The sequence below is a fragment of the Phycicoccus avicenniae genome (genome assembly GCF_018139485.1).
Classification (GTDB): domain Bacteria; phylum Actinomycetota; class Actinomycetes; order Actinomycetales; family Dermatophilaceae; genus Phycicoccus; species Phycicoccus avicenniae.
Genome location: NZ_JAGSNF010000006.1, coordinates 113133 through 170219 on the forward strand (window position 1 = coordinate 113133; position 57087 = coordinate 170219).

General features: G+C 74.2%; 50 protein-coding genes, 4 tRNA genes and 1 pseudogene (2 of these 55 running past the window's edge). 22 read left to right on the plus strand and 33 right to left on the minus strand.

Annotated features, from left to right (window positions below; genetic code table 11):
• Together KC207_RS06115 and KC207_RS06120 are read right to left on the minus strand one after the other, a co-directional pair.
• Positions 1-80: the 5' portion of a DUF8185 domain-containing protein gene (locus KC207_RS06115; protein ID WP_211602028.1), read on the minus strand. 541 nt of this gene lie to the left of the window's left edge; only the first 80 of its 621 coding nucleotides appear in the window; it begins with the start codon at positions 78-80; its stop codon lies off the left edge, out of view.
• Entirely contained in the window at positions 77-523 is a 447-nt protein-coding gene (locus tag KC207_RS06120) for an acyl-CoA thioesterase (RefSeq protein ID WP_211602029.1), read from the minus strand. Before KC207_RS06120 ends, KC207_RS06115 begins: the two co-directional genes overlap by 4 nt.
• A gap of 50 nt (positions 524-573) precedes the next feature.
• Here KC207_RS06120 and KC207_RS06125 point away from each other — a divergent pair, with 50 nt between their 5' ends.
• Together KC207_RS06125 and cysM are read left to right on the plus strand one after the other, a co-directional pair.
• Positions 574-1929, plus strand: a complete 1356-nt coding sequence (locus tag KC207_RS06125) for a serine hydrolase domain-containing protein (RefSeq protein ID WP_211602031.1) — start codon at positions 574-576, stop codon at positions 1927-1929.
• 44 nt (positions 1930-1973) lie between these two features.
• Entirely contained in the window at positions 1974-2888 is a 915-nt protein-coding gene (gene cysM, locus KC207_RS06130) for a cysteine synthase CysM (protein ID WP_211602033.1), read from the plus strand.
• 72 nt (positions 2889-2960) lie between these two features.
• On the opposite strand, the gene KC207_RS06135 is transcribed toward cysM, so the two are convergent.
• Positions 2961-3590 (minus strand): TetR/AcrR family transcriptional regulator, encoded by a 630-nt coding sequence (locus KC207_RS06135; protein ID WP_211602034.1) that lies wholly within the window; start codon positions 3588-3590, stop codon positions 2961-2963.
• An 84-nt stretch (positions 3591-3674) separates the two neighbouring features.
• Between KC207_RS06135 and KC207_RS06140 the strand changes: the two genes are divergently transcribed.
• The 7 genes from KC207_RS06140 (at position 3675) to KC207_RS06170 (ending at position 9640) form a co-directional block, all read left to right on the plus strand.
• Entirely contained in the window at positions 3675-4241 is a 567-nt protein-coding gene (locus KC207_RS06140; RefSeq protein ID WP_211602035.1) for a dihydrofolate reductase family protein, read from the plus strand.
• A gap of 4 nt (positions 4242-4245) precedes the next feature.
• Positions 4246-4389 (plus strand): hypothetical protein, encoded by a 144-nt coding sequence (locus tag KC207_RS06145; RefSeq protein ID WP_211602036.1) that lies wholly within the window; start codon positions 4246-4248, stop codon positions 4387-4389.
• 111 nt (positions 4390-4500) lie between these two features.
• Positions 4501-4854, plus strand: a complete 354-nt coding sequence (locus KC207_RS06150; protein WP_211602037.1) for a nuclear transport factor 2 family protein — start codon at positions 4501-4503, stop codon at positions 4852-4854.
• 154 nt (positions 4855-5008) lie between these two features.
• On the plus strand, positions 5009-5593 hold the full coding sequence (locus tag KC207_RS06155; protein WP_211602038.1) for a dihydrofolate reductase family protein: 585 nt from the start codon (positions 5009-5011) through the stop codon (positions 5591-5593).
• Between the two features lie 177 nt (positions 5594-5770).
• Positions 5771-6361, plus strand: a complete 591-nt coding sequence (locus KC207_RS06160) for a dihydrofolate reductase family protein (protein WP_211602039.1) — start codon at positions 5771-5773, stop codon at positions 6359-6361.
• Between the two features lie 304 nt (positions 6362-6665).
• Positions 6666-7247, plus strand: a complete 582-nt coding sequence (locus tag KC207_RS06165; protein WP_211602040.1) for a dihydrofolate reductase family protein — start codon at positions 6666-6668, stop codon at positions 7245-7247.
• Positions 7248-7507: 260 nt separating this feature from the next.
• On the plus strand, positions 7508-9640 hold the full coding sequence (locus KC207_RS06170) for a RecQ family ATP-dependent DNA helicase (protein ID WP_211602041.1): 2133 nt from the start codon (positions 7508-7510) through the stop codon (positions 9638-9640).
• 27 nt (positions 9641-9667) lie between these two features.
• On the opposite strand, the gene KC207_RS06175 is transcribed toward KC207_RS06170, so the two are convergent.
• The 5 genes from KC207_RS06175 to KC207_RS06195 form a co-directional block, all read right to left on the minus strand.
• A complete protein-coding gene (locus tag KC207_RS06175) occupies positions 9668-10387 on the minus strand; it encodes an ABC transporter ATP-binding protein (RefSeq protein ID WP_249138600.1) in 720 nt (239 codons plus the stop codon).
• The gene (locus KC207_RS06180) at positions 10377-11159 is read right to left on the minus strand and encodes an ABC transporter ATP-binding protein (RefSeq protein ID WP_211602043.1); all 783 of its coding nucleotides are present in this window, start codon (positions 11157-11159) and stop codon (positions 10377-10379) included. The genes KC207_RS06175 and KC207_RS06180 overlap by 11 nt, the downstream gene beginning before the upstream one ends.
• 1 nt (position 11160) lies before the next feature.
• The gene (locus KC207_RS06185) at positions 11161-12336 is read right to left on the minus strand and encodes a branched-chain amino acid ABC transporter permease (protein WP_211602044.1); all 1176 of its coding nucleotides are present in this window, start codon (positions 12334-12336) and stop codon (positions 11161-11163) included.
• A complete protein-coding gene (locus tag KC207_RS06190) occupies positions 12336-13337 on the minus strand; it encodes a branched-chain amino acid ABC transporter permease (protein ID WP_249138592.1) in 1002 nt (333 codons plus the stop codon). The genes KC207_RS06185 and KC207_RS06190 overlap by 1 nt, the downstream gene beginning before the upstream one ends.
• Positions 13338-13423: 86 nt before the next feature.
• Positions 13424-14572: a branched-chain amino acid ABC transporter substrate-binding protein gene (locus KC207_RS06195; RefSeq protein WP_211602045.1), complete on the minus strand. Its 1149-nt coding sequence runs from the start codon at positions 14570-14572 to the stop codon at positions 13424-13426.
• Between the two features lie 271 nt (positions 14573-14843).
• Here KC207_RS06195 and KC207_RS06200 point away from each other — a divergent pair.
• Positions 14844-16031, plus strand: a pseudogene (locus KC207_RS06200) (MFS transporter); the annotation flags it as partial.
• A 32-nt stretch (positions 16032-16063) separates the two neighbouring features.
• Here KC207_RS06200 and yczE read toward each other — a convergent pair.
• Positions 16064-16894, minus strand: a complete 831-nt coding sequence (yczE, locus tag KC207_RS06205; protein WP_249138593.1) for a membrane protein YczE — start codon at positions 16892-16894, stop codon at positions 16064-16066.
• Positions 16895-16955: 61 nt separating this feature from the next.
• On the opposite strand from yczE, the gene yczR reads away from it, so the two are divergent.
• Together yczR and KC207_RS06215 are read left to right on the plus strand one after the other, a co-directional pair.
• On the plus strand, positions 16956-18413 hold the full coding sequence (yczR, locus tag KC207_RS06210) for a MocR-like transcription factor YczR (protein ID WP_211602046.1): 1458 nt from the start codon (positions 16956-16958) through the stop codon (positions 18411-18413).
• A 55-nt stretch (positions 18414-18468) separates the two neighbouring features.
• On the plus strand, positions 18469-19440 hold the full coding sequence (locus tag KC207_RS06215; protein WP_211602047.1) for an acyl-CoA thioesterase: 972 nt from the start codon (positions 18469-18471) through the stop codon (positions 19438-19440).
• Here the strand turns inward: KC207_RS06215 and KC207_RS06220 are convergent.
• The 7 genes from KC207_RS06220 to glgX all read right to left on the minus strand — a co-directional run bounded on the left by KC207_RS06220 (position 19424) and on the right by glgX (position 33466).
• Positions 19424-20119, minus strand: coding sequence for an ABC transporter ATP-binding protein (locus KC207_RS06220; RefSeq protein WP_211602048.1), 696 nt, complete (start codon positions 20117-20119; stop codon positions 19424-19426). The genes KC207_RS06215 and KC207_RS06220 overlap by 17 nt on opposite strands.
• A complete protein-coding gene (locus tag KC207_RS06225; RefSeq protein ID WP_211602049.1) occupies positions 20116-21039 on the minus strand; it encodes an ABC transporter ATP-binding protein in 924 nt (307 codons plus the stop codon). Before KC207_RS06225 ends, KC207_RS06220 begins: the two co-directional genes overlap by 4 nt.
• On the minus strand, positions 21036-23822 hold the full coding sequence (locus KC207_RS06230; RefSeq protein WP_211602050.1) for an FtsX-like permease family protein: 2787 nt from the start codon (positions 23820-23822) through the stop codon (positions 21036-21038). Before KC207_RS06230 ends, KC207_RS06225 begins: the two co-directional genes overlap by 4 nt.
• Positions 23819-26944: an FtsX-like permease family protein gene (locus KC207_RS06235; RefSeq protein WP_211602051.1), complete on the minus strand. Its 3126-nt coding sequence runs from the start codon at positions 26942-26944 to the stop codon at positions 23819-23821. Before KC207_RS06235 ends, KC207_RS06230 begins: the two co-directional genes overlap by 4 nt.
• 62 nt (positions 26945-27006) lie before the next feature.
• On the minus strand, positions 27007-28827 hold the full coding sequence (treZ, locus tag KC207_RS06240; protein ID WP_211602052.1) for a malto-oligosyltrehalose trehalohydrolase: 1821 nt from the start codon (positions 28825-28827) through the stop codon (positions 27007-27009).
• On the minus strand, positions 28824-31310 hold the full coding sequence (treY, locus tag KC207_RS06245) for a malto-oligosyltrehalose synthase (protein WP_211602053.1): 2487 nt from the start codon (positions 31308-31310) through the stop codon (positions 28824-28826). Before treY ends, treZ begins: the two co-directional genes overlap by 4 nt.
• A complete protein-coding gene (gene glgX / locus KC207_RS06250; RefSeq protein ID WP_211602054.1) occupies positions 31310-33466 on the minus strand; it encodes a glycogen debranching protein GlgX in 2157 nt (718 codons plus the stop codon). The genes treY and glgX overlap by 1 nt, the downstream gene beginning before the upstream one ends.
• Positions 33467-33750: 284 nt before the next feature.
• Between glgX and KC207_RS06255 the strand changes: the two genes are divergently transcribed.
• Positions 33751-35757, plus strand: coding sequence for a cell wall-binding repeat-containing protein (locus KC207_RS06255; RefSeq protein ID WP_211602055.1), 2007 nt, complete (start codon positions 33751-33753; stop codon positions 35755-35757).
• Between the two features lie 58 nt (positions 35758-35815).
• Here KC207_RS06255 and KC207_RS06260 read toward each other — a convergent pair whose 3' ends face one another.
• Positions 35816-36961, minus strand: coding sequence for an acyl-CoA dehydrogenase family protein (locus KC207_RS06260; protein ID WP_211602056.1), 1146 nt, complete (start codon positions 36959-36961; stop codon positions 35816-35818).
• A 92-nt stretch (positions 36962-37053) separates the two neighbouring features.
• Here KC207_RS06260 and KC207_RS06265 point away from each other — a divergent pair, with 92 nt between their 5' ends.
• Together KC207_RS06265 and KC207_RS06270 are read left to right on the plus strand one after the other, a co-directional pair.
• Positions 37054-37713 carry a TetR/AcrR family transcriptional regulator gene (locus tag KC207_RS06265; protein WP_249138595.1) on the plus strand — a complete coding sequence of 220 codons (660 nt, stop codon included), beginning with the start codon at positions 37054-37056 and terminating at the stop codon, positions 37711-37713.
• Positions 37714-37723: 10 nt separating this feature from the next.
• Complete coding sequence (locus KC207_RS06270; RefSeq protein ID WP_211602058.1) at positions 37724-38455, plus strand: class I SAM-dependent methyltransferase; 732 nt, start codon at positions 37724-37726, stop codon at positions 38453-38455.
• Positions 38456-38464: 9 nt separating this feature from the next.
• Here KC207_RS06270 and KC207_RS06275 read toward each other — a convergent pair whose 3' ends face one another.
• From KC207_RS06275 to KC207_RS06290, 4 genes are read right to left on the minus strand one after another with little or no spacing between them, the layout of a single operon-like run.
• Positions 38465-39412 carry an NAD-dependent epimerase/dehydratase family protein gene (locus KC207_RS06275; protein WP_211602059.1) on the minus strand — a complete coding sequence of 316 codons (948 nt, stop codon included), beginning with the start codon at positions 39410-39412 and terminating at the stop codon, positions 38465-38467.
• Entirely contained in the window at positions 39409-40401 is a 993-nt protein-coding gene (locus tag KC207_RS06280) for a glycosyltransferase (RefSeq protein ID WP_211602060.1), read from the minus strand. The genes KC207_RS06275 and KC207_RS06280 overlap by 4 nt, the downstream gene beginning before the upstream one ends.
• A 9-nt stretch (positions 40402-40410) precedes the next feature.
• A complete protein-coding gene (gene ettA / locus KC207_RS06285) occupies positions 40411-42093 on the minus strand; it encodes an energy-dependent translational throttle protein EttA (RefSeq protein ID WP_211602061.1) in 1683 nt (560 codons plus the stop codon).
• A 50-nt stretch (positions 42094-42143) separates the two neighbouring features.
• The gene (locus KC207_RS06290) at positions 42144-43382 is read right to left on the minus strand and encodes an amino acid adenylation domain-containing protein (protein WP_211602062.1); all 1239 of its coding nucleotides are present in this window, start codon (positions 43380-43382) and stop codon (positions 42144-42146) included.
• Positions 43383-43465: 83 nt separating this feature from the next.
• Here KC207_RS06290 and KC207_RS06295 point away from each other — a divergent pair, with 83 nt between their 5' ends.
• Positions 43466-44512, plus strand: coding sequence for a hypothetical protein (locus KC207_RS06295; RefSeq protein ID WP_211602063.1), 1047 nt, complete (start codon positions 43466-43468; stop codon positions 44510-44512).
• Entirely contained in the window at positions 44509-45018 is a 510-nt protein-coding gene (locus tag KC207_RS06300) for a hypothetical protein (RefSeq protein ID WP_211602064.1), read from the plus strand. The genes KC207_RS06295 and KC207_RS06300 overlap by 4 nt, the downstream gene beginning before the upstream one ends.
• 7 nt (positions 45019-45025) lie before the next feature.
• On the opposite strand, the gene KC207_RS06305 is transcribed toward KC207_RS06300, so the two are convergent.
• The 3 genes from KC207_RS06305 to KC207_RS06315 all read right to left on the minus strand — a co-directional run bounded on the left by KC207_RS06305 (position 45026) and on the right by KC207_RS06315 (position 49007).
• Positions 45026-45508, minus strand: coding sequence for a single-stranded DNA-binding protein (locus KC207_RS06305; protein WP_211602065.1), 483 nt, complete (start codon positions 45506-45508; stop codon positions 45026-45028).
• A 128-nt stretch (positions 45509-45636) separates the two neighbouring features.
• Complete coding sequence (locus KC207_RS06310) at positions 45637-47304, minus strand: GTPase (protein ID WP_249138596.1); 1668 nt, start codon at positions 47302-47304, stop codon at positions 45637-45639.
• Positions 47301-49007 carry a P-loop NTPase family protein gene (locus KC207_RS06315; protein ID WP_211602066.1) on the minus strand — a complete coding sequence of 569 codons (1707 nt, stop codon included), beginning with the start codon at positions 49005-49007 and terminating at the stop codon, positions 47301-47303. Before KC207_RS06315 ends, KC207_RS06310 begins: the two co-directional genes overlap by 4 nt.
• Positions 49008-49075: 68 nt before the next feature.
• On the opposite strand from KC207_RS06315, the gene thpR reads away from it, so the two are divergent.
• Complete coding sequence (thpR, locus tag KC207_RS06320) at positions 49076-49627, plus strand: RNA 2',3'-cyclic phosphodiesterase (protein WP_211602067.1); 552 nt, start codon at positions 49076-49078, stop codon at positions 49625-49627.
• Between the two features lie 229 nt (positions 49628-49856).
• Here thpR and KC207_RS06325 read toward each other — a convergent pair.
• A tRNA-Arg gene (locus tag KC207_RS06325) sits at positions 49857-49930 on the minus strand.
• 69 nt (positions 49931-49999) lie between these two features.
• Positions 50000-51157, minus strand: coding sequence for a PrsW family intramembrane metalloprotease (locus KC207_RS06330; protein ID WP_211602068.1), 1158 nt, complete (start codon positions 51155-51157; stop codon positions 50000-50002).
• Between the two features lie 70 nt (positions 51158-51227).
• On the opposite strand from KC207_RS06330, the gene orn reads away from it, so the two are divergent.
• The 4 genes from orn to KC207_RS06350 all read left to right on the plus strand — a co-directional run bounded on the left by orn (position 51228) and on the right by KC207_RS06350 (position 52940).
• Complete coding sequence (gene orn, locus KC207_RS06335) at positions 51228-51875, plus strand: oligoribonuclease (protein WP_211602069.1); 648 nt, start codon at positions 51228-51230, stop codon at positions 51873-51875.
• Positions 51876-51990: 115 nt separating this feature from the next.
• Positions 51991-52066 (plus strand) — tRNA-His (locus tag KC207_RS06340).
• 106 nt (positions 52067-52172) lie between these two features.
• Positions 52173-52820, plus strand: coding sequence for a copper resistance CopC family protein (locus KC207_RS06345; protein ID WP_211602070.1), 648 nt, complete (start codon positions 52173-52175; stop codon positions 52818-52820).
• 45 nt (positions 52821-52865) lie between these two features.
• Positions 52866-52940 (plus strand) — tRNA-Lys (locus KC207_RS06350).
• A gap of 64 nt (positions 52941-53004) precedes the next feature.
• Here the strand turns inward: KC207_RS06350 and KC207_RS06355 are convergent.
• From KC207_RS06355 to murI, 7 genes are all read right to left on the minus strand, one after another.
• Positions 53005-53265, minus strand: coding sequence for a DUF3618 domain-containing protein (locus KC207_RS06355; protein WP_211602071.1), 261 nt, complete (start codon positions 53263-53265; stop codon positions 53005-53007).
• Positions 53262-53750, minus strand: coding sequence for a thioredoxin-dependent thiol peroxidase (gene bcp, locus KC207_RS06360; protein WP_211602072.1), 489 nt, complete (start codon positions 53748-53750; stop codon positions 53262-53264). The genes KC207_RS06355 and bcp overlap by 4 nt, the downstream gene beginning before the upstream one ends.
• 80 nt (positions 53751-53830) lie before the next feature.
• Positions 53831-53912 (minus strand) — tRNA-Leu (locus tag KC207_RS06365).
• 11 nt (positions 53913-53923) lie between these two features.
• A complete protein-coding gene (gene rdgB / locus KC207_RS06370) occupies positions 53924-54565 on the minus strand; it encodes an RdgB/HAM1 family non-canonical purine NTP pyrophosphatase (RefSeq protein ID WP_211602073.1) in 642 nt (213 codons plus the stop codon).
• Complete coding sequence (gene rph / locus KC207_RS06375; protein WP_211602074.1) at positions 54562-55308, minus strand: ribonuclease PH; 747 nt, start codon at positions 55306-55308, stop codon at positions 54562-54564. Before rph ends, rdgB begins: the two co-directional genes overlap by 4 nt.
• A gap of 42 nt (positions 55309-55350) precedes the next feature.
• The gene (locus tag KC207_RS17075; RefSeq protein WP_367616034.1) at positions 55351-56613 is read right to left on the minus strand and encodes an MBL fold metallo-hydrolase; all 1263 of its coding nucleotides are present in this window, start codon (positions 56611-56613) and stop codon (positions 55351-55353) included.
• Positions 56610-57087, minus strand: the 3' portion of a protein-coding gene (gene murI, locus KC207_RS06390) for a glutamate racemase (RefSeq protein ID WP_211602075.1). 350 nt of this gene lie beyond the right edge of the window; only the last 478 of its 828 coding nucleotides appear in the window; its start codon lies beyond the right edge, outside the window; its stop codon occupies positions 56610-56612. The genes KC207_RS17075 and murI overlap by 4 nt, the downstream gene beginning before the upstream one ends.

A 57087-nucleotide genomic window follows, 5' to 3' on the forward strand; every position in this document is an offset into this window, starting at 1 on the left:
TCGACGGCCCGGGCCCGCGAGGCGAACCGGCCGAGATCTCCGAGGGAGGCGGCGTCGGTGAGCCGCAATGCCTCGCTCACCGGTCCCGCCACCGGAACGGCACGGGGTCGCCCGCGTGCGCCTCGAGGGTCCCGCGGGCGTCGGCGGGCAGCCGGCGCGGGCGGGCAGCGGCGAAGTCGTAGAGGACGAGACCGGTCTCGGCGACGGCGTAGACGGTGTCGCCGACGTCCTCGGGGTCGAGGACGCGGTAACCGAGGTCGAACCCGGCCCCGTGGGTCCGGGTCACCCACATGTCGACCCGCACCGGCGCCGGACGGTAGGTGAGCGGGGCGCGGTACTCGATGGAGTGCCACGAGACGACGATGCCGCCCTCGAGCATCGACGGGCCGTCCCCGGCCCAGGAGTCGAGGCCGACGACCCGGGCGTCCTCGAGCAGCCGGAGGTACTGGACGTTGTTGACGTGCCCGTACGCGTCCATGTCGGACCAGCGCAGCGGGACGAGGGCGACGAACGGCTCCGGCATGTCGCCATCCTCGCAGCCGGCGCCCAGGGGCCGCCCCTAGGGTTGGCGCCGTGGACATCGACGCACGCACCTCCGACCGGCTCCGGCACGTCCTCGCGAGCGCCCAGCGCGACGGCCGCCTCCCCTCCGTCGTCGCCGGGGTGACCCACGGCGGGGAGCTGCTCTGGCACGGGGCGGCCGGGACCGTCGACGGGCGGGCCGAGGGCACCGCCGCCGACGACGACACCCAGTACCGGATGGGCTCGATCACGAAGACGTTCGTCGGGGTGTGCGTCATGCGGCTGCGCGACGCCGGGGCCCTCGACCTCACCGACCGCTTCGAGGACCACGTGCCGGGGTCGCGGATCGGCGGCGCGAGCATCGAGCAGCTGCTGTCGCACGCGGCGGGCGCCCAGGCCGAGACCGCCGGACCGTGGTGGGAGCGCACCGAGGGCGGGGACTGGGACGCCCTCGTCGCCTCCCCCGCCGAGCAGCGCTTCCGGGCCGGCCGGAGGTTCCACTACTCCAACCTCGGCTACGGCGCGCTCGGCCGCCTCCTCGAGGTGCACCACCAGACCGGCTGGTTCGACGTCGTGCGCACCGAGCTGCTCGAGCCGCTCGGGATGGACCGCACGACGCCCCGGCCCGCCGGGTCCGCGGCCCCGGGGCTCGCGGTCCACCCGTTCGCCGACGTCCTGCTCCGCGAGCCCGAGCACGACGGCGGGGCGATGGCGCCGGCCGGCCAGCTGTGGACGACGGTGCGCGACCTCGCCCGCTGGGCGACCTTCCTCGGCGGCGACACCGGCGACCTGCTGTCGGCCGACACGCTCGCGGAGATGTGCGAGCCGCACCACGTCGTCGACAACCCGGGGCAGCCGTGGACCGGGGCGCACGGCCTCGGCTGGCAGGTCGCGAACGTCGACGGCGTGCGGTACGCGGGCCACGGCGGGTCCATGCCCGGCTTCCTCGCCGGCCTGTGGGTGCGGCTGTCCGACGGCACCGGCACGGTGGCGATGGCCAACGCGACCACCTCGACCGCGATGAAGACGCTGCAGGACGACCTCCTCGCCGTGCTCGACGAGGACGCGCCCGCGGCCGTCGAGCCGTGGTCCGCGTCCGGTGACGCGGCGCTGCTCGAGCTCGTCGGGACGTGGCACTGGGGCGCGTCGACGACGACGGCGAAGGTCGTCGGCGAGCACCTCGTCCTCGGCGAGCCGGGGGTGGGCCGCGGGTCGCGGTTCGCGAGGACCGGGGACGACGACTGGGTGGGCCTCGACGGCTACCTCACCGGCGAGCCGCTGCACGTCGTCCGCCGGGCCGACGGCACCGTGTCGCACATCGACCTCGCCTCGTTCCGCTACGCCCGCACGCCGTACGACCCGGACGCGGACATCCCCGGCGGCGTCGACGGCTCCGGCTGGCACTGACCGGCTGTTCCGGCTCTTCCCCGACGCCGCCGTAGAATCCGCGGGTGAGCACCCCTCCGGACTACCCGACGATGGAGGACGTCATCGGCGGTACCCCGCTCGTGCGTCTGCAGCGGCTGCCGGGGCCGGAGAACGACCGCCGCGGCAACGTGCTGCTCGCCAAGCTCGAGGGGGACAACCCGGCCGGCTCGGTCAAGGACCGTCCGGCGATCAGCATGATCCGGGGCGCCGAGCGGCGGGGCGAGATCTCCCCCGGCGACACCCTGCTCGAGGCGACGTCCGGCAACACCGGGATCGGCCTCGCGATGGCGGCGGCGATCAGCGGCTACCCGCTCGTCATCGTCATGCCCGAGGACGCCTCGACGGAGCGGGTCCGGACGATGAAGGCGTACGGCGCGGAGCTCGTCCTCACGCCCGCTGACGGCGGCATGGAGCAGGCCCGCGACGTCGTGACGCGGATGGAGCAGGAGGGTCGCGGGCGGGTCCTCGACCAGTTCGGCAACCCGGACAACCCACGCGCCCACGAGGAGGGCACCGGGCCGGAGCTCTGGCGGCAGACCGACGGACGGATCACGCACTTCGTCTCGGCGATGGGCACGACCGGCACGATCACCGGCGTCTCGCGGTACCTGAGGTCGCGCAGCCGGGACGTACAGATCGTCGGGGCGCAGCCCGCGGAGGGCTCGAGGATCCCGGGGATCCGCGCCTGGCCGCCGGAGTACGTGCCGTCGATCTTCGACGCGTCGCTCGTCGACCGGACCGTCGAGGTCAGCCAGGCCGACGCCGAGGAGATGGCCCGGCGCCTCGCCCGCGAGGAGGGCATCTTCGGCGGACCGTCGGCGGCGGGCGCGTGCTGGACCGCCCTGCAGGTCGCCGAGGAGGTCGAGGACGCGACGATCGTCTTCGTCGTCTGCGACCGCGGCGACCGCTACCTTTCCAGCGGCGTCTTCCCCGACTGACGTCCTCGCGACCAGTCGGACCGGACCGCCCGGTACCAGCCGGGACGTGGATGCTCGCACAGGCTGCCGGGGCTAGCGACGTGTCTCAGGGTCCTCGCTCGTGAGGGCCTGGTTGACGCTGGTGGTGAGACCGGTTAGGAGCAGGTCGAGCCCGTGTGCGAAGGACTCGTCGGACTGCCGGGATGGTGGGGCGTCGTGCTCGGCGGCGATCGCGGCGAGGGTCCATCGGGCGAGGGTGTCGAAGGTTGCCGAGGCCTGGGCGGGCTCGAGTCCGGTACGGGTGAGCGCCTCGACGTCGGCATGGGTCCGTTCGTCGCGATCATCGACGGTGTCAGTACGGCGGCCGCCGACGCGGTCCAGCATGACCCGGGCGAGGCCGGGGTGGCCGAGGTAGTAGTCGCGCATGGCCAGGGCGCCGGGGCGGGCCAGGTCGACGTACTCCTCGATGGTCGTGACCGAGTCCAGTGAGGTCTCGGTGTCGCCGGAGTCGGCCGGCACCCGGCGCGCGACGAGGTCGAGCAGCTCCTCGCGCCCGGCGACGTGGTGGTACAGGGCCGGGGCGCTCACGCCCAACCGGGCAGCCAGTGCACGCATGGTCAGCGAGTCGACCCCCGCCTCACGGATCATGGCGAGCGCGGTGTCGGCGATCGACGCCACCGTGATCTTGATGCGGGAGTCGCCGGGCCGCCTGGGTCGAGCCACGTTCGTCCTTCCCGCTTGCGTTCTGGCTTTACCTCGTTAGGCTAGCAGGTGAACGACGTTAATCCAGATGTGAGGAGACCGGACATGCGTCAGCTCATCGTGACCCAGAACATCACCCTGGACGGGTCGATCGAGATGCTCGAGGGAACCGACTGGTTCTCCCCCGAGGCCGAGCAGGACCAGGACGACCTCATCGAGGAGATGGCTCGCCAGGACGCCACGAACGACGCCGTGGTCTTCGGTCGGCAGACGTTCGAGGACATGCGTGGCTACTGGCCCCAGCAGACGGACGACAGGACCGGGGTCACCGACACGTTGAACCGGGTGACCAAGTACGTCGTCACCTCGACGATGACCGATCCGGGATGGGACCGCTCGGTGGTGCTGTCCGGTGATCCGGTCGCCGAGGTGGGGGCGCTGAAGGAGACCGAGGGGCAGGACATCGTGTGCACCGGCAGCATCCGTCTGGTGCACGACCTGATCCCCGCCGGCCTCGTCGACGAGTACCGGCTGTTCGTCTACCCCGTGGTGCAGGGCAGCGGACGACGCCTGTTCCCCGACGGCCACCAGGTACCGCGGCTGGAGCTGCTGGAGGCCAGGACGTTCCGCTCCGGCATCGTGCTGATGCGGTACCGGCCGGTCACGGGTTGAGGTGATGACGCTGACAGGGACGACGAGGTCGACGAGGGTCGTCGCGCAGCAATGGGTCTCGCTCGACGGTTACGCCAGCGGGACCGGCGGCGAGGACGCCCTCTTCGCGCACGTGCACGCCGATGCCGACGAACGCTCCCGGCGGTAGTCGTCACGACCACCCCGGCCGATCCCCTCGACCCAGCACCAGGAATAGATCAGCACCGACCTCGAGAAGCACCACATCGACCCATCGACCCCACCAGGAGGAGACCGAGACATGTCCACCTCGACACAGAGCGTCGTGGAGCGGTTCATGACGACGTTCGAGAGAAACCTCGCCGACGTGGCCGACCTGATGACGCCAGAGGCGCTCTGGGAGCTCAACGGCGAGGCGCAGACGCAGACCGCTGCCGCCTTCGTGGAGCGCCAGCAGGCGGACCTGGCCACCGGGACCGCCAGCACAGACGTTGAGTGCTGGATCATCGACGGCCAGCAGGCGGCCTGGATCGGCTGGACCACCTTCACCCCGCACCACGACGGGGAACCGATGCGGATCGCGATGAGCGAGTGGTTCACCATCACCGACGGACGGATCAGCCGGATCCACGACATCATGGCCATGCCCGGCTGAGCACCGCGACCGCGCGCCATCACGCACGGCGCGTCCCGCGACGACGGGCTCGCGAAGCGACCCGATGCGAGCTCGCGCCGTGAAGATGGTCCAACGACGAGTGTGCGGCTCCGATCGGGTCCGTCCCGAGGAGTCACGAGAGGAAGGAGACTCCATGCGTGTCGTGGTCGTCAACCACTTGAGCCTCGACGGCGTCATGCAAGCTCCGGGAGACCCAGCCGAAGACACCCGGGGAGGATTCGAGCACGGCGGCTGGGCGACCGAGCGCTCCGCGGATCCTGCACTCAGCGCGACGATGGGTGAACGGATGGGCCGCGACTTCACCTGGCTCTTCGGTCGACGCAGCTACGAGGGCATGCTCAGCCACTGGAACCGGGTCGGCGGTCCGTTCAAGGACGGTCTCAACCAGACCGAGAAGTACGTCGCGTCGGCCACTCCCGACGCCGCCCTACCCTGGCCCAACTCCACCCTCCTGACCGGCGACGTACCAGCCGAGGTCGCAGCCCTCCGTGAGCAACCGGGCGGCAACCTCGTCATCATGGGCAGCGGCCACCTCATCCGATCACTGCTCCCGCATGACCTTGTCGATGAGCTGCTCCTCATGATCCACCCCGTCGTCCTCGGCTCGGGCCAGCACCTCTTCGGGCCCGACGACCAGACACGGCCGCTCCGCCTGCTCGACGCCACCATGACCGAGAGCGGCATCCTGCTCGCCACCTATCGGCGAGATGCTCCGTGAGCGGTCGGCAAGCGCCCGACCGGCGCTGTAAGCGACACGGGCGAACCGACCACCGACCCGTCGCGCGGGAGAGCGAGCTGCGTCGCGCGGATCTGACAGACCCCTGGCCGATGAGATGCAGCCGTCTGCCGGGGCTTGCCCACGATCAGGGCTACACCGAGTGAAAGGACGTCGACCGTGGGTCGCATCGCAGTTGTGAACTGGACCAGTCTCGACGGGGTCATCCAGTCTCCGCTGTCACCGGACGAGGATCGCGACGGCGGCTTCGAGCGCGGTGGCTGGGTCCCGCTCTACAGCGACGACACCCTCAACGACTTCATGCAGACCTCGACGGTCAACGCCGCCGGCATGCTGGTCGGTCGCCGTACCTACGAGATCCTGTCTGATGCGTGGTCGGAAGCCGACGAGTCCGAGCCGGCGATCGCGGCGATGAACCGCATGCCGAAGTACGTCGTCTCGTCCTCTCCTGTCGAGCGTGCGTGGCAGAACTCCCACCCCATCGAGGGCGATCTGTCCGCAGCCATCAGCGCCATCAAGGAGCGCACCGACGGCGACCTCGTCGTCTTCGGTTCAGGGACTCTGGTCCGAGCGTTGGCCGAGCACGACCTCGTCGACGAGTACCGCCTCATGCTCTTCCCGATCATCCTCGGCCACGGCAAGCGCATGTTCGACGACACGGGCCACCTGGCCCGCTTCCACCTGTCCGACAACGTGATCACCGCCAGCGGGGTCGCCATCCTCACCTACACGCGCGACACGCAGGCCTGAGCTCCTTCTGTGCCGTGCGAACCGCGACCGGGCAAGGGGAGCACCTTGCCTCGGGTGTTGCGCTCTGTGTGTCGTCACCGGGTCGCCCGCCCTCGTCCGCCGATGGGCTCGCCGGACGTCCCTGTGCGGCATCGCCACGCGGAGCGTGACCACAGCGGGATGGCAAGCGCGCGAGGCGATGCGCCGCCGTCCCCCGTGCCTCCATCACCAACCGGGGCGCGGAGTCACCCGGTGCGACATGAGTTTCGATCGCGGGTCCGGCTGCACGTCGACCCGCGGTCACCGAGAACGAAGGAGCTGCAGCATGAGCGCCACCTACACCTGGGACGTCTTCTCCACCCTCGACGGATACGGGGGTTACGCAGAGGGGGCGGACTGGGGCGGCTACTGGAGCAAGCAGGGCCCCGAACTGCTCGCGCACCGCGCCTCACTGTTCGACCCCGAGCCACGGATGGTCTTCGGAGCGAACTTCTTCCGCGAGAACGCCGCGATCATGACCTCACTCGACGACCCGAACGCACTCGACGAGTGGAACCTCCGCACGCTGCGCGCCCCGGCGACCGTCATCTCGTCCACCCTCCGGAGCACCCTGGGCTGGCCCGACGCCACGATCGAGCGGGGTGACGCCGTCGCCGTGGTGCGGCGGCTCAAGGCGACCTCGGACCGTCCGCTGCGGTCGCAGGCCAGCCTGGCCCTGAACTGGTCCCTCATGGCCGCAGGTCTCGTGGACCGCATCCAGCTGACGGTCTTCCCGGTGATCTCGGCCAAGACGGGCGCCTTCCCCGTTTTCCGCGGAGCCGGGGACTTCCACCTCGAGCTGCTGGAGAGCCGGACCCTGGACGCGAACACGCAGGAGCTCGTCTACCGACCGACGCCGCGTCGGTAGCCGACCAGCGCTCCCCCTCCGCAGGAGCGAGCGGTCCCGCACGGCGAACGCCTGGCGGGATCTGCCAAGGTCACGACCGCGGCGCCTTCGCTCACCGGCAGGAGAAGCCGTACGACCTCCTCCGGAGGCCGTCGCCGAGACTGGGGCGTCACACGGCAACGGCAGAGGATGCACTCGAGTCGTGCGGCGGGCCGGGTCCTCGCCGACCTGTGGACGGCGGTCGGCACGGTGTCGGCCGGGACGCCTACGGTGGAACGACCATGACGACACCAGCGCAGGCCCCCGCTCCCCCGACCGCCGAGCTCGCCGACCGGGCGCGCGTCGCGCTGCGCCGGCTCGTCGGCCGCGACGACGCCGACTTCCGCGACGGCCAGCTCGAGGCGGTCTCCGCCCTCGTCGCCGAGCACTCCCGCGTCCTCGTCGTCCAGCGCACGGGGTGGGGCAAGTCAGCGGTGTACTTCGTCTCCACCGCCCTGCGCCGCGCCGAGGGGGCCGGCCCGACCGTCATCATCAGCCCGCTGCTCGCCCTCATGCGCGACCAGATCGCCGCCGCCTCCCGTGCCGGCATCCGCGCGGTGACGATGAACTCCGCGAACGCCCAGGACTGGGACGAGGTCCGGGCAGCGCTCGCCGCGGACGAGGTCGACGTCCTCCTCGTGAGCCCCGAGCGGCTCAACAACCCGCGCTTCCGCGACGAGCAGCTGCCCGACCTCGCCCGCCGCTGCGGCCTGCTCGTCGTCGACGAGGCGCACTGCGTCAGCGACTGGGGCCACGACTTCCGCCCCGACTACCGGCGCATCAAGGACCTGCTCGACGGCCTGCCCGACGACGTCCCGGTCCTCGCGACGACGGCGACGGCCAACGCCCGCGTCGTCCACGACGTCGAGGAGCAGCTCGGCGCCGGGGGCCGACCCGTCCTCACCGTCCGGGGCGGCCTGGCCCGCGACTCGCTGCGCCTCGGCGTGCTGCGCTCGATGTCGCCGGAGCAGCGGCTCGGCTGGCTGCTCGAGCACCTCGGCGACCTCCCCGGCTCGGGCATCGTCTACGCCCTCACCGTCTCGACCGCCGAGGACGTCGCCGCGACACTCGCCGAGGCCGGGCACGCCGTCGCCGCGTACACCGGCCGCACCGACCCGGCCGACCGCGAACGGCTCGAGGCGGCGCTGCGGGACAACGAGGTCAAGGCGCTCGTCGCGACCTCCGCGCTCGGCATGGGCTTCGACAAGCCGGACCTCGGCTTCGTCGTCCACCTCGGCGCGCCGAGCAGCCCCGTCGCCTACTACCAGCAGGTCGGACGTGCCGGTCGCGCCACCGACCGGGCCGACGTCCTCCTCCTCCCCGGGCCGGAGGACCGCGACATCTGGCGCTACTTCGCCTCCGTGTCGATGCCCCGCGAGGACCAGGCCGCCGCCGTCCTGCGCGCCCTCGCCGAGGCCGGCCGCCCGCTCTCGACCGCCGCCCTCGAGACGGCCGTCGACGTCCGCCGCACCCGCCTCGAGCTGCTCCTCAAGGTGCTCGACGTCGACGGTGCCGTGCAGCGGGTCTCCGGCGGGTGGACCTCGACCGGCGTGCCGTGGGAGTACGACGCCGAGCGGTACGAGCGGGTCGCCACCGCCCGCCAGGACGAGCAGCAGCTCATGGTCGACTACGAGCGCACCGACGGCTGCCGCATGGCCTTCCTCCAGGAGTGCCTCGACGACGACTCCGCGCAGCCCTGCGGGCGGTGCGACTTGTGCGCCGGCGCCTGGTACCCCACCGACATCCCGGACCGGGTCGTCGGCGCCGCCCGCGACCGGCTCACCCGGGTCGGGGTCGACGTCGACGCCCGCGCGCAGTGGCCGTCCGGGATGGACCGGATCGGCGTGCCGGTCAAGGGACGGATCGCCGCCGAGGAGCAGGTCCGCGGCGGGCGGGCCCTCGCCCGGCTGTCCGACCTCGGCTGGGGGCAGCGGCTGCGCGAGGTCCTCGCGACCGACGCTCCCGCCTCCCCCGAGCTCCTCCGGGCCTGCGTCTCGGTGCTCGCCGGGTGGGACTGGATCGAGCGGCCCGTCGGGGTCGTCGCCGTCCCGTCCCGCACCCGACCGCAGCTCGTGTCCTCCCTCGCCGAAGGGCTCGCCGAGATCGGGCGGCTCCGACCGCTCGGCACCCTCGACCTCGTCCACGACGGGCCGACCGGCGAGATGGGCGGCAACAGCGCCTACCGGCTCACCGGGGTGTGGGACCGGCTCGCCGTCGGCCCGGACCTCGCGGCCGCCCTCGACGGGTGCCCGGGCCCGGTCCTCCTCGTCGACGACGTCGTCTCCTCCCGCTGGACGCTCACCGTCGCCGGGCGGGCGCTCCGTCGGGCCGGCGCCCCCGGGGTCCTGCCGTTCGCCCTCGCCGTCGACGGCTGACACGCGCCGCCTCGAGGACCTCGCCCGTCAGACGTCGCCGCCGAGGTAGGCGGCCTTCACCGAGTCGTCCCCGGCGAGCTCCGCGCCCGACCCGGACCGGACGATCTCGCCGGTCTCGAGGATGTGCGCGGTGTCGGCGAGCTTGAGCGCCTGCGCCGCGTTCTGCTCGACGACGAGGACGGTCGTCCCCTGCTCGTTGATCTCCCGGATGATCGCGAAGATCTGCTGGATGAGCTTCGGCGCGAGGCCCATCGACGGCTCGTCGAGCAGGAGCAGGCGCGGACGGGCCATGAGCGCCCGGCCCATCGCGACCATCTGCTGCTCGCCGCCGGACAACGTCCCGGCGACCTGGCGCTCGCGCTCCTGCAGCCGCGGGAAGAGCGAGAACACCCGCTCGAGGTCCTCGCGGTAGGCCGCCGACTTCCGGTCGTTGCGCACGTACGCGCCCATGTCGAGGTTCTCGCGCACGGTCATCCCGACGAACACCCCGCGCCCCTCCGGCGACTGGCTGAGCCGCAGCGCGACCCGCTCGTACGGCGGCAGCGTCGTGATGTCCTTGCCCTCGAAGACGACCCGCCCGGCCCGCACGGTCCGCAGCCCGGAGATCGTCTTCAGCGTCGTCGTCTTGCCGGCCCCGTTCGCCCCGATGAGCGAGACGACCTGGCCCTCCTCGACCCCGAACGAGATGTCCCGGATGGCCTCGATGTGCCCGTAGTTGACGCAGAGGCCCTCGACCTCAAGAAGCATCCTCATCCACTCCCAGGTAGGCGGCGATGACCGCGGGGTCGTCCCGGATCTCCGCCGGGGTGCCGTCGGCGATCTTCTTGCCGAACTCGAGGACGACGATCCGGTCGGTGACGCCCATGACGAGCCGCATGTCGTGCTCGATGAGCAGGACGGTGAACCCGCGGTCGCGGACCCGCCGGATGAGGTCCATGAGCTGGGCCTTCTCCTGCGGGTTGAAGCCGGCGGCCGGCTCGTCGAGGCACAGCAGCCTCGGACCGGTCGCCATCGCACGGGCGATCTCGAGCCGGCGCTGGTCGCCGTAGGGCAGGTTCGAGGCGAGCTCGTCGGCCCGGGACGCCAGGCCCATGAACTCGAGCAGCTCCATCGCGGCCTCGTGCCCCTCGGCCTCCTCGCGGCGGTGCCTCGGGGTCCGGAACAGTGCGGACACGACCCCCGCCGAGTGGTGGACGTCGGTCCCGACGAGGACGTTCTCGAGCGCGGTCATCGCCCCGAAGAGCCGGATGTTCTGGAACGTCCGGGCGATGCCGCGCTTGGTGATCGCGTGACGCTTCAGCCCGGTGAGCGGGTCGCCGAGGAAGCGCACCTGCCCCGACGTCGGCCGGTACACCCCGGTGATGACGTTGAACGCCGTCGTCTTGCCGGCGCCGTTCGGGCCGATCATCCCGAGGATCTCGCCCTCGTCGATGTGCAGCGACACCGAGTCCAGGGCGGTGAGCCCGCCGAAGCGCAGCGTGACGTCGTCGACCTCGAGGACCTTCGTGCGCTCGCCCATCTCAGAGCACCTCCTTCTGCGCGGACTCCCGGCCCTCGAGCTCGTCGATCTCCTCCTGCGCCGCCCGGGCCCGGATGGTCCGGCGTGGGGGCAGCAGACCCTGGGGGCGGTAGACGGGCAGGATCATGAGCGCGAGGCCGAAGACGAGGAGCCGGAAGTCGCTGAACTCGCGGAACCGCTCCGGCAGGTAGGCGACGAGCGCCCCGCCGAGGACAGCGCCCCAGCGGTTGCCCGCCCCGCCGACGATGACGGCGGCGACGAAGAGGATCGACAGCAGCAGCGGGAAGCTCTGCGGGTTGATGTACCCGCCCTGGCTGCTCGCGTAGAGCGCCCCGGACAGCCCGCCGATGGCGGCACCGAGCGCGAACGCGAGGAGCTTGAAGCGGAACGTCGGGACACCCATGAGCTCGGCGGCGTCCTCGTCCTCGCGGGTGGCCTCCCACGCGCGCCCGACCCGGCTGTCCTTGACGAGCCGGTCCGCGACGAGGACGAGGATGAGCACGGTGAGGACGAGCCAGTAGTACGGGATCGCGCTCACGGCGCCGAAGACGAGGAACGGGGTCTCCCGGCCGGTGTCGACGCTCGGGACGAGCCCGTCCCAGGACAGCGACGGGATCGTGAAGAGCCCACCGGTGCCGAAGGGCGGCTCCGGGTCCGGGCCGATGTTCGGCGGGTGCGGGATGTCCTTGATGCCCGCGGCCGCGCCGACCCACTCGACGTTCGTCACGGCGAGACGGATGATCTCCCCGAACCCGAGGGTGACGATCGCGAGGTAGTCCCCGCGCACCCGCAGGGTCGGCGCCCCGAGCAGAACGCCGGTGATCATCGTGACGACGATCGCGACCGGCAGCGCGGCGAAGAACGACCAGTGGAACTGGTACGAGGTGAGCACGCCGGTCGTGTAGGCCCCGACGGCGTAGAAGCCGACGTACCCGAGGTCGAGCAGCCCGGCGTAGCCGATGACGATGTTGAGCCCGACGGCGACGAGGGCGAACGCGGCGATGCCGAACATCACCCCGCCGAAGTCGATCTGCTGGGTCGTGACGACCGGCGGCCGCACGAGCGGCAGCACGTAGAAGAACGCCGCGAGGAGCACCACGAGGGCGACCCGCGCGCCGCGCGGCATCCCCGCCCAGCGCCTGGCCATCGCGTCGAGCGCGGTCCGGACCGGTCCCATCACGCACGCGCCTTTCCGAGGGACTCCCCGAGCAGGCCCGAGGGCCGCACGAGGAGGATGAGGATGAGGAGCACGAAGGCGACGACGTCCTTCCACTCCGTGCCGAACAGGGCCGCCCCGTAGTTCTCCGAGACGCCGAGGAGCAGGCCGCCGACGAGGGCGCCGCGCAGGTTGCCGATGCCACCGAGCACGGCGGCGGTGAACGCCTTGACGCCGAGGATGAACCCCGCGTCCTGCCGGGTCGAGCCGATCTTCACCATGTACAGCGTGGCCGCGGCGCCGGCCATGAGCCCGCCGAGGATGAACGTGCCACGGATGATCCGGGTCGAGTTGACGCCCATGAGGGCCGCGGACTCCGGGTCCTGGGCGACGGCGCGCATGCCGCGGCCGAAGCGGGTCCGCCGGACGAACTGGTCGAGCGCGAGCATCATGAACAGCGAGGCGAGGATCACCATGACGTCGACGTCCTTGACCCCGTACCCGCCGACCTCGAAGAGGGTCTGCGGCTGGATCGTCACCGGGTTGGAGTAGGTGTCACGCGCCTTGGCGACGTAGGCGTCGAGGTCGTCGCGCAGGCCGACCCACCCGGCGACGCGGTCGCGCAGCCCCATGAGCTCGGCGAGCGCGAACGAGGCACCGATCGCCGAGATCAGGGCCATGAGCCGCGGTGCCTTGCGCTTCAGGAGCGGACGGTAGGCCACCCGCTCGAGGAGCATCGCGATGAGGGCCGAGACGACCATCGCGGCGACGAGCGAGAGCAGGAGCAGCCCGATGGTCTCGCCGAGGGTCTGGGTCGACGGGGTGCGGCCGTGGACGAACACGAAGACCCACGCCACCGCGAAGGTGCCGTACATGAACACCTCGGAGTGGGCGAAGTTGATGAGCTGCAGCACGCCGTAGACCATCGTGTAGCCGAGGGCCACGAGGGCGTAGATCGCCCCGAGCGCGAGCCCGGTGACCGTGAGCTCGACGATGTTGTTCGCGAGGAACGAGAAGTCCAACGCACTCCCCTTGGGCAGAGGGACCCGCGGCCGGGGACGGGACTCGTCCCCGGCCGCGCGTCAGTGGATGACGGGAGTGGTGCGGACTACTCGATGGGGGTGGGGTTCTCGAGGTCGAGCTCGCCGCCGGTCACCATGTAGGCGTAGATCGTCGAGGTCTCGATGTCACCCTTGTCGTCGAAGGAGATCGGGCCGCTGACGCCCTCGCCCTCGTACGAGCCGATGAACTCGTTGATGGCCTGCGCGTCCGTGGCCCCCGACTCCAGCGCCGCGAAGAAGATGTTCGCCGCGTCGTAGGACTGGGTGGTGTAGAGACCCGCGGCGCTGCCCGTGGACTCCTCGACCCGGGCCGCGAAGTCCTCCGGGGCCGGGGCCGCGGGGGCGGACAGGACCGCGCCCTCGGCCGCCTCGCCGGCGACCTCGACGAACGCCGGGTCCTGAGACCCGTCGCCCGACATGAAGGTGCCCTCCCAGCCGGCCTGGCGCAGCTGCTTCGCGAGCAGCCCGGCCTCGGTGTAGTAGCCGCCGTAGAAGACCGCGTCGGCGTCCGAGGAGGTGACCTTCGTGACGACCGAGGACATGTCGGTCTGCTTGACCTGGATCTGGTCGTAGCCGACCTCGGCGTCGCCGAGGCCCTCACGCACGACCCCGGAGAGGCCCTTGCTGTAGTCCTGCGCGTCGTCGATGACGAAGACCTTCGTCGCGCCGACGGTGTCGAGGAGGTAGCGCGCGTCGGCCTCGCCCTGCGCCTGGTCGTTGCCGATGATCCGGTGCCACGTCGTCCAGCCCTGGTCGGTGATCGTGACGTTGGTCGCGGACGGGGAGATCGTCGGGACGCCGGACTCGAAGAAGGTCTTCCCGGTGGCGAGCGACTCCCCGGAGAAGCCGGGGCCGACGAGGCCGATGATCGTGTCGTCGCCGACGATCTGGGTGGCGAGCGCGGGCGCCTTGTCCGGGCTGCCCTGGGAGTCGAACTCCTTGAGCCCGACGGGGCACTCGGCGTCCGCGTTGTACTCCTCGACGGCCAGCTTGATGCCGTTGACCATGTTGACGCCGAGGGCGCCGGCGTCGCCGGTCAGGGCGCCGAGGAATGCGAGGTTCTGCTCCTGGCAGTCGGCGGCGGCGTTGTCGCCGCTGGCGGCCCCGTCGCTCTCACTGCTGCCGCAGGCGGCCAGCGCGAGGCTCGTCGCCATGGCGAGCGCCCCGAGGTGCCACATACGGGTGGATCGGTTCATCTGCCCTCCGAGGGGGTGAAGTGCGCCTGGACGCATGAGACCGGCTGCGACCCCGCAGCCGGTGGCGGGAAGTTAGCACGCAGGAGGCCCCGGTGGACACGAGTTGCCACGACACGCTGTCGAGGGTTCCGGACGCGGTGCTCGTGGTGTCCGGGCGAGCGCATAGCGTGGGCGGGTGAGCCAGGGAACCGAGGAGCGCGACGCGCCGACGACCGACGCCCCCGACCCCCGGCGCTGGCGGGTCCTCGGGGTCACCCTCACGGTCGGCTTCATGGTGCTGCTCGACGTGACGATCGTCAACGTCGCGATCCCCTCGGTCCGCACCGGTCTCGACACCTCCGCCGGCACGATCCAGTGGGTCGTCTCCGGCTACGCGCTCGCCCTCGGGCTCGTCCTCGTCATCGGCGGCCGGCTCGGCGACGCCTACGGCCGGCGGCAGATGATGACCCTCGGCCTCACCGGGTTCGTCCTCTCCAGCGCCGTCGCCGGCCTCGCGCCGCACGTCGCCGTGCTCATCGGCGCGCGCCTCGTCCAGGGGTTCGCCGCCGGCCTGCTCACCCCGCAGAGCTCCGGGCTCATCCAGTCCCTCTTCCGGGGCCGCGAGCGCGGCGTCGCCTTCGGCCTCTTCGGCTTCACGGTGTCGGTGTCCTCCGCGATCGGCCCGATCCTCGGCGGCCTGCTCATCGCGGCCTTCGGCGAGGAGAACGGCTGGCGGTGGATCTTCCTCGTCAACGTGCCCATCGGCGCGGTCCTGCTCGTGGCCATCGCCCGGCTCGTCCCCGGCCGCGTCGAGTCCGACGGTCCGCGCGACACGCGCCTCGACGTGCGCGGCGCGGTGCTCCTCGGCGCGACCGTCCTCGCCCTGCTCTACCCCGTCGTGAGCCTCGAGTCCGGCCAGCGGCTCCCCCTGCTGCTCCTCGTCCTCGTCCCGGTCCTCGGCACCGCCTTCGTCCGGCACGAGCGGGCCGTCGTCCGCCGCGACGGTGCCCCCCTGCTCGACCTGTCGCTCCTGCGCTCCACCCCTGGCTACGCCAGTGGCATCGTCATCGGCAGCCTGTACTTCACCGGCTTCACCGGCATCTTCCTCGTGCTCAGCGTGTACTTCCAGGACGGGCTCGGCTACTCACCGCTGCAGGCGGGCCTGCTGCTCACCCCGTTCGCCGTCGGGTCCGCGGTCGCCTCCCCGCTCGCCGGCCGCCTCGTGAGCCGGGTCGGCCGACCGCTCACCGTCGGGTCGCTCGTCGTCATGATGGCCGGCCTCGTCGCCCTGGCCGTCGTCACGCCGTCGGCGCAGGACAGCCCCTGGATGTGGCTGCTCGTCGCCGGGCCGCTGCTCGTCGCCGGTCTCGGGGGCGGGGCGACGGTGTCGCCGAACATCACCCTGTCCCTCGACGAGGTCCCGCCCCGGATGGGCGGCGCCGCCGGCGGGGCGCTGCAGACCGGTCAGCGGATCGGCGCCGCGATCGGCGCGGCCGTCCTCATGACCGCGTATCAGGTCGCGGTGTCGCGGCTCGACGACCCGGGTGCGGCGCTGCGCTGGGCGCTCGGCACCTCGCTCGTCCTGCTCGGCGGCGCGCTAGCCGCGGCCGTGTGGTCCTGGCGGGTCGAGCCCGACTCGCGGGCGCCCGTCTCCCTTGCGGGGCGCTGACCCGGGCGGTCGAGCCGCACCGTGAGCAGCGGCAGGAACGCCTGGACGACCGGGCCGATGAGCAGGGCGTACACGAGCGTGCCGACCCCGACGATGCCTCCGAGCAGCCACCCCACGGCGACGACGGTCACCTCGAGACCGGTCCGCACGAGCCGGATCGAGCGGCCGGTGCGCCGGGACAGCCCCGTCATGAGCCCGTCCCGCGGGCCGGGCCCCAGCTGGCTCCCGATGTAGAGCGCCCCGGCCAGCCCGTTGCCGACGACGCCGGCGAGCAGCATCGGCACCCGCACGGCGAGGTCCTCGACCGGTGGCACGAGGGCGAGCGTCGCGTCGGTCGCGACCCCGACGACGACGGCGTTCGCGAGCGTGCCGAGCCCGGGCCACTGCCGCAGCGGGACCCACAGCAGCAGGATGACGAACGAGCTGAGCACGACCATCTGCCCGTACGACATCGGGACGTGCTGGATGAGGCCGAAGGTGAACACGCCCCACGGCTCGAGACCCAGCCCGGCCCGGAGGATGAGCGCCATCGTCGCGCCGAAGAGGACGAGGCCGACGACCAGCTGGACGAGGCGGCGCGGGAGGCGGCCGGCGCGCAGCTGCTCGAGCGGGGTCATCGGCACGAGGTCGACGCGGCGGGTCGGCGCGCTGCGCAGGCGCTGGATCGGGGTCACCCGACCAGTGTGCGCCGAAGTGGCCTGCCGATCGAGGGCCATTCGTGGGACAGTGGCCTCCATGGCCTCCCCCGCTCCCACGGTGAGCGCGACGCGGACCGCCCGGCTCGTCGGCGACGTCACGAGCACCAGGCCGGTCTACCGCGCACTCGCCGACGCGCTGCGGCTCACCGTCGCCGACGGCCGGATCGCCCCCGGCACCCGGCTGCCGAGCGAGCGGGACCTCACCCACGCCCTGGGCCTGAGCCGCACGACCGTCACCCGGGCCTACGACGTCCTGCGCGACACCGGCTACCTGCGCTCGGTCCGGGGGTCGGGCTCGGTCGCCACGCTCCCGACCGGGGTCGTCCACCGCGGCTCCGGCGGGCTGTTCCCGGGAGACGTGGCGGACGGGGTCCTCGACCTCACGTGCGCCGCGCCCCGGGCCCCCGCCGGCATCGTCGAGGCCTACGAGCGGGCCGTCGAACGGCTGCCCTCCTACCTCGGCGGCACCGGGTACCTCACGTACGGCCTGCCGGAGCTGCGGGAGGCCCTCGCCGAGCGGTACACGGCCCGCGGGGTGCCGACGCGCGCCGAGGACGTCCTCGTCACCTCGGGGGCGGTCGCGGGGCTCGGCGTCGTCCTGCGGGCGCTGGTCTCCCCCGGCGACCGGGTGCTCGTCGAGGACCCGACCTACCCCAACACCCTCGACCTGCTCCGGGGCGGCGGCGCCCGGCTGCGGACGCTGCCGGTCGACCCCGACGGCTGGGACCTCGACGACGCCGATCGGGTGGCTCGGTCCGCCGCCGCCCGGGCCGCGGTCCTCGTCCCCGACTTCCACAACCCCACCGGCGCCCTCCTCGACGACGAGGGCCGCGCTCGGCTCGCGGCCGCGCTCCGGTCGGCCGGGACCGTCCCCGTCGTCGACGAGACCATCGCCGAGATCGACCTCATCGGTGGGCCGATGGCGCTGCCCCTCGCCGCGCACGCCCCGGAGGCCGTCTCCGTCGGCAGCGCCTCGAAGTCGCACTGGGGCGGGCTGCGCACCGGGTGGGTCCGCGCCCCGCACGGACGGATGCGGGACCTCGTCGAGGCCCGTGTCGCGAGCGACCTCGGTGCGCCCGTGCTCGAGCAGCTCGTCCATCTCGAGCTCCTGCGGGCCTGTCCCGGCCTCACCGAGGACCGACGCACCGATCTCGTCGCCGCCCGCGACGCGGCGGCCACCGCCCTGCGTGCGCAGCTGCCCGAGGTCCGCTTCACGCCGGCCCGGGGCGGGCTGTCGCTGTGGTGCGAGCTGCCGCCCGGCACGAGTGCATCACGGGTCGCGGTCGCCGCCGAGCCCGAGGGGCTGCTCCTCGCGCCGGGACCCCGGTTCGCGGTCGAGGGCGGCCTCGACCGCTGGCTCCGGCTGCCGCACGTGCTGCCCGCGGAGGCGATGACCGACGCGGTGGGCCGGCTGGCCCGCGCGGTCCACGCGGTGGCGGGCCGAGGGCCGGACCCGGCCGACCGGCGCCGCCCGGTCCGTCCCCTCGTCGCGTGACACGACCCGACGGCGGCGTGCGCGGGTTCGTCCCGCGCGCCGATATCGTGACGCCGTGACCCCGCAGCCGCCGCCCGTCGACCCGCTCGAGGACCTCCTCGCCACGCTCGACCTCGAGGAGCTCGGCTCGGCGCGGGTCAGCGTCCAGCCCCGGGAGGGCTCCCCCGACCCGGCGATCGAGCTGCCGGAGACCTTCGCGGAGGACATCACCCTCTTCCGCGGCCAGAGCCAGCGTCAGCCGCACGGGCGGGTCTTCGGCGGTCAGGTGCTCGCCCAGGGCGTCGTCGCCTCGGGCCGCACCGTCGCCGCCACCGACCCCGGGCGGCGGCTGCACTCGATCCACGCGTACTTCATGCGGCCCGGGGACGACACCCAGCCGATCACCTTCAGCGTCGAGCGGATGCGCGACGGCCGGTCGTTCTCGACCCGGCGGGTGCACGCGATCCAGCACGGCAAGCCGATCCTGTCGATGAGCGCCTCGTTCCAGTCCCCCGACGGCGGCCTCGACCACGAGGACGAGATGCCGGACGTCCCCCCGGCCGAGACGCTGCGCTCGCTCGCCGACGTGTTCGCCGGCGTCGACGACCCCCGGGCCAAGCACCTCTCCCGCCGCGCCGTCGAGCTACGCCACGTCGAGGGGAACATCTTCGCCGAGCCCCCGGCCGAGGCCTCCGCGTACCAGCACGTGTGGATGCGGACCGTCGGGTCGCTGCCGGACGACCCGCTCGTCCACGAGGCCGTCCTCGCCTACGCCTCGGACTACTCGCTGCTCGAGACCATCCTGCGCCGGCACCGGCTGCCGTGGACGACGCCCGGGCTGAAGATGGCGAGCCTGGACCACGCGATGTGGTTCCACCGCCCGGCCCGGGCCGACGACTGGGTCCTCTACGCGCAGAGCTCGCCGTCGGCCCAGAGCGGCCGCGGGCTCGGCATCGGGCGGATGTTCTCCGCCGACGGGGTCCTCGTCGCGAGCGTCGCCCAGGAGGGCATGGTCCGCGTCCCGGAGGGCCTCACCCCTCGTCCGTGACGACCCCGTCGGCGATCGTGAGCACCCGGTCGGCGAGGCCGAGCAGCGCGGGGTCGTGCGTCGTGACGACCGTCGTCATCGACTCCTCGACGGCCAGCCTCGCGATGAGCGACATCACCTCGCGCCCCGTCTCGGAGTCGAGCTGCCCCGTCGGCTCGTCCGCGAGCAGCAGTCGGGGCCGGGACACGAGCGCCCGGGCGAGCGCCACCCGCTGCTGCTGACCGCCGGACAGCTCGTCCGGCCGGTGCTCCCCGTGTCCGCCGAGGCCCACCCGGTCCAGGACCGCGCCGACGCGCCGTTCGCGCTCCTGCGGCTCCGTCCCGCGCAGCCGCAGCGGCACCCCGACGTTCTCCCGGGCGGTGAGGACCGGGACGAGCCCGAAGGACTGGAAGACGTGGGCGACCGGCCCGCGGCGCAGGGCGAGGAGATCGTCGTCGGACATCGCCGTCACCACCTCGTCGTCGAGACGGACCGTCCCGGCGTCGCACCGGTCGAGGCCGCCGACGACGTTGAGCAGCGTCGTCTTGCCCGAGCCCGAGCGTCCCCGGACCGCGACGAGCTCACCCGGCCGGACCGTGAACCCGACCCCGCGCAGGGCCCGCACCGCCGTCGGGCCCGCGCCGTACGTCCGGTGCACGCCCTCGACCGCGACCCGCATCCCGGTCCCGTCGCCGCTCATGCGCCCTCCTTCCCGTCGACGCCGTCGTGCCCGGGTCGGACGGCGATGTGGTCGGGCTCGAGGTCGAGCCGCACCCGGTCGCGCAGCCCGAGCCGACCGGTGAACGCGGCCGGCAGCTGGAGGCGACCCGCCCGGTCGAGGACGGCGTACTCCTCGGCGACGAGCCCGGCCTCGCCGTCCCGGCGGAGCACCTCGGTCGAGGTCCGTCCGTCCCGGATGCCGACGGTCCGCGCGACGTGCTCGCTGACCAGTGGGTCGTGGGTCACGACGAGGACGGTCGTCCCGAGGTCCTCGTTGGCCCGGCGGACCGCCTCGAACACCTCGTCGCTGCTCCGGCTGTCGAGCTCGCCCGTCGGCTCGTCGGCGAGCAGCACCCGTGGGGAGTTCGCGACGGCGACACCGAGGGCGACCCGCTGCTGCTGGCCGCCGGAGAGCTCGGCGGGGCGACGGTCGGCGACGTCTCCCACCCCGAGGACGTCGAGGACCTCCCGGGCCCGGCGCGGCCGCTCCCGGCGGCCGACCCCGGCGAGGAGCATCGGGAGGCCGACGTTCTCGGCGGCGGTGAGGTAGGGCAGCAGGTTGGCGGCGGCCTGCTGGAAGAGGAAGCCGACGGTGTGCCGGCGGTAGCGCAGCCGGGCGCGCCGGTCGGTGCTCGACAGGTCGTGCCCCGCGACCCGGGCCACGCCGGCGCTCGGGGTGTCGAGGCCGGAGAGGATGGTGAGCAGGGTCGACTTGCCCGACCCGGAGGCGCCGACGAGCGCGACGAGGTCGCCCCGCTCGACGCGCAGGTCGAGACCCTGGAGGGCGACGACCTCGATCCCCTCGGTGCGGTAGATCCGCACGAGGTTGTCGCAGAGGATGTCCGGCTCCTCGTGCGGGGCGGCGGGGCGGGCCGCCCCGGGTGACGTCGTGGTCGTCATGCCGTGTCTCCTCTGCGCAGGTGGTCGGCGAGCGGGCCGCGCCGCGCGGCGGCGGCGTCGAGGACGAGGGCGAGGCCGCCGAGGGCGGTGATGCCCGCGGCGACCCCGAGCGCGACGAGCGGGCTCGGGTCGAGGGGCGGGCGGGTGAGCGACCCCGTGAACGGCGCGAGGTCGAGCGCCGGGGCGACGAGGGTCGGGCCGAGCAGCCCGACGGCGGCCCCGGCGAGCCCCCCGAGGGCGACGACGGGCAGCACCTCGACCCAGGCGAGTGCGCGGTCGCGCCCGCGGGGCAGTCCCATCGTCCGGAGCCGGGCGACCGCCGCGGCCCGCTCGGCGCGGGAGGCCACGAGGAGCAGGAGCAGCGCGACGAGGGTGAGGGCCGCCGCGAGGACGGCACCGACGAGGTAAGTCCCCGTGACGAGCCGCGGCAGGGCCAGCCCGGCGACGTCCGCACGGACCGCGTCCGCCGAGACGACGCCCGAGACCCGGCCGCTGGGGGTCAGTTCCGCCGGGTCCTCCGCCGCGCCGAGGAGGGCACGGGCGCCGGCCGAGTCGAGGAAGGCGGTGTCGGCGCGGACGGCCGGCACCGGGTCCTGGAGCGCGTCGAGGTCGACGAGGACGGCGGGGGCGGACCGTCCGTCGACGACCCGGACGAGGTCGGAGTCCCTCGACACGACGCGGATCGGGACCCGCTGACCCCGCACGACGAGGTCGGCCGTGCCGGGAGCGAGGCCGGGACCGCCGAGGACCGGGACGGGGCCGTCCTGTCCCTCGGCCGGGGCGTCCGGGACGGCGAGCGCGGTCCCCTCGACGAGGGCGCCGTACGCGGCGACGTCGGTCGCGACGAGGACGACGGGCGTCGACTCCCCCGCGAGGACGACCTCGGCGGCCTCGACGTACGCCGGGAGCACGGAGCCGACGCCGGGGCGGGCGAGGAGGGCCTCGACGTCCTCGGGGTCCAGGCGCAGGGCGTCGACCCGGCCCTCCGCCCCGACCGTGCGGAGCGCGGCGGTCTCCCGCTCCGTGTCCAGCGTGAGCGTCAGCTGCGCGAGGAGGGTGAGCACGGCCGCGCCGACGACGACGGTGACGACGGGCAGGGCGCCGCGCGCCCCGCCCCGGGCCGACCGGGCGAGTCCGAGGAAGGCGACGAGGCCCCTGCGGCGGGCTGCGACCCCGGCCGCACGTCGCGCGAGCGGCGGGAGCACACGGAGGACGACGAGCGCGGCAGCGGCGGCGACGAGGACCGGGACGAGGGCGGCGAACCAGTCCTGACGACCCGAGGCGATCTCCGCCCCGCGGGAGCGGACCGTCGTCACGGCGAGGACCGCGAGGACGACGACGCCTGCCTCGCCGACGGCCCGGCGCAGGACGCGGACGACGCGGACCCGTCGGGCCGCGTGCGATCCCGGGTCCCGACGCTCTCGCGCACGCACCCCGACGACGAGCGCCAGCGCCCCGGCCAGTGCGGGGACGAGGGCGACGACCGACACCTGGACGAGCGCGGTGCGGCCGGTCGTCCCCGGGAGCGCGATGGCAGCGGCGACGGCTCCCGCCGCCGCCGCGAGGACCACGGGGAGGACGGGCCCGACCGCCCCCGTGACGAGCAGCCGGCGCAGCGACCCGCCGCGCGCCCGCAGGAGTGCCGTCTCGGCCTCCCGGCGAGCGAGGGCGACGAGCGCGGTGAGAGCGAGGACGAGCACCGTGAGGGCGGTGAGACCGGTCGTCGCGAAGCCCGTCATGACGGCCGTCGCAGCGAGCGCCGTCGCGTGCTCGTCGACGAGCCCGCCGAGGCCGGTCGTCGTGGTGAGGGTCCGTCCTGGCACGCTGCGCAGCCGTGGGTCGGTGTCGAGCCGTGTGACGAGCGCGCGCACCGACCCCACGTCCCGGGTCCGGACGCGGCCGGCGTCGACCGGGTAGCGCCAGCTCGCAGCGAGCACGGGCGACCCCGCGTCGCGTGGCACGCCCGGCCCGGCGCGCCACAGGGCGTCCGACAGCGCCCCGTAGCTCGCGACGTCCGCGACGAGCGCCGCCTCCTCGGTGACCCCGCCGAGCGGGTCGGGGATCGCGGCGAGGCCGGCCATCCGGGGCTCGGCGGCCCAGAAGCCGTCCCCGGGGTCGAGCGGGGTGAAGGTCCCGGTGACGACGACCCGGACGGGGTCCGCGGTGCCCTCCGGGACGGCGTCGACGACGTCCCCGACCGCGACTCCCCAGGCGCGGGCGGTGGCGGCGGCGAGGGCGACCGGGACGACCCGGACGGGGTGCCGGGTCCCCCCGGCCCGCGTGGTTCCGGTGTCGTTCGCCGGCCCGGGCGCCCCGCCGTCGACCCAGCGGACGTGCGCGTCGAGCCCGCTCTGCGCCCGGAGCACGGCCCGGGTGGTGTCGGGGCGCAGCGGCGTGCCGCCGGGCCGGAGGAGGGCCGCGGGCTCGGACTGGGCGGCCCAGGTCGGCATCCCGAGGAGGCCGGACACCTCGGGCCCGAGGACGTCGCGCAGGACGGCGTCGACGGCCTCGAAGGGGGCGACCGGGCCCTCCCGCGGCGGGTCGGCCGTCGCCGGCGGGCCGAGCGGGCGCGACGGCGGCGAGGTCACCCCGACCTCGCGGGCGGCCGCCGGTGCACCGGCGAGGAGGTCGCCGAGGGCGGCGTCTGCGCTGCGGTCCACGACCCGGGGGCCGGTGACGAGGAACGCGCCGGCGAGCAGGCCCAGGACCGCCATGAGCGCGACCGGCCCCCGGACTGCGGCGAGCCCACGGACGAGGAGGGTGCGGGTTCTCGGCCCGGTCACGACTTACCTCCCGGCGGCCGGCCCCGTCGGCGGTCGTCCCGCACGACGACCCACCCGAGGACCGTGAGGACGAGGGTGAGCGCCCCGGCGAACCCGAGGACGGTGAGCGGCGGCAGGACGACGTCGACGGCCGGGACCTGCGGGTGACCGTCTCCCCCGGCGAGGAGCGGGACGACCGCGAGCGCGGCGGCGGCGCCCAGGAGCAGACCGACGGCGACCGTGCCGACGACGACCGCGAGCCGCTCGGCCTCGAGCACCCGGGCGAGCCGCGCCGGCGGGACGCCGAGGGCGACGAGCACGCCGTTCTCCGCACGCCGTCGCCGGGCCAGCGCGGTCGAGCTCGCCGCGAAGCCGACCGCGGCGAGGACGAGCGAGGCACCGGCGACGAGCGCCATCGCCGAGCGCATCCCCGCGTTGACGGGGTCCGCCCGCCGCTCGGCAACGAGCTCGTCCCGGACGACGACCCGGGTGCCGTACGCGGCGTCCGCCCGGACCTGCGCGGCCGCGGCCTCGACGTCGGCGGGGGCGCTCCACCACTCCCCCGGCTCGAGGACGGTCCGCGACCGGAACGAGCCCGGCGCGCCCGCCTCGGGGGTCGCCGCGACGGTCGCGAGGTCGAGGGCCACCCCGGCGGCCGGGTCGGCCGCCGTCGGCAGGGCGTCGACGACGCCGACGACCTCGACCGGGACCTCCCGGCCACCGAGCGGCAGGAGCACCCGGCGACCGTCCTCGCCCTGCAGGGCCTCGGCGACCGCGGGGGTCGCGAGGACGGGGACCGGCCGGTCGGCGGCCGGTGGCAGGGCGAGCCAGAGACCGCGGTCGTCGGTGCCGTCGACGAGGCCGTCCACCGGCACCTCCTGGCCGTCGGCGGTCACCTGCCCGAGGTCGAGCCGGACCGACCCGGCGGGGGCGAGCGCCGAGACGAAATCCGGCAGGTCGACCTCGACGCCGACGACCGCGAGCGGCGGTGTGAGGCGCCGCGAGCCGAGGTCCACCGTGACGGCGCGCCGCTGCTCGCCGATCCCGCCGACCGGCAGCGCGGCGACGACGCCGCGGCCGTCCTCGACGTGGACGGCGCCGGTGAACCCGTCCCCCCGACGGAACCCGAACCGGCGGATCTCGACCGGGGAGTCGACCGCGAGCTCGAGGGTCAGCCGCTCGGTGCCCTCCGGCAGCGGCACCGCCGGCGGCGGGCGGTCCTGCGCCGCGAGCCGCCCGGCGAGGTCCGGCCACGACGCCCCACGGAGGGTGTCGGCGCGGGGGTCGAGGACGGTCCCGGCCGCCGAGGCGTCGAGGCCGAGCACGGTGACCCCGTCGAGACCGCCGAGGCTCGTCGTGCCGCGCGACACCGGCACGACCCGGTCGGCGCCGGCGGCCTCCTCGACGACGGCCCCCGTCGTCGAGGACGTGCGTCCGGGCACCCCGCGGTCGACGCGCAACGGCGCCCCGGCCTCGAACGCCGACTGGTCCTCGATGGCGCGGGTCACGGTGGCGTCGTGCGCGAGCGCGATCGTGCCCATCCCAAAGGCGAGGAGGACGAGGAGGATGACCCCGGTCTGCTGCGCGCCGCGCCGGGCCAGCTGCCAGCCGCCCCACGCGAGGTCCAGGCCGGGGCGTCGGGTGCCCGCCCTGACGGCGAGCCGGGACAGCAGCGGGACGAGGCGCAGCGCGAGGACCGAGAACCCGGCGACGACGAGGGCCGGGGCCGCGCCGGTGAGCGGGTCGACGGTCGTGGACCCGCTCGCGTCGTAGCGGCGCAGCTGGACGAGGGCCAGCGCGGCGAGGACGAGGAGGGCGAGGTCGAGCCCCGACCCGGCCGCGAGCCGCGCCGAGGACCGTCCTCGGGTGTCCCGACCGACCCAGAGCCCGGTGACGACGGCGACACCGACGGCACCCGCGGCGAGCGGCAGCACCGTCGACCACAGGAGGGGGTCGACGGCGTCGGCCGGCCGCCACCACGGGCCGGGGACCCCGGCCACCGCCCGGGTGGTCCCCGGCGCGAGGGCGAGGGTGACGAGCACGCCGACGGCGGCGACGGCGAGGGCCTCCCCGAGCCCGAGGCGGGCGAGCCGGGTGCTCGAGGCACCGCGGACGCGCAACAACCGGGTCTCCTCCTCGCGCAGCCCCGCGAGCAGGCCCGCCGAGCCGACGAGCGCGGTGCCGCCGAGGAGGGCGAGGAGGAGGACCGGGGTGAGCAGGGACGCGCGGATGCGATCGGCGACGAGCCGGGCAGCGTCCAGCTCCGCGGGGACGACGGTCGAGACGCGGGCACCGTCGAGGGGCACGGTGGCCGGGGCGGCAGTGTCGGGGTCGTTCGCGACGAGCGGCAGACCCGACTCGCGGCGCAGGGTCGTCACGGCCTCCGCGACGTCGGCCCGGACCCCGTCGAGGCTGCCGGCGTCCACCCCCGTGAGACCGAGCTCGACCCGCCAGGTCGCCGACGAGCGGCCGAGGAGGCCGCCGTCGAGGGTGCCCGGGGCCAGGAGGAACGGTCCGTAGGTCGTGAACTCCGTCGAGGTGACGCCGACGACCCCGAGCGGCAGGTCGAGCCAGAGCGCGGCGTCGACGTCGTCCGGCCGCACGGTGCCGACGACCTCGACGTCGAGGGGCGGCGCGTCGTCGTCGACGAGGTCCGTCAGGGCGAGGCGGTCACCGACCGCGACGTCGAGCCCGTCGGCGGCCGCCACGGGCAGGACCACCTCGACGACACCGGGTTTCCCCTCGGGAGGTGCCGGCAGCCGGCCGTCGACGACGGTGACGGCGCCCGCGAGCCCGTCGGTCTCGGCGAGGGCGGCCCGGTCGGTCCCGGCGCGGCCCGGGAGGCCGCGGGACGTCACCGTCGAGACGCGGGTCACCCGCGCCCCGGGCAGGCCGCCCCCGACGTCGGCGACGAGGGCGTCGACGGCGGCGGTGTCCCCCGGGTCGAGGGTGCCGGACAGGACGAGGGACCGGTCGGCGGCCGGCACCTCGAGCGCGGAGCGGACCCCGGCGTCCCCGATCGTCGCGGTGAGCAGGCGCAGGGCGACGACGACGACGAGCGCCATCGCGACGGAGACGGTGACGGCGAGGACGGCCAGAGGGTGGGCCCCGGCACGGCGGACGAGCAGCACCCGTGCCCGCATCGCACCCTCCGCCTCGTCGTGACCGTCCCGACGTGGACGGCCGCAGGCACCCTAGCGAGCGGTCAGCGGTGGCCCAGCGAGAGGACGGACACGGTCGTGTCACGATGCCGCACCACGCCGTCCGCCACGTCGACGTCCGACCATCCGAGGAGCACCTCGCCGGCGTCCGGTACCGGCACGGCGGCGCCCCCGGCGAGGGTGACGACGACGGCGAAGGGCGTACCGTCGCGCGGCGTGTGTCGCACGAGGACCCACTGCGCGTCCGCGTCGTGGGTGACCTCGACGTCGGCGAGCCGGGTCGGCCCGACGGGCCGCAGCCGCCGGCGGAGGCCGGTGAGGGCGGTGTACCAGGCGAGCATGTCGGCGTGCGCGTCCCGGTCGACCTCGGACCAGTCGAGGACGGAGCGGTCCCGGGTCGCCGGGTCCTGCGGGTCCGGGACGTCCTCGGCGGCCCAACCGTGCGAGCCGAACTCGGCCCGCCGCCCCTCCCGCACGGCGTCGACGAGCCAGTCGTCGGTGAAGCTCGTGAAGAACTGCCACGGGGTGCTCGCGGCCCACTCCTCGCCCATGAAGAGCATCGGGGTCGTCGGCGCGAGGAGGTACAGGGCGGCGCCGGCGGCCTGGAGCGCCGGGTCGTCGACGAGTGCCGAGATGCGCTCGCCCGTCGCCCGGTTGCCGACCTGGTCGTGGGTCTGGAGGTAGCCGAGGAGCCGGCGGGCGTCGAGGGCCTCCCGGTCGACGGGGGCGCCCCACGTCGCGTCCCGGAACGACGAGTGCGTCCCGTCGTGGAGGAACCCCCGGGTCAGCACCTTCGCGAGCACGGAGAGCGCGTCCGGCTCGTCGGTGCCGGGCGTCCCGGCGAAGTCGGCGTAGTACCCCTGGGTCTCCCCGGTGAGGGCGACGTGGAGCGCGTGGTGCACGTCGTCGTCCCACTGCGCCGTCATCCCCCGCCCGCCGTCCGCGGTCGGGGTGACCATCACCGTGTCGTTCAGGTCGGACTCGGCGACGAGGTCGAGGGGACGCCCCAGACGCCCGGCGAGCGCGGCCGTCTCGTCGGCCAGCTCGGCGAGGTAGTGCCGCGGCGAGTCGTCCTTGAGCTCGTGGACGGCGTCGAGCCGCAGGGCGTCGACGTGGAACTCGCGGAACCAGCGCCGGACGTTCTCGAGGAGGAACTCGCGGACGACGTCGCTGCCGTCGTGGTCGAGGTTGACCGCCGGGCCCCACGGCGTCTCGTGCGCCTCGGTGAAGTACGGGCCGAAGCGGGCGAGGTAGTTGCCGCTCGCGCCGAGGTGGTTGTGGACGACGTCGAGGCAGACCCCGAGACCGCGGGCGTGGCAGGCGTCGACGAAGCGGGCGAACGCCTCCGGGCCGCCGGAGGAGTGCTGGACGGCGTAGAGGCCGACGCCGTCGTAGCCCCACCCGCGGTCGGTGGGGTACGCGGCGACGGGCATGACCTCGACGACGTCGACCCCGAGGTCGACGAGGTGGTCCAGGTGCTCGAGGGCGGCGTCGAACGTGCCCTCGGGGGTGAAGGTCCCGACGTGCAGCTCGTAGAACACGCCGCCGAGCGAGCCCGCCCCGTCCTGGGGGCCGCGCCACCCGTCGTCGGTCCAGGCGAAGGCGGACGTGTCGACGGTGCGGCTCGGTCCGTGGACGGTGTCCGGCAGCCAGGCGCTGCGCGGGTCCGGCAGGGCGGGCTCCTCGCCGTCGAGGACGAAGGCGTAGTCGACGGCCCCCACCTCGCGCGGGGCCTCCCAGCGCCACCAGCCGTCGCCGACGGCGGTCATCTCCGCGCGCCGCGGGGTCCCGGTGTCCCCAGCGGGGGCCCAGTCGATGTCGACCCGGTCCGGGAAGGGTGCCCAGACCTCGACGACCGTGCTCATGACGCCTCCTCGTCGGTCGGCAGCAGGTCGGCGGACACGAGCAGCGCCACCGGCCGGTCGAGGAGGACCTCGGCGAGCGACAGCCCGTCCTCCCGCGCGTCGTGGTCGCGCCCGGCGAGCACGTCGGTCCACCGTCCCGCGCGCACGGCGACGCGCGCGTCGCCCCAGCCGCCCGCGTCGGCGAGCCGGCCGGCACCCCGCGTGACGACGGTGACGACCTGCGGCCCGGACGCGTCGCCGCGGGCGAAGGCGAGGGCGTGCGGGTCGCCGACCTCGAGCCCCTCGTACGTCGCGTCCTCGCCGACGAAGCACTCCGGGTGGTCCCGGCGCAGCCGCAGCGCGAGCGCCGACACCCGCATCTTGTCGTCGTCGAGGTCGAAGCACGGCTCGTCGTCGAGGACCCGCTGCAGGCGCTCGGACCGGTCGGCCCAGTCGACGGGACGGCGGTTGTCCGGGTCGACGAGCGAGAGCATCCCGATCTCGCAGCCCTGGTAGACGTCCGGCACGCCGGGCATCGTCAGCTGCAGCAGCTTCTGACCGAGGATGTTCGCCCGCACCGACGGCTCGTGCGGGACGGTCCACGCGTCGAGGTGCTCGTGGACGGCGAGGTCGCGGCCGAGGGCGCGCGCGAAGGCGACGACCTCGTCCTCGTAGTCGGTGTTGCCGTCGACCCACGCCGTGTGCACCTTGGCCTCGCGGACCGCCTTGAGGAGGTACTCCTCGAGCCGGGCGCCGGAGATCGGCCAGGTCCCGACGAGGGTCTGCCAGACGAGGTACTCCGTCGGCGGGTCGACCCGCGGGGTGCGGTGGGGGCCGGCGAGCTCGCGGGCACCGGCGAGCCACCGCTCCCAGCCGTCGGCGTCCTCGGCGAGCACCATGAGCCGGGCCCGGGTGTCCTCGGACCGCTTCGTGTCGTGCGTCGTGAGGGTCGTCATCGACGTCGGCCACTCCGCCTGCTGACGCGCGCACCACGCGTGGAAGTCCTCGGCCTCCAGCGACAGCGTCTGCGGGTGCCCGCCGACCTCGTTGGCCCCGGCGAGCCGGAACCAGCGGTAGAACGCGGTGTCCTCGATGCCCTTGGCCATGACGGGGCCGCACGTCTGCTGGAAGCGCACGCGCAGCTCGTCGGCCACCCGGCCGGTGTCGGTGGCCGCCTCCGGGACGTCCCGGTCGAGGACGAGCCGCACGACGAGGTCGAGGGCGTCCACGTCGCTCGGCGCGAGCAGCGCGCGGGCCCGGGCGGCCGCGTCGTCGACGACGGCCGCCTGCTCCGGGTCGACGGGCCGGCCCGGGACGACGTAGGCGCGGTACCGGTCCATCGAGACGAGCAGCGCCTCGAGCGCCCGCCGCAGCGCCGCGGCGTCGGCGTCCGGCAGGACCCGGCGCGCCAGCCGCATGAGGCGGTCGACCTCGGCGGCCTGGACGTCGTCGACGACGAGCCGCTTGCTCTCGGTGACGACGGCGTCGAGGTCGACGTGCTGCGGGGCCACCTCGGCCCAGAGCCGGTCGAGCGTGCCGGACGGGTCGCCGGGGGTCAGCACCTGCTGCACGCGCAGCAGCGCGTCGTAGCCGGTCGTCCCGGCGCACCGCCACGACTCGGGCAGCCGCTCCTCCCCCTCGAGGATCTTCTCGACGACGACCCACGCGTCCCCCGTCGACTCGGCGAGCCGTTCGAGGTAGCCACCGGGGTCGGCGAGGCCGTCGGGGTGGTCGATCCGGAAGCCGTCGACCTCGCCGTGCCCGTGGAGGGCGAGGAGCAGGGCGTGGCTCGCGGTGAAGACGACGGGGTCCTCGACCCGGACGGCCACGAGCGAGGTGACGTCGAAGAAGCGACGGTAGTTGACGGCCTCGTCCTCGCGCCACGTCGTGAGGCGGTAGGCCTGGGCGTCGACGAGGTCGGTGAGCGGGAGGTCCTCGGTGCCCGGGGCGACGGGGAACTCGTGCTCGTAGTAGCGCAGCACGTGCTCGGTGCCCCCCGGACCGCCGTCGTCGGCGAGGACGAGCTCGCCGCGCTCCACGACCTGCTCGAGCGTGCCGCCGAGCACGGGCATGAGGATGCGGGAGTCCTCGGCGACCCAGTCGACGTCGAACCAGGACGCGTAGGGCGAGCGGGCACCCTCCCGCAGCAGCGACCAGAACGGGGCGTTGAGGTGCTCCGGCGACGGCACCGCCATGTGGTTGGGGACGACGTCGACGACGATGCCCAGCCCGTGCTCGTGGCACGCCTCGACGAGCCGCTCGAACGCCCCCCGGCCGCCCGCCTCGGTGGCGACCCGCGTGTGGTCGAGGACGTCGTAGCCGTGGGTCGAGCCCGGGGCCGGCTGGAGGATCGGGCTGAGGTAGACGTGCGAGACCCCGAGCGCGGCGAGGTAGGGCACCTGGTCGGCCGCGGCGTCGAACCCGTAGCCGCCGTGCACCTGGAGCCGGTACGTGGCGGTGGGGACGACGCGGGCGGGGTCGGGGCGGTGGACGGCCACGGGCATCAGCTCCGGGTCGAGGTGGCGGCGGACGTGCCGGCCGCGACGGCCGAGGTCTCGCGGGGGTTGCGCAGGACGACCAGGGAGCGCGGCTGGACGGGGACCGACCCCTGCGCCTCGTGCCACCCGGTGTCCGGCTCGTCGGCGGCGGTGTCGATCTCGACGCACCACCGCGGGCCGTACTCCTGCGGCGGGAGGACGAAGTCGAGGGGATCGTGGTCGGCGTTGAAGAGGACGAGGAAGTCGTCGTCCGTGATCGGCCGTCCGTACTGGTCGGGGCCGGGGATGGCCAGGCCGTTGAGGTAGACCGTCATGCTCCGGGCCTCGTTGTCCGACCAGTCGGTCTCGGCCATCGCCTCACCGCCCGGCTGGAACCACGCGATGTCGCCGCGGTCGGACTCGCCGCCGTGGTCGGCGCTGCCGTCGAAGAACCGGCGCCGTCGGAAGACGGGGTGCTCGTGCCGGAGCCGGGCGACGGCCGCGGTGAAGGCGTAGAGCCGGCGCTGCTCGTCGTCGAGGTCCCAGTCGACCCAGGAGATGTCGTTGTCCTGGCAGTACACGTTGTTGTTGCCGCCCTGGGTGCGGCCGATCTCGTCGCCGTGGGCGAGCATCGGGACGCCCTGGCTCAACAGCAGCGTCGCGAGGAAGTTGCGCTGCTGGCGCACCCGGAGCGCGTTGACCTCCGGGTCGTCCGTCGGGCCCTCGACGCCGCAGTTCCAGGACCGGTTGTGCGACTCGCCGTCGCGGCCGTCCTCGCCGTTGGCGTCGTTGTGCTTGTCGTTGTACGACACGAGGTCGCGCAGGGTGAACCCGTCGTGCGCGGTGACGAAGTTGATCGAGGCGATCGGCTTGCGGCCGTTGTGCTCGTAGAGGTCGCTCGAGCCGGTGATCCGGGAGGCGAACTCGCCGAGGGTGCTCGGCACCCCGCGCCAGAAGTCGCGGACGGTGTCGCGGTACTTGCCGTTCCACTCGGTCCACAGCGGGGGGAAGCCGCCGACCTGGTAGCCGCCCTCGCCGATGTCCCACGGCTCGGCGATGAGCTTGACCTGCGAGATCACCGGGTCCTGCTGGATGAGGTCGAAGAACGCCGACAGCTTGTCGACCTCGTGGAACTGGCGCGCCAGCGTCGCCGCGAGGTCGAAGCGGAAGCCGTCGACGTGCATCTCGGTCACCCAGTAGCGCAGCGAGTCCATGATGAGCTGCAGGACGTGCGGGTTGCGCATGAGCAGGCTGTTGCCGGTGCCCGTCGTGTCGTAGTAGTGCTGCTTGTCCTCGTCGACGAGCCGGTAGTACGCGGCGTTGTCGATGCCCTTGAAGCAGATCGTCGGACCGTAGTCGTTGCCCTCGGCGGTGTGGTTGTAGACGACGTCGAGGATGACCTCGATGTTCGCCTCGTGCAGCGCCTTGACCATCGCCTTGAACTCGGTGACCTGCTCCCCGTGGTCGGAGCGGGCGTAGCCGTTGTGCGGGGCGAGGAAGCCGATCGTGTTGTAGCCCCAGTAGTTCGTCAGGCCCTTCTCCTGGAGCGAGGTGTCCTGGACGAACTGGTGGACCGGCATGAGCTCGATCGCGGTGACCCCGAGCTCGGTGAGGTGCTCGATGACGGCCGGGTGGGCGATCGCCGAGTACGTCCCGCGGATCTCCTCGGGGATGTCCGGGTGGGTCATCGTCAGGCCCTTGACGTGGGCCTCGTAGATGACGCTCTCGTGGTACTCGTGCCGCGGCGGGCGGTCGTGGCCCCAGTCGAAGTAGGGGTTGGTGACGACGCCGAGCATCGTCTTGCCGAGGCTGTCCTCGGTGTTGCGCTTCTTCGGGTTGCCGAACTCGTAGCTGAAGAGCGCCTGGTCGGGGCTGACCTGGCCCTCGACGGCTTTCGCGTACGGGTCGAGGAGGAGCTTGCTCGGGTCGCAGCGGTGGCCGTTCTCCGGCTCGTACGGTCCGTGCACGCGGTAGCCGTAGCGCTGGCCGGGCTGCATGTTCGGGACGTAGCCGTGCCACACGAAGCCGTCGACCTCGGGCATCTCGATCCGGGTCTCGACGTTGTCGTCGTCGACCAGGCAGAGCTCGACCCGGTCCGCGACCTCGCTGAAGAGGGCGAAGTTGACGCCGCTGCCGTCGTACGTGGCGCCGAGGGGGTACGCCGTCCCAGGCCAGATCTCCACTGAATGCCTTCCGTGAGGTGTCACCGCAGGCCAGCGTCGTTGCCGGCACCGCGCGGGGTCCCCGCGCGAGATGTCCCAACCTACCGTCCGGTCGCCGCCCCCGACGGATCCGCCCGGGACGGGGCCACGGCGCCGAGGAGCGTCGTGACCCGTCCGAGGGGACGACCCATCCACATGCTCCTGCGAGTTCTCGCAGTTCGGCACGTCGCGGGCAGCCCATGGCCCTACCCTCGGCACCGGAGCAGACGCCTCGGGGGCGCGAGCCGGTATCTCGGGAGCTGACCATGCCGACCGCCCCTCCCGCCCGACGGGTGCGTCGGACCACTGTCGTGGGTCTCGTCGTCGCGCTGGCCGGCGCCTTTCTCGTCGCGGGCGCCACGGCCCCACCGCCGGCAGTCGCGCTCGGGGTCCGGGAACCACTGACGACGGTCGGCCACACCCCGGCCGGCAGCGTCCTCACCAGCACGCGGTCGTTCACCAGTGCCGGCCACCTCGACGTCGTCTCCGCCGAGGGCGCCCTGCTGCGCCGGTACCCGCTGCCGAAGGACGCCGACCCCTCTCCCCGGGACGACGACCGGACCCTCACCGTCTGCGCCGACGTCGCGGTCTCGACCCGGGCCCCCGCCACCCTCGACGGCGTCACGCACGTCCTCTGGTACTCGCTGACCTCGGACGACTCGGGCACCGCGCCGGTGCCCGAGGGTCGGGTCCTCTCGGCGGCGCCGGGAGGCTGGGTGGTCGGCGTCGGCGCCGACGACGGCACGGAGCACCTCGTGCTCGTCCGCACGGACGGGTCCCGCACCGAGCTCGGGAGCGTCGAGGGGTCCGTCGTCAAGAGCGCGTGTGACGCCTCCGCGCTCGTCGTGGGGACCGACCGCCCCGGGGTGGCGACCGCCGTCGTCCGCGTCCCCTTCGACGGCACCGGCCCGGCGGTGCTGCGCTCCGAGCCGTACGACGGCGACGTGCGGACCGCGCTGCGCCCCTATGCGGTGAACGGCGCCTCCTCCCTCGTCCTCACCTACGGGTACGACACGGCCACCGGGAGGACGATCTGGCCCGCGGTCGTGGACCGCTACGACGGCGCTCTCCGCTCGCCGGTCGTCGAGCTGCCGACCGGGGTCGGCATGGACAGCGCGGCCGTGTCGCCTGACTCCTCCTTCGTCTGCCTGCGGGTGAGCCCGGTCGGCTGCGAGGCGCACCACGTCCCCGTCGACGGTCCGGGGACGACCCGCCACCTCCCCATCGGTCAGACGAGCGCCGGCTTCGTCGGGGACGGGTTCGTCCTCGGCTGCGCGCCGCCGGTCGACGTGTGCGACGGGCTGTACCGGCTCACCGTCCCCGACCTCGAGGTGAACCGGGTGTACCGCACGACGACTCCGCTCCCGGTGACCCGCTGGTCCGGGAGGAACCGGTACGCCGTGGCGGCCGAGATCTCGCGGCAGGCCACCGGCTCGCCGGACACGGTCTACCTCGCCTCGGGGCGGTCGTTCGCCGACTCGTTGAGCGTCGGGCCGTTCACCTCGACGCACGCCCCGGTCCTCCTCACGGAACCGAGCGTGGTCCCCGCCGAGACCCTGGCGGAGCTGCGTCGGATCCGTCCCGCCCGGATAGTGGTCCTCGGTGGCCGGGCGTCGGTGTCCGACGAGGTCGTGCGGGCCGTGCGACCGCTGACCGGAGCCGTGGAGCGAGTCGGCGGGGCCGACCGGTACGAGGTGGCGGCCAACCTCACGGCGTCGACGCACGCCTCCTGGTCCACCGTGTATGTCGCCTCCGGCGAGGTGTTCGCCGACGGGCTCGTCGCGGCCCCGGCCGCCAAGGGCGACGACGCACCCCTGCTCCTCACCCGCGGGGACCGCCTGCCACCCGCGACGGCGGACCGTCTGCGCGCGATTCGCCCGAGCGAGGTCGTCGTCGTCGGGGGCACCGGCACCGTGTCCAGGGACGTCCTGGGACGGATCCGGGCGATCGTCGGCCCCACGGGGTCGGTGCGGCGCGTGGCCGGGACGGACCGCTACGACCTCGCGGCGCGGCTGGCTCGGGAGATGACCACCGACGGGTCGGGCCGCAGCCCGTTCCTCGCGTCCGGCGAGACCTTCCCCGACGCGCTGAGCCTGTCCTCGGTGTCCTCCGGCACACGGCCGATCCTGCTCACCCGTGCGAGCGTGCTCCCTGCGGCGACCGCGGCCGCGCTGCAGCGCATGGAACCGGTCCGGCTCGTCGTCGTCGGCGGCGAGGCCTCGGTCCCTCCGGTGGTCGTGCAGCAGGTCCGCGACCTGCCGGACCTGCTCTGAGGCCACCGCACGCGACGACGCCGCGCCCACTGGTGGGCGCGGCGTCGTGTGGGGGCGCTCAGAGGCCGAGGTCGCGGCCGATGAGCTCCTTCATGATCTCGTTCGAGCCGGCCCAGATCTTCGAGACGCGGGCGTCCCGCCAGGCGCGGGCCACGCGGTACTCGTTCATGAAGCCGTACCCGCCGTGCAGCTGGACGCACTCGTCGAGGACGGCGTTCTGCACCTGGGCGCTGAACCACTTCGCCTTCGCGGCGTCGACCGGCGTCAGCTTCCCCTCGGCGTGCGCGGCGACGCAGTCGTCGACGTAGGCCTGGGTGACCTCGAGCTGGGTGAGCAGCTCGGCCATCTTGAACTTGTTGTGCTGGAAGGACCCCACCGGCTGGCCGAAGGCCTTGCGCTCCTTGGTGTACTCCACCGTCTCGCGGAACATCTGGAAGGCGTGCGCGGTGTTGGCGACGGCGGCCCCGATCCGCTCCTGCGGCAGGCGCTGCATCATCGCGACGAAGCCCATGCCCTCCTCGCCGAGGAGGTTGGCGTGCGGGACCCGCACGTCCTCGAAGAACAGCTCGGAGGTGTCGGCCTCCTCCTGGCCGACCTTGTCGAGCTTGCGGCCGCGGGTGAAGCCGGGCATGCCCTCCTCGACGACGAGCAGGCTGATGCCCTTGGCACCCTTGGACGGGTCGGTCCGGGCGGCGACGATGACGAGGTCGGCCTGGTAGCCGTTCGTGATGAAGGTCTTGCTGCCGTTGAGCACCCAGTCGTCGCCGTCGCGGACGGCGGTCGTCTTCAGGGCCGCGAGGTCGGACCCGCCGGACGGCTCGGTCATCGCGATGGCGGCGATGAGGTCGCCCTGGGCCATCCCGGGCAGCCACCGCTTCTTCTGCTCCTCGGTGCCGAGGTCGACGATGTACGGCGGGCAGACGTCGGAGTGGATGCCGAAGCACGAGGACACGGCGAAGTTGAAGCCGGCGATGACCTCGGCGGCGATGGCGTTGAACCGGTAGTCCTCGGCGCCCATCCCGCCGAACTCCTCGGGGATGTCGAGGCCGAAGAGGCCGACGGCGCCGGCCTCCTTCCACAGGTCCCGCTCCACGGACTTCACCTCGAGCATCTGCTCGGCCCGCGGCTCGAGCGTGCGGGTGACGAACTCCTGGACGGAGGCGCGGAAGTCCTCGTGCTCGGCGTCGTAGAGGTTGCGGGGCATCTGCGTCGGGCTCCTCGGTCTCGGATGCTGGGCTGCGCCGCCTGTGACTAAGCGCTTGCTTAGTGTCGCGCGCGTGCGGCATGCTGTCAACCGTGACGACGCCCACCTCCCCCGCCGACGCCGCCGTGCTCGACGCCCTCGCCCCGGAGGGCGGGCGGCCCGACGGCGGCTCGGACGCCGCCGAGACGGCGGTGCGGATCATGGTCGCCGCCGCCGACGCCTTCGCCGAGCGGGGCTTCTCGGCGACGACGACGCGCGACATCGCCTCGCGTGCGGGCCTCTCCCCTGCCGGGGTGTACGTCCACTTCGCCTCCAAGGAGGTCCTCCTCTTCGAGCTGAGCCGCCGCGGCCACCTGCGCGCGCGGGACCTCCTCGTCGCCGCGGCCCGGGACGCCGCCGACCCGACCGAGGCGCTGCGGGCGATCATCGGCGGCTTCTCCCGCTGGCACGCCGAGCACCACCAGCTCGGCCGGATCGTCCAGTTCGAGTTCCGGCACCTCGGGCCGGAGCACCAGGAGCAGGTGCTCGACCTGCGGCGCGAGATCGACGGCGTCGTCGCCGACGTCCTCGCCGCGGGTGTCGCCTCCGGGGAGTTCGACGTCGAGGACGTCCGCGGCACCGCGCTCGCGCTCCTCTCGACCGCCATCGACGTCGCCCGCTGGTACTCCCCCGGCCAGCGCCGCACCCCGGAGTCCATCGAGCGGCTCTACGGGGAGCTCGCCGTCCGACTGGTCCGCCGCCACGCCGGATAGGGTTCCGGGCGTGACGAGCACACCGGGACACGGCGGGTCCGCCTCCATCGCCACCCCCGACTACTGGTGGTACGTCGCCCGCTCCGACCTCCTCGAGGCGACCCTGCGCGACGGCGTGGACGGGTCCGCCCTCGCCCTCGACATGGGCAGCGCCGACGGGCCGAGCGCCGGCTGGTTCCGGACCTCGACCCTTCGCACCGTCTCGCTCGACATCGACCCGCGCGGCCTCGGGTCCGACGGGGTCTGCGGGTCTGCCCTCGCCCTGCCGTTCCCCGACGCGACCTTCGACGCGGTGGCGGCCTTCGACGTCGTCGAGCACTGCGACCCCGAGGACGTCGCCCTCGCCGAGGTGCACCGCGTGCTGCGTCCCGGGGGCCGCTTCGTCATGTCGGTGCCGGCCTACACGTGGGCCTGGTCCGACTTCGACGTGGCGAACGGCCACCACCGGCGGTACACCCGTCCCCGCGCGGTCCGTGCGCTGCGCGACGCCGGGTTCGTCGTCGACCGGGCGACGTACGCCTTCGCGTCGGTGTTCCCGATGTTCGCCGCCGAGCGCCTGCTGCGACGGGCGCGGGGTGCACGGCACGACTCGGCCGTCGACATCGTCGAGGTCCCGAAGGTGCCACGCCCGGTCAACGCGGCGCTGCGCGAGCTCGCCCGGGCCGACCGCTGGGTGCTGCGCCGGCGCGACCTGCCGTTCGGGTCCTCGGTCTTCGTCGCCGCACACCGTCCCCCGGACTGAGGACCGGGCCTACGCGGCGTCCAGCGGGGTGCCGGCGACGACGCGGCGCCGCACGTCCTCGGCGGTCGCGGCCAGCCCCGCCGCCAGCGGGGTGCGGGCGAGCACGTCGACCTCGGTCCAGCGCACCGAGCGCAGCCGGAGGTCGAGCACCTGGCCGGTGCCGCCGGGCACGGTGATCGTGCGCAGCGGCCGGTGGAAGACCCTGCGGGCCTCCCCGACGAGGTGGCCGACGGTGGCGGGGACCCCCGAGGCGAGGACCTTGACGGTCACGGTGCCCGGCGGTCCGTGGGCGGCGAGGTCGAGGCAGGCCCGGACCATCGCGGCGAGGTCGTCGACGTACACGTAGTCGCGGATCGTGTCGAGCGAGACGTACACCGGCAGGGGGGTGCCGCGGGCGTCGGCGAGGCACAGCTGGGAGACCAGCCCCTGGGGCTTGCCGAGCCGCTGGCCCGGACCGTAGACGTTGGCGATCCGGCCGAGGACCACCCGCGTGCCCGTGCGACGGGCGTGCAGGGCGGCGCGGTCCTCCGCCCGCAGCTTGGCGCGGCCGTAGGGCACGAGCGGCGCCGGGGTGGTGTCCTCGGTGAAGGGGGCGCCGTCCGCACCGGCGTACAGCCCGCCCGCCGAGGAGCAGAGGAACAGCGTCCCCTCGTCCGCGCCGGGGAGCCGGTCGAGGTGGTCGAGCAGACCGCCGAGCACCCGTTCCTCGGCGTCGAGCGCGTCCTGGCCGGTCGCGACGACCCCGGCGCCGGCGCACCACACGAGCGCCCACCGCCGGCCCCCGCGGTCGACGGCGAAACGGTCGGCCTGCTCGAGCAGCGCCCGCAGCGCCGCGGCCTCGTCCTCCCAGGGCACCCGCGCGCCCCGGACGGTCCAGCCGCACCGCTCCAGCTCGGCGACGACCCGTCGCCCGACGAGACCGCCGGCACCGACGACCCAGGCCAGCGGACCGGTCACGCGCCGTCCCGGCCGAGGGGCCCGTCGCGGCGGTCGCGCACCGGCAGGTAGAGGGGCTTGCCCATCGCCATGTTCACCGCCATCCCCACGTACTCGGCGATGACGCCGAGGGCGAAGAGGATCGCGCCGGTCGCGATCATCAGCAGGATCATCGTCGAGGTCCAGCCGGGCACCTGCCACTGGTTCACGACGCGCCCGAGCGCGAGGACGACCGCGACGAGCGGCGCGAGGACCACCGCGGCGGCACCGGTGAAGCTCACCCACCGCAGGGGCGTGGTCCCGCTGGACAGGACGAGCCGCCAGAAGTGCGAGACGAGCCGTCGGGCGTCGTAGCCCGAGGACCGCTCGCCCTCCGAGCGCATGGCGACGGGGGCCGTCGCGGTGCGCCGGGCCACCCACGCGATGGCGACGTCGAGGTAGATCCCCGGACCGGCGTAGGCGGCGACCGAGCGCGCGACCTCGCCGAGGACGAGGCGGAAGCTGTTGAAGTCCCCGGCCCGGGCGCCGCGCGCGAGCCGCTCGACGAGGCGCTTGGCCGAGCGCGACGCGAGGTTGCGGGCGGTGCCGTGCGGCGGCTCGTTCGTCGCCCGGGCGTAGACGACGTCGGCCTGCTCGTCCATCGCGACGTCCAGGAGGACGCCGATGTCCTCGGGGTCGTGCTGGCCGTCCTCGTCCATCGTCACGACCCACTCGCCCCCGGAGGCGGAGACCCCCGCGAGCGTGGCGGCGTGCTGGCCGAAGTTGCGGCTCAGCCAGACCGGCCGGACCCAGTCGTGCTGCGCCGCGAGGGTGCGGATCACCGCGTCCGAGCCGTCCGGCCCGCAGTCGTCGACGAGGAGGACCTCCTCGACGCGGTAGGACCGGCCTCCCGGAGTGGTCCGCGGGCTGCGCGAGGCCGCCAGCTCACCGACGAGGCGGGGCAGCGTCCGCGCGCCCTGGTAGACCGGGACGACGACGGAGACGACGTGCGGTGCGGGCGGGGAGGACACGGGCGCCGGTCAGTCGCGGGTGAGGCGCCGGTACGTGACCCGGTGCGGGCGTGCCGCGTCCTCGCCGAGCCGCTCGACCTTGTTCTTCTCGTAGGCCTCGAAGTTGCCCTCGAACCAGTACCAGGCGGCCGGGTTCGCGGCGGTGCCCTCGTAGGCGAGGATGTGCGTCGCGACCCGGTCGAGGAACCAGCGGTCGTGGCTGATGACGACGGCGCAGCCGGGGAAGTCCAGGAGCGCGTTCTCGAGCGAGCCGAGGGTCTCGACGTCGAGGTCGTTCGTCGGCTCGTCGAGCAGGAGCAGGTTGCCGCCCTCCTTGAGGGTGAGCGCGAGGTTGAGGCGGTTGCGCTCGCCGCCGGAGAGGATGCCGGCCTTCTTCTGCTGGTCCGGGCCCTTGAAGCCGAACTGGCTCACGTAGGCCCGGCTCGGGATCTCGACGTTGCCGACCTGCATGTAGTCGTGGCCGCCGGAGACCGTCTCCCAGAGGTTCTTCTCGGGGTCGAGCCCGCCGCGGCTCTGGTCGACGTAGGAGATCTCGACGGTGTCGCCGATGTCGACGGACCCGGCGTCCGGCTCCTCGAGGCCGACGATCGTCTTGAAGAGGGTCGTCTTGCCGACGCCGTTCGGGCCGATGACGCCGACGATGCCGTTGCGCGGCAGCGTGAAGGAGAGACCGTCGATGAGGACGCGGTCGCCGAAGCCCTTCCTGAGGTTCGAGACCTCGATGACCTTGCTGCCCAGGCGCGGGCCCGGGGGGATCTGGATCTCCTCGAAGTCGAGCTTGCGGGTGCGCTCGGCCTCGGCGGCCATCTCCTCGTAGCGGGCCAGACGGGCCTTCGACTTGGTCTGCTTCGCCTTGGCGTTCGAGCGGACCCACTCCAGCTCCTCGGCGAGGCGCTTGGCGAGCTTGGCGTCCTTCTTGCCCTGGACGTCGAGCCGGGCGCGCTTCTTCTCGAGGTAGGTCGAGTAGTTGCCCTCGTAGGGGTAGGCGCGACCGCGGTCGAGCTCGAGGATCCAGCCGGCGACGTTGTCCATGAAGTACCGGTCGTGCGTCACGGCGACGACCGCGCCGGCGTACGAGGCGAGGTGCTGCTCGAGCCAGAGGACCGACTCGGCGTCGAGGTGGTTCGTCGGCTCGTCGAGCAGGAGCAGGTCCGGCTTCTGCAGCAGCAGCTTGCACAGGGCGACGCGGCGGCGCTCACCGCCGGAGAGGACGGAGACGTCGGCGTCCGGCGGCGGGCAGCGCAGCGCGTCCATCGCCTGCTCGAGCTGGGAGTCGAGGTCCCACGCGTCGGCCGCGTCGATCGCCTCCTGCAGCTGGCCCATCTCGGCCATGAGGGCGTCGAAGTCGGCGTCCGGCTCGGCCATCTCGGCGGAGATCTCGTTGTACCGGTCGAGCTTGGCCTTGGTCTCGCCGGCGCCCTCCTCGACGTTGCCGAGGACGGTCTTGGAGTCGTCGAGCTCCGGCTCCTGCATGAGGATGCCCACCGAGTACCCCGGCGTGAGGCGCGCCTCGCCGTTGGACGGCTGGTCCAGGCCGGCCATGATCTTCAGCACCGACGACTTCCCCGCACCGTTCGGGCCGACGACGCCGATCTTGGCGCCGGGCAGGAACGACAGCGTGACGTCGTCGAGGATGACCTTGTCGCCGTGCGCCTTGCGGGCACGCGACATCACGTAGATGAACTCGGGCATGGCGCCAGCGTAGCCACCGAGCCCGGCGAGCGAGAAACCTCAGTGGGCCGTCACCGGACGGGGGACGCGGCGAGACCGCGCCGGACAGCCCGCACCGTCGCCGGGGCCGCCAACAGGCCCACACCGCACACCCAGGGCGCGAGCCACAGCCACCATGTCGGACGAGGACCGGCGGGCCCGGGGTCGGGGAGAAGCACCGGTCTCGTCCGTGCCCAGGCGAGGAACGCGTCGCCGACCGGCAGCGCACCACCGGCGTAGCGACGTTCGCCCCTCCAGGTCACCGGGACGCCGATCACCTCACCCTGGCGGAGGAGGTCGACGGCGAGGGTCTCGTCCCCGTTGGCCCGCGCCGCCCCGGCCGCCACGGCCGTCGCCGACAGCGAGACCCCGAGGAGGAGCGGTCCCGAGTCGACGTCACCGTCGCCGTCGGAGCCGACGGGGTACTCGCTGAGGCCCACCGCTCCGAGTCGGTCGACGAGGAACGCCGCGCGGACCGCCGCCCAGCGCCCCGGGGCGGAGACGGGGTCGATGACCGGCCACATCGCGGCGGCGAGGACCGACGAGGTGGCTCGGGGACCGTCGAGCACGTCGCCCGCCAGGGTCGTGCGGTGCGGCAGGAGCCCGTGCGGCCCGACCCGGGAGGCGTCGACCCGCTCGAGCCATCGCCGGACGGTCGCCGCGGCACCCGGGACGCCGACGGCCTCGTCGGCCACGGCCAGCGCGGCCGCGGCGACGACGGTGTCGACCGGCCAGACCTGCCCCGGGTAGGACTCCAGGGCTCCGGTGGTCGACGCGTCGAGGGCCTCCCGCAGCGTCGCGGCACGCGCGCGCACCGATGTCGCCCGCTCGGGCTCCTCGGTGAGCGCGGCGACCTCCGCCTCCAGCCGGAGCGTCCAGCCCTCGACGAAGACCCCGTGCGGCAGACCGGCGGTCGCCGGGTAGGGGGCCAGCACGGCGTCGGAGGTGAGCCGGTCGAGCCGGTCCTCGGCGTCGACCACGAGAGCGGCCTGCCGGTCGAGGTCCCCGACCCCGGTGGCGAGCGCCGTGCGCGCCAGGCCGTCGAGCACGAGGGTGAAGAACTCGCCCTCGGGGAAGAGGTCCTGCATCCTCGTGGCGGCGCGCCGGTCGGCGATCTCTCGGTCGAGCCACCGGGCCTGGGCCAGGGCACGTCCCGGGTCGCTCGGGTCGGTCACGGCGTACCACACCACGCGCGCGCCCCCGAGGAGCAGCACCACGGCGAGGATCGAGCGGAGGACCGTCCACCGGGGTCCCGGGCGTCGACGCGGCACCCGAAGAGCCTAGACGCCCCCGTGCGCTCGTCTGGGCCCCTGGACCCTCGCGCCGGGCACCGGCCCGTCACTAGCCTCGGCCCATGTGGCGGAGGGGGCCCTCGGAGGGCTTGTCGCGGGAGCGTGGCGCGTCGACGCTCGAGTACCTGGGCGTCGCCCTCGTCGTGGCCGTCGTCGTCGTGTCCGTCGCCTCGGTCGTGACCGGTGGGCGGATCGCGTCGACGATGGGCTGTGCGTGGGGGCAGCTGGTCGGGGGTGGAGCCGGGTGCGACGCCGGCGCGACGGCCGCCGCCGGAGACGAGGGGGCGGGGACCGGGGACCGGCGCGACGCCGCCCGGGACACCCGGGACAACCGCCGTGACGACGCTCGCGGCGACCGGCCGGAGCCCGGCGATCCCCCCGGCTCCGGCGAGGGCGCGGTCGACGGTGACGAGGCGTACCCCGGTGGCCTCGGGCCCCCCTCCCCCGGCACGACCGCGGGCGAGTCCCCGGACCCGCCCCCGTGGACCCCACCCGACCAGGGGGCCGGCGAGCACGCGTCCGAGGACGCGTCCCTCGGCGACCGCGCCACGCTGGCGGCCGCCGAGGCCGCGGCCAACGCGCTCTCGGGGACGTGGCCGGACGCCGCACGGAACCTGTTGCACTTCCTGGGGAACTCCGGGGACACCCTGGACCAGGACGTCGACTCGATGCTGGAGTCCAGCTCGGCGTTGTCGGACGCCGTCGACATCCAGCAGCAACGCCTCGCGGCGGCAGCCGTCGAGCAGGCACGCGCGTCGGGTGCCACAGGGCCGGTGACCTTCCCCGTCAACACCCAGTGGGCCGGCGTGTACATCACCTCCGACGACTCCGCGAACTGGTTCTACGCCCTCGGTGGGATCTCCTACAACCAGACCGGTTCCGTCACGGTGACGCCACCGAGCAGTCCCGGCGGGGCCTGGACGTACGAGATGAGCACCGAGGTCAACATCCGGGACCGGTACAACTGGGACGGCGGGAAGTCGACCCAGATCGGTCCGGTCACCATCACCGACGAGCAGCTCGCCGAGCTGCACCGTGCCGGGCTCGCCCGGGAGTTCACCGCCGTGGGAACCTCCACGAGGAGGAACACGTCTGGAGAGGTGCCATGAGAACCGTCCCCGCGAACCGCACGACCGCCGTCGCCGTCCTCCTCGTCGGAGCGCTCGCCGGCTGCGGCACGTCCGGCCCCGAGGACAGGAGCACGACCGTGGTCACCGCCGCCTCGCCGACACCAGAGGAGTCCCCCGCCGAGCAGATGACCGCCGAGCAGGCGCTGCAGCGGGCGGGCCTCGCCCTTCCCCAGGGGTCGGGAGGCGCCGAGGTCGAGGTCCTCGAGCCCCGCGCCCCGACGGTCGAGGAGGCCTACCGGGTGACCTTCGTGCTCGACCGACCGGCGGCGCTGGAGTTCTGCGCCTCGGGCGGCCTGGGCGGGGACCTGCCCGCAGTCGGGCTGACCGACGACGAGCGCCAGGTCCTCGGCGACCTGACGGTCGCCGAGGGGTCCCGACTCTGCGGCTCCCAGTGGCCGGACGACCCGTCGTGGCAGCGAACCGTGCTCATCGATCCCGACGACCCGACGACCGTGCACGTCGGCATCGAGCGATGGAGCCGCTGAGCCCCGCTCAGGCGGCGCTCTCGTCCTCCTCCACGACGTAGGGGTCGGTCGCTGCGTCCCGAACGCCGCCCGGCCCCGCGTCGTCCCGCGGCGCGCCGCCGCCGGACGCCGGGAGCACCGGTTCGACGTCCCCGTTGCGCGTGAACGACGTGACGCCCCAGCGCAGGTCGTGCCCGAGCGCGTAGGCGTCGAGCTCGGCGGACGTGCCGTACGAGCCGTCGTCCCGCTGGAACTGGCGGATCCGCAGCCGACCGTGGACCACCACCGGGTGGCCCTTCCTCAGGCAGCGCGCCGCGTTCTCGCCCGGTGCCCGGTTCACCGACACCTCGAAGAAGCTCGGCTCGGAGTCGGCCCACCGACCCGGCTCCTCACGGACCTGGTGCCGCTCGGACTGCGCGACGCGGAACGTCGTGAACGCCCCGTAGCGGCCCTGCTTGACGACGGGGTCGGCGACGAGCCGCCCCTGCACCGTCGTGTACGTCTCGTACATCGTGCTCTCCCCTCCTGGGCCCGTCCTTCGGGCCACGGGTTCCACGGTGGACCGCCCGCGCGCAGGAGGACAGGGGCGTGCGGCACCTGTGGACGACGACGGGCGGCCGAGGACCCCTGTGGACGACGTCAGACGCCGGCGGCGTGCCGGAGCGCCTCGCGGGTCGCGCCGTGCCGCTCGAGCACCCGCCGGACCGGCGAGAGGATCTCGGTGTCGGCGACCGTCGCGATGGCCGCTCGCAGCCGGGCGTCCATGACCGCCGCCCGGCGGCGGGCCCCGAACCGGGCGAGCCAGGCCGCGAGGACGGCCAGCACGAGCCCGGCGAGCAGCCCGCCGAGGAGCAGGACGACGGGCACCGGGAGCACCCCGAGCGTCGGCACCGCGGGCAGCACCGCGTCGAGCTGGAGCCAGCCACCGAGGGCGTACAGGCCCAGCCACAGCAGGCCGACGACCGCGGCGGCGGCCAGGCCGAGCTGCAGCCCGCCGACGACCCGCCACCAGATCGGGGACCGCGCGAAGAGCGAGGTCCCGACGACGGCCTGGTCGAGGGCGTCGCCGAGTCGGGGACCCGGCGGCTGGGCCGCCCGCTCGACCGCCTCGCCCCACGGCACGGGCAGGGTCGCCGAGGCCCGGTCGGCGACCCGGCGGGTCGCGAGCGTCACGGCCGCGCGTGCGGCGGGCGAGGGCGGCGGCAGCGAGGAGCGGCCGAGGACGGAGCGGACGTCGGACTCGGACACCCGCACGTCCTTCCCGTCGAGCCGCAGCCGTCGGAGCGGACGCGCCCGCAGCCGCCCGGCCCACCGGGTGAACGGCCAGCCGGTGTACGTCGCCGCCTCCATCCGGTAGTCGCGGGCGACGGCGTCGACGACGGTGGGGACCCCTGCGCTGCGGGCCAGCGCGTCGAGCAGCTCGGACCGCGTCGCGTCGTCGACCCCGGCCTCGTCCTGCGACACGTGCTGCGACAGCTCTCCGGCGACGGTGCGCACGTCGGCCGCGAGCCGGGCGCGCGCCATCGTCCGGCCCGCCACGGCGTTCGCGAGCCGCTGCCGCAGCTCGGGGACCCCCGCACCGGTCCGCGCCGAGGTCGCGAGCACCGTGGGCTTCTCCAGCCCGTCCCGCTCGAGCAGCCGGGCGAGGTCGGCCCGACAGCGGTCGGCGTCGGCGTCGGTGAGCCGGTCGGCCTGGTTGAGCACGGCGAGGGTGACCGCACCGTGCGCGGACAGGGTCGCGACGTGGTCGTCGTGCAGCCGGGCGTCGGCGTACTTCTGCGGGTCGGCGACCCAGACGAAGAGGTCGACGAGCTCGAGGACCCGTTCGGCCTCGACCCGGTTCGCCACCTCCCGCGAGTCGACGTCGGGCAGGTCGAGCAGGACGAGCCCGTCGAGACCGCCGACCTGCCCTCCGGGCCCCTCCCCCTCGACGTGGTGGCGGGACCCGACGCCCAGCCAGTCGAGGAGCTCGCCGACCGGGGCCTCGCCCCAGACCGCGGCCGTCGGGGTCGACGTCGTGGGGCGGCGCACCCCGACGGTGGCCGTGTCCGAGCCGACGAGCGCGTTGAAGAGGGAGGACTTGCCGCTGCCGGTCGCCCCGGCCAGGGCGACGACGGTGTGGTCGCCGACGATGCCGGTCCGTGCCGCCACCTTCTCGACGACCGCCCCCGCGCGCTCGCGCTGCGGGGCGGGCAGCTCGGTGCCACCGGCGTCGACCGCCGCGGCGAGCGACTCGGCGGCGGCGCTGAGCCGCTCGTGGCTCACCGCCGCAGGGCTCTTGGCGCGCCCCATCCGCAGCGGGCTCACCGCGGCACGCTCCGCAGCCGGGCCGTCGCGGCCTCGACCCGCTCGGCCTGGTCGGCGGGGGCCGACTGCGCCGCGAGTGCCGCCTCGAACCGGGTGCGCTCGACGGCGTAGAGCTCGTCGACGAGCTCGAGGAGACGCGCCCGGGCCTTGGCCGCCATCTGGCGGACCGCCTGGTCGCCGAAGATCGCCTCGAGGACCCGCTGGGCCAGCACCGCCGTCCCACCCGCGATGCCGACCTCGGCCCCCACGAGGCCCCCGGTCTGGGCGAAGGCGACGAGCATGAGGAACAGCCCGATCGCGTTGACGCCGTACGCCGCGATCCGGGCGTTGGTGCGTCGGCCCTGCCCCTCGGTGCGGACGAGGTCGAACACCTCGCCCTGCCAGGCCCGCACCATCCGCTCGACCGATGCCGTCGAGGTCGCCGGGACGCTCGTGAGCCCCGGCTCGGCCGCGAGGACCGCGGTCCCGCCGGAGAGCCGGCGCCAGGCCCGGACCGTGTCCGCGGTCGCCGTCTCGAGGTTGGCCAGGACGAGGGCCGCCACCCCGCTCTGCAGCGCCTCGCCGAGGGTGTCGGCGGGCGCCGGGGTGCCCTTGATGGCCGAGGTGATGCGGTCGCGCCAGCGCGCCACGGTGGACTCGACCTGGCGGAAGAACTCGCCGGTGCCGACGAACTCCTGCCAGCGGGCCAGTACCTCCCCGCGCAGGAGGGTGCCGTCGGTCATCCCGTCGGACACCCGTCCCCGGGCGAGGGCGAAGCACTCCTGGGAGGCGGCGACGAGGGCGTCCTGTGCGTCGCGCTGCACCCGGCTCGCGGCCACGAGCTGCGCAGCCCGTCCCGCCAGCGAGTCCACGGCTCCCCGGAGCGTCTGCGACACGACGATGTCGCGGGCGCGGGCGTCGCCGGCGAGCGCCTGCAGCCAGTCCCGCAGCCGGTCGAAGACGAAGGACGGCAGTCGGCCGTCCTCGAGCTCGACCTCGGGGATCGTGAAGATCGGCGCGGTCGGCAGGCCCTGCTCGCGCAGCATGGACGCCAGGTGCGGCCGGATCTCCGCGACCGCCTCGCGCGGCACCCGGTCCAGGACGATGGCGACGGCCGTGCCCCGCTCGGCGGCGGTGCGCAGCAGGTCCCACGGGACCGCGTCGGCGTAGCGCGCGGCGGTCGTCACGAAGAGCCACAGGTCGGCGGCGGACAGCAGCTGGCCGGCGAGCTCTCGGTTCGCGGTGACGACGGAGTCGATGTCCGGGGCGTCGAGGAGGGCCAGTCCGGACGGCAGGGCGTCGGACCCCGCGAGCCGCACGGTCCCCGGCTGGTCCTCCCCCGTGTCCCGGCCGGTGACGCGGGCGAGACCGGGCAGGATGCGGGCGTCCTCGAACCAGTGGGCGTCGTCGGGGTGATGGACCAGGACCGGCGAAGTGGTCGTGGGCCGCAGGACGCCGGACCTGCTGACCTCCGCCGCGACGACCGAGTTGACGAGCGTCGACTTGCCGGCGCCCGTCGACCCTCCGACGACCGCGAGCAGCGGGGCGTCGAGCGAGCGCAGCCGCGGCAGCACGTAGTCGTCGAGCTGGTCGAGCAGCTGACGCCGCGCCGCGACCGCCTCGTCGCGGCCGGGGACGAGCAGCGGCAGGCTCGCCGCGTCGACCTCGTCGCGCAGCCGCTCGACGGCGGCGACGAGCGCCTCGACGTCCCGGTCCGCACCCACGGGCCGAGCCTATCGAGACGGGCGGCAACTCCCGTGATCGCCACGACCGCACGGGCGACAATGTCCGGATGCGGATGTTCGCCGCTCTCGTGCCGCCCGACGACGTCGTCGAGGACCTCGACGCCTTCCTCGAGCCCCGCCGGGAGGTGGCCGGGCCGCGGTGGTCACCGCCTCCGCAGTGGCACGTGACGCTCGCCTTCGCGGCGGCCGTGCCGTCCCGCGTCGTGGAGCCGCTCGCCGAGGCCCTGGGCCGTGCGGTCGCCGGGTCGTCCGTCGCCCCGCTGCGCCTCGCCGGGGGCGGGTGCTTCCCCGACCCGACGCGGGCGCGGGTGCTCTGGGCCGGGGTCGACGGGGGCGACGGGCTGGCCGCGCTCGCCGGGCGGGTGCGCAGCGCCTTCGCGACCGCGGGCGCCGCACCGGACGGAGGTGCCTTCGTCCCGCACGTCACGGTCGCCCGCTTCGGTCGTCCCGTGGAGGGCACCCGGTGGCTGCGCGTCCTCGACACCTACGTCGGGCCGTCCTGGACACCCTCCGAGGTCGTCCTCGTCGAGTCCCACCTCCCCAGCGAGCGCGGGCACCGGCCGCGCCACGAGGTGCTCGAGCGTTTCGCCGTGCTGTGAGGCGCCGGGTCGCCGGTGTGGAGGGCGCCGCTCGCGCTCGGACTGCGTGCCCCCGTCGACGCTCTCACTCCGTTCCAGCGCCTGTTGCTTCTGCCGGAGGCACGCCTCCGGCGCTCGCGAGCTCGCGCTCGGACTGCGTGCCCCCGTCGACGCTCTCACTCCGTTCCAGCGCCTGTTGCTTCTGCCGGAGGCACGCCTCCGGCGCTCGCGAGCTCGCGCTCGGACTGCGTGCCCCCGGCAGGACTCGAACCTGCGACCTAGAGATTAGAAGGCTCTTGCTCTATCCGGCTGAGCTACGGAGGCCAGGCGCGTGGCGCCGGCCCCAGTCTAGGGAGACGGGAGCGCGGCGTGCGCGACCTCCGGTCCTGCCGGTCAGCGGGGGTCGGGCAGGAAGCCGGCCCGGCGCCGGGTGAGCGCGAGCAGCAGGTCGCGCTCCTGCTCCGCGGAGCCGGGGTGGGCGGCCCCGTGCTGCATCCGGCGGCGCAGCAGCGCGAGGTCGCTCGCCGCGTCCTGGAACGCGCGCATCGCACCGAGCGCGCCCGGTCCCCCGCTGGCGCGCGCCCAGGCCCGGGCCTGCCGACGACGCGCCATCGAGGAGAGCATCACGACCTCGCCGTGCGCCAACCAGCCCGCGTCGGCGTAGGGGTGGAGGAACCGCCCGATGAGGCGCCCCTCCTCGCGACGGGCCCACACGACGAAGGCCACGTAGGCGAAGAAGACCGGCATCCCCACGAGCAGGTACCCGACGAGGAAGCCGTTGCCGCCCGAGACCGCCGCGAGGTTCCACGCCCCGTGGGCGAGGACGGCCCCGACGTAGCCGAGCACCGGCGCCCCGACCCGGACGGTCCACGAGCGCGACGTCGCGGCCGCACCGACCCCCACCCCGACGAGGAGGGTGAACATCGGGTGGGCGAACGGCGAGAGCAGGCAGCGCAGCACGAAGGTCGCGGTGAGCGCCTCGTTGCCGCCCGTCGTGTACGCCTCGGCGAGGTACTGGACGTTCTCGGTGAAGGCGAACCCGGCGGCGCACACCCCGGCGTACACCATCCCGTCGGTGATGCCGTCGAACTCTGCCCGCAGCAGCAGCCACACGAGGAGGACGAGCACGCCCTTGAGCGCCTCCTCGACGACCGGCGCGACGAGCACGGCGGTCGTCGCGAGCGCCGCGTCGGGGTCGCTCACCGTCCGCAGCACGGCCATCGCGCTCGTGTTGAAGACGGCCGCGACGAGCGTCGCGACGAGGGCACCCCAGAGGAAGGCCCCGACGAGGTAGCGCGTCGGCTCGGACTCGTACCGGTCGAGCCAGAGGAAGCTCGGGATGACGATCATGAGCGGGACGACCGCGACGACGAGCGCGAGCAGCACCGTCTGGGTCCCGAAGGTGGCGCCGAAGTAGCTCGCGACGACGAGGGCGACGACGAGGAAGCCGAGGGCCGCGACGCCGGTGACGACGAGGGAGCGCTGCGCCGACCGGGAGGTCCGTCCCGCCGCCGCCCCGCCGGACGGGGACCCGCGCCGCAGCCCGCTCATGGCCCCGAACCCTAGTGGCAGCCCGGGCGACGCGTGGCCCCCTCGCACACCGACCCCTAGCATGGCCCGCATGTCGACGACCGGTGACCGTGCCCACAGCGACCGCATCGTGTGGATCGACTGCGAGATGACGGGGCTGTCGCTCGAGCACGACGCCCTCATCGAGGTCGCCGCGCTCGTCACCGACTTCGACCTCACCGTCCTCGGTGAGGGCGTCGACGTCGTCGTCCGTCCCCCCGACGCGGCCCTGGAGCAGATGAACGACTTCGTCCGCGACATGCACACGACCTCCGGGCTGCTGGACGAGCTCGCCGACGGGGTGTCGCTCGAGGAGGCCCAGGCGATGGTGCTCGAGCACGTCCGCGAGCACGCACCCGACGCCGGCAAGGCACCCCTCGGCGGCAACACCGTCGCCACCGACCGCGCCTTCCTCGCGCGGGACATGCCGGCGCTGGAGGAGCACCTGCACTACCGGATCATCGACGTCTCGTCGGTCAAGGAGCTCTCCCGCCGCTGGTTCCCCCGGGCCTACTTCGCCGCCCCGACGAAGGCCGGCGGCCACCGGGCCCTTGCCGACATCCGCGAGTCGATCGCCGAGCTGCGGTACTACCGCGAGGCCGTGTTCGTCCCCCGGCCCGGCAAGGGCACCGAGGAGCTGCGGGGCATCGCCGCCCGCCACGTCGTCGACCACGGCGGCGGCCCCGACGGCACGTCCTGACGGCACGTCGACGGGGCCGCCCGCCCCTGGTCCCGAGCACCCCCTCGGACCCGGTACGATGGTCCGCGCCACGGACGCCGCAGGTCCTCGACGCAGGACACGGGCGCCCGTCGTGGTGGGTGTAGCTCAGCTGGTAGAGCATCGCGTTGTGGTCGCGAGGGTCGCGGGTTCAAGTCCCGTCACTCACCCCACGTCGAGTCGCCCCCGGCCCGCAGCAGCGGACCCGGGGGCGTCCGCGTGTCACGGCCGGGCGACCTCGTGGGCCGACGTCCAGGTCGGGTTGAGAGGATCACCCCCATGTTCACCCGTCGGATGTCCACCGCGGTCGCCGTCGTCGTCGTGGCGGCCGTCATCCTCGCGCTCGTCGCGTCGTTCCTGCCCGCCCTCGCGGCCCCGCGGCCCGCCGCGCTGCCGGCGCACGCCCAGCTCCTCGGCTCGAGCCCGCAGGACGGGGCGAGCGTCGACACCGCTGACGAGGTCGTCCTGTCCTTCAACGAGGAGGTCGGCGAGGACTTCCTCCAGGTCGTCGTCGAGGGTCCCGACGGCGACGAGGCCGACGGCGCCGCCCGCGTGGACGGCCGCGACGTCGTCCAGCCCCTCGCCGCCGACCTGCCCGCGGGTGAGCACACCGTCACCTACCGCGTGGTGAGCGTCGACGGGCACCCCGTGTCCGGGAGCGTGACGTTCACGACGACGCAGGAGCCGGAGACGGCGGAGCCGACTCCCTCGGCGGAGCCGTCGACGAGCGCCGCACCGTCCCCGTCGGCGTCCGCCGAGCCGACCCCCGAGGCCACGGCGACGACCTCCCCGGACACCGAGGAGACCGCCGCGACGTCCTCGGGCACCCCGGCGTGGCTGATCGTCTCCCTGCTCGTCCTGGCGCTGGCTCTCGTCGCCGTCACGGGCCTCGTCGTGCGCCGTGCCCGCGACCGGCAGGACGGCTGAGCCGATTTCGCGGCGGGGGTGCGGCGCTGCTAATCTCTCCGCTGCGCGCCATTAGCTCAATGGCAGAGCAGCTGACTCTTAATCAGCGGGTTCGGGGTTCGAGTCCCTGATGGCGCACCACCGCAGGACACGCGAGAGGCCCCCCGGGGAGATCCGGGGGGCCTCTCGCGTGTCGAGGGCTCGGTCAGCGGCGCAGCACGCGCCAGGCGACGAGCCCGCCCACGACGGCGACGACCGCGACGGCGGCCGCGATGCGCTCGACGCGCAACTCCCCCTCGGGGGTCTGCACCGTGTCGGCGAAGCGGGCCCTGACCGACTCCACCTCCCGGGCCACGACGTTCTTCGGGCTCGCGGTCTCGACCAGCTGGTCGATGGTGCGCCCCAGCCGCTCACGGCGGGCGACGACCTCGGCCTCGAGGCCGGCGATGGACTGGTTCTCGCTCATGACGCTCCGTCCGCTCGGTCCAGGCCCAGGTCGCGCCGCAGCTTGGCGACGTGCCCGGTGGCCTTGACGTTGTACCAGGCGTGGCTCACGGTGCCGTCCTCGTCGACGACGACGGTGCTGCGGATGACGCCCTCGACGACCTTGCCGTAGAGCGTCTTCTCGCCGAAGGCACCCCAGGCGGTCATGACGCTCTTGTCCCGGTCGGACAGCAGCGCGAGGGTCAGGGACTCCTTCTCGCGGAACCTCCCCAGCTTCTCGGGGGTGTCCGGCGAGATGCCGAGGACGGTGTAGCCGTCGCCCGCGAGCGACTCCAGCGACTCGCTGAAGTCGCACGCCTGCTTCGTGCAGCCGGGCGTCATCGCCGCCGGGTAGAAGTACACGATGACCTTCCGCCCGCGCAGGTCAGAGAGGGTCACGTCCTTCCCGGTGTCGTCGGGCAGGGTGAAGTCCGGTGCGGTGTCGCCGGCGGTGAGCCGCTCAGCCACGGGTCCTCCTCGCGTCGTGGGTCGCTCGCGACCCAACCTACCGCGCCGGGCGGCGGCGCCCCGGACGGACCGGGGCCACGTGCGCAAGGCGGGACTCGAACCCGCACACCCGAAGGCACCAGGACCTAAACCTGGCGCGTCTGCCAGTTCCGCCACTTGCGCGTGGCGCGAGTCTAGGTCGTCGGCGCCAGGACCTCGCGCAGCACCGACGCGAGGGCGCGGAACGCCTCGCCGCGGTGGGAGATCGCGTTCTTCTCGACGTCCGTGTACTCCGCGAGGGTGCGCCGGTCCCCGTCCGGCACGAAGACGGGGTCGTAGCCGAAGCCGTTCGTCCCGCGGGGCTCGCGGACGATCCGCCCGGTGACGCGGCCCTCGACGCCCTCGACGCGCCCTCCCGGCAGGGCGAGGACCGCCGCACAGACGAACGCGGCACCGCGGTGCTCGTCCGGCACGTCGGCGACCTGCTCGAGGAGCAGCGCCAGGTTGGCCCGGTCCACGTCGGCCCGGGCGGCGCCGGCCCCCGCGTGCGAGCCGGACCAGCGGGCCGAGAACACCCCTGGCGACCCGCCGAGCACGTCGACGGCGAGGCCGGAGTCGTCGGCGACCGCGGGCATCCCGGTGGCCTCGGCGAGCGCGACCGCCTTCAGCCGGGCGTTGCCCAGGAAGGTCACCTCGGTCTCCGGGACCTCGGGGGCGCCGTCGATGTCCCCGGCCCCGACGATCTCGAGCCGGAGGGCCTCGACGGTGTCGGCGAGGATCTGCCGCAGCTCGTGGACCTTGTGCTCGTTGCGGGTCGCGAGGACGAGGCGGGTCACAGGACGCGCTCGCGGGCCGGGGCGTCGAGGGCCTCCTGCTGGCGGCGGGTCAGCTCGGCGCAGCCGTCGGTCGCGAGGTCGAGCAGCCGGTCCAGGAGCGCCCGATCGAAGGCGGCGCCCTCGGCGGTGCCCTGCACCTCGACGAAGGCTCCCTCACCGGTCATGACGACGTTCATGTCGGTCTCGGCGGTGGAGTCCTCGGGGTAGTCGAGGTCGCACACGGCCTCGCCCGCGACGACGCCGACGCTCACGGCCGCGAGGGACCCGGTGAGCGGCTCGGCGGACGGGGCGATCAGGCCTCGTGCCCTGGCGTCGGCGACGGCGTCGACGAGCGCGACGTAGGCCCCCGTGATGGCCGCGGTCCGGGTGCCGCCGTCGGCCTGGAGGACGTCGCAGTCGACGACGATCGTGTTCTCGCCGAGGGCCTTCGTGTCGACGACGGCCCGCAGGCTGCGGCCGATGAGCCGGCTGATCTCGTGCGTGCGCCCGCCGACCTTGCCCTTGCGGGACTCGCGGTCGCCGCGGGTGTTCGTCGAGCGCGGGAGCATCTCGTACTCGCCGGTGACCCAGCCCGTCCCCCGCCCCTTGAGCCAGCGCGGGACGCCCTCGGTGAAGGAGGCCGCGCAGAGCACCCGGGTGCGCCCGAACTCGACGAGGACGCTGCCCTCGGCGTGGTCGAGCCAGTTGCGGGTGATCCGCACCTCGCGGAGCTGCTGGGGGGTGCGTCCGTCGTGTCGCGTCATGGCTGCAGGCTATCGACGCCCGCCGACGGGCCACCCGCCCGGTCAGCGGTCGGCGTGCTCCGGCGGCCACACGACGCGGAAGCGCTCGAAGCAGACCTCGACGTCGTCGGAGAAGGACATGCCGAGCCGTTCGCAGGAGCGGGCGAAGTACCGGCGGTGGCCGTCGAGCCACGTCGCGAGCGTCCGGTCGTACTCCCCCTCGTCCCACGCGAACCGCTCGTCGACGCTCGAGAGCGGGCCGACCCGCAGCTCGGTGGACCGCAGGACGACCCGCGGGGTGCCGGAGCCGTCGCACACGATCCAGTGGCCGCCCACCCGCGGCAGGGGCTCCCCCTCCGCGAGGTACTCCGCGACGAGCCCGGCCGTCGCCCGCTTCGTCCCGCCGAGGACGAACGCGAGCAGCTCGTCGGCGAGCTCCGGGGAGTCGCCGAACCACTCGACGGCGAGGTGGTCCTCGTCGGCCGTGCCCGGCGCCGCGGAGCGGTAGGCGGCGAACATGGCCTCGGCGGCCTCCCGGTCGACCGGGTCCGCCTCTCCCGGGACCTCGAGGACGTCGCCGGCGCGGGCGACCTCGACCCGCCCGGGCCAGACCCGTGCGGCCTGCGCCCGGCACTCCTCGCGGTCGTTCCACGCCGGGATGTGGGTGAGGACGAGCCGGCCGACCCCACCCGCACGGACCGCGGCGGTCGCGGCCCGGGTCGCGGTGAGATGGATGCCGCGGGCCCCGTCGCGACCCTCGACGAACGCGGCGTCGAGCAGGGCGAGGTCGGCGCCGGCGAGCAGCGGGTCCAGGGCCGGGCAGTCGTCGGTGTCCCCCGTGAAGGCCAGCACCCCGCCGTCGGCCTCGACCCGGTAGCCGTACGCCTCGACGGGGTGCTCGACGGCGAACGGGGTGAGCGTGAACGGCCCGACGGTGAAGGTGTCGCGGTCGGTGACCGGCCGGATCTCGAACTCGCCCTCCATCCCGCCCGGCTCGAGGCCGTGGTACATGAGCGCGAGCCGCTCAGCCGTCGCGGACGGGCCGTGCACCGGCAGCCGCCGCGGCAGCGGCCCGGCAGGGCGGTAGCGCCGGGTGACGTAGAGGCCGAGGAGGTCGGCGCAGTGGTCGGGGTGGAGGTGGCTGAGGACGACGGCGTCGAGGTCGTCGAGGGCGACGTGGCGCTGCAGCGGACCGAGGGCGCCGCTGCCGAGGTCGAGCAGGACGTTCCACGTGCGGCCCGCGTGCTCGGCCTGGACGAGGTAGGAGGATGCGGGCGAGTCCGGGCCGGCGAAGGACCCCGAGCAGCCGACGACGGTGACCCTCATGCGATCCCCGCCCGGACGACCGCCGGCGGCGAGACGAAGACCGGCTCGACGCTCGAGCCGACGCCGAGGAAGCGGACGGCGAGGCGGCGGAACTCCTCGGTGTCGCCCGTCGTCGTGAACCCGTGGCTCGGCGGGGGCAGGTCGTCGGGGCGCAGCAGGTCGGCGTCGGCGAGCACCCGGTAGACGTCCTTGGCGGTCTCCTCCGCCGACGACACGAGCGTGACGTCCTCGCCCATGACGTAGGAGATGACCCCGGTGAGCAGCGGGTAGTGGGTGCAGCCGAGGACGACGGTGTCGACGCCGTGGTCGCGCAGCGGGTCGAGGTACCCGTGGGCGACGGAGACGAGCTCCGGACCGCCGGTGACGCCCGCCTCGACGAACTCGACGAAGCGCGGGCACGGGGTGCTCGTGACGTCGAGGTGCGGAGCGGCGGCGAAGGCGTCGAGGTAGGCCCCGGACTGGTGGGTGCCGCGG

Excerpts from the sequence above, each read along its gene's own strand:
- KC207_RS06120 (WP_211602029.1), bottom strand. The coding sequence starts at position 523 with ATGCCGGAGCCGTTCGTCGCCCTCGTCCCGCTGCGCTGGTCCGACATG.
- KC207_RS06140 (WP_211602035.1), top strand. The coding sequence starts at position 3,675 with ATGCGTCAGCTCATCGTGACCCAGAACATCACCCTGGACGGGTCGATC.
- KC207_RS06145 (WP_211602036.1), top strand. The coding sequence starts at position 4,246 with ATGACGCTGACAGGGACGACGAGGTCGACGAGGGTCGTCGCGCAGCAA.
- KC207_RS06150 (WP_211602037.1), top strand. The coding sequence starts at position 4,501 with ATGTCCACCTCGACACAGAGCGTCGTGGAGCGGTTCATGACGACGTTC.
- KC207_RS06155 (WP_211602038.1), top strand. The coding sequence starts at position 5,009 with ATGCGTGTCGTGGTCGTCAACCACTTGAGCCTCGACGGCGTCATGCAA.
- KC207_RS06165 (WP_211602040.1), top strand. The coding sequence starts at position 6,666 with ATGAGCGCCACCTACACCTGGGACGTCTTCTCCACCCTCGACGGATAC.
- KC207_RS06170 (WP_211602041.1), top strand. The coding sequence starts at position 7,508 with ATGACGACACCAGCGCAGGCCCCCGCTCCCCCGACCGCCGAGCTCGCC.
- KC207_RS06175 (WP_249138600.1), bottom strand. The coding sequence starts at position 10,387 with ATGCTTCTTGAGGTCGAGGGCCTCTGCGTCAACTACGGGCACATCGAG.
- KC207_RS06180 (WP_211602043.1), bottom strand. The coding sequence starts at position 11,159 with ATGGGCGAGCGCACGAAGGTCCTCGAGGTCGACGACGTCACGCTGCGC.
- KC207_RS06185 (WP_211602044.1), bottom strand. The coding sequence starts at position 12,336 with ATGGGACCGGTCCGGACCGCGCTCGACGCGATGGCCAGGCGCTGGGCG.
- KC207_RS06195 (WP_211602045.1), bottom strand. The coding sequence starts at position 14,572 with ATGAACCGATCCACCCGTATGTGGCACCTCGGGGCGCTCGCCATGGCG.
- yczR (WP_211602046.1), top strand. The coding sequence starts at position 16,956 with ATGGCCTCCCCCGCTCCCACGGTGAGCGCGACGCGGACCGCCCGGCTC.
- KC207_RS06220 (WP_211602048.1), bottom strand. The coding sequence starts at position 20,119 with ATGAGCGGCGACGGGACCGGGATGCGGGTCGCGGTCGAGGGCGTGCAC.
- KC207_RS06225 (WP_211602049.1), bottom strand. The coding sequence starts at position 21,039 with ATGACGACCACGACGTCACCCGGGGCGGCCCGCCCCGCCGCCCCGCAC.
- KC207_RS06235 (WP_211602051.1), bottom strand. The coding sequence starts at position 26,944 with ATGCGGGCACGGGTGCTGCTCGTCCGCCGTGCCGGGGCCCACCCTCTG.
- treZ (WP_211602052.1), bottom strand. The coding sequence starts at position 28,827 with ATGAGCACGGTCGTCGAGGTCTGGGCACCCTTCCCGGACCGGGTCGAC.
- treY (WP_211602053.1), bottom strand. The coding sequence starts at position 31,310 with ATGCCCGTGGCCGTCCACCGCCCCGACCCCGCCCGCGTCGTCCCCACC.
- KC207_RS06255 (WP_211602055.1), top strand. The coding sequence starts at position 33,751 with ATGCCGACCGCCCCTCCCGCCCGACGGGTGCGTCGGACCACTGTCGTG.
- KC207_RS06260 (WP_211602056.1), bottom strand. The coding sequence starts at position 36,961 with ATGCCCCGCAACCTCTACGACGCCGAGCACGAGGACTTCCGCGCCTCC.
- ettA (WP_211602061.1), bottom strand. The coding sequence starts at position 42,093 with ATGCCCGAGTTCATCTACGTGATGTCGCGTGCCCGCAAGGCGCACGGC.
- KC207_RS06295 (WP_211602063.1), top strand. The coding sequence starts at position 43,466 with ATGTGGCGGAGGGGGCCCTCGGAGGGCTTGTCGCGGGAGCGTGGCGCG.
- KC207_RS06300 (WP_211602064.1), top strand. The coding sequence starts at position 44,509 with ATGAGAACCGTCCCCGCGAACCGCACGACCGCCGTCGCCGTCCTCCTC.
- KC207_RS06305 (WP_211602065.1), bottom strand. The coding sequence starts at position 45,508 with ATGTACGAGACGTACACGACGGTGCAGGGGCGGCTCGTCGCCGACCCC.
- thpR (WP_211602067.1), top strand. The coding sequence starts at position 49,076 with ATGCGGATGTTCGCCGCTCTCGTGCCGCCCGACGACGTCGTCGAGGAC.
- KC207_RS06330 (WP_211602068.1), bottom strand. The coding sequence starts at position 51,157 with ATGAGCGGGCTGCGGCGCGGGTCCCCGTCCGGCGGGGCGGCGGCGGGA.
- orn (WP_211602069.1), top strand. The coding sequence starts at position 51,228 with ATGTCGACGACCGGTGACCGTGCCCACAGCGACCGCATCGTGTGGATC.
- KC207_RS06345 (WP_211602070.1), top strand. The coding sequence starts at position 52,173 with ATGTTCACCCGTCGGATGTCCACCGCGGTCGCCGTCGTCGTCGTGGCG.
- KC207_RS06355 (WP_211602071.1), bottom strand. The coding sequence starts at position 53,265 with ATGAGCGAGAACCAGTCCATCGCCGGCCTCGAGGCCGAGGTCGTCGCC.
- rph (WP_211602074.1), bottom strand. The coding sequence starts at position 55,308 with ATGACGCGACACGACGGACGCACCCCCCAGCAGCTCCGCGAGGTGCGG.
- KC207_RS17075 (WP_367616034.1), bottom strand. The coding sequence starts at position 56,613 with ATGAGGGTCACCGTCGTCGGCTGCTCGGGGTCCTTCGCCGGCCCGGAC.